The organism is Marinagarivorans algicola (assembly GCF_001292705.1).
Lineage (GTDB): Bacteria > Pseudomonadota > Gammaproteobacteria > Pseudomonadales > Cellvibrionaceae > Marinagarivorans > Marinagarivorans algicola.
Genome location: NZ_LGAK01000017.1, coordinates 57,672 through 105,065, shown reverse-complemented (window position 1 = coordinate 105,065; position 47,394 = coordinate 57,672). Strand labels below are relative to the sequence as shown.

General features: G+C 44.5%; 35 protein-coding genes (1 of these 35 cut by a window edge). 16 read left to right on the top strand and 19 right to left on the bottom strand.

Translation table 11 applies throughout. The annotated features are described in order from the left end of the window. A partial coding sequence (locus AC438_RS07845; protein WP_162230710.1) for a S1 family peptidase occupies positions 1 to 563 on the bottom strand: 563 nt, incomplete at its 3' end. A 1,034-nt stretch (positions 564 to 1,597) separates the two neighbouring features. Between AC438_RS07845 and hutC the strand changes: the two genes are divergently transcribed. Continuing rightward, positions 1,598 to 2,353 (top strand): histidine utilization repressor, encoded by a 756-nt coding sequence (gene hutC, locus AC438_RS07840; RefSeq protein ID WP_238376346.1) that lies wholly within the window; start codon positions 1,598 to 1,600, stop codon positions 2,351 to 2,353. 71 nt (positions 2,354 to 2,424) lie between these two features. Here hutC and AC438_RS07835 read toward each other — a convergent pair whose 3' ends face one another. Continuing rightward, positions 2,425 to 3,840: a formimidoylglutamate deiminase gene (locus AC438_RS07835; RefSeq protein WP_053980694.1), complete on the bottom strand. Its 1,416-nt coding sequence runs from the start codon at positions 3,838 to 3,840 to the stop codon at positions 2,425 to 2,427. 379 nt (positions 3,841 to 4,219) lie between these two features. Between AC438_RS07835 and hutU the strand changes: the two genes are divergently transcribed. The 5 genes from hutU to AC438_RS07805 all read left to right on the top strand — a co-directional run bounded on the left by hutU (position 4,220) and on the right by AC438_RS07805 (position 10,353). After that, entirely contained in the window at positions 4,220 to 5,914 is a 1,695-nt protein-coding gene (gene hutU, locus AC438_RS07825) for a urocanate hydratase (RefSeq protein WP_053980692.1), read from the top strand. A 159-nt stretch (positions 5,915 to 6,073) separates the two neighbouring features. Next, the gene (gene hutH / locus AC438_RS07820; RefSeq protein WP_053980691.1) at positions 6,074 to 7,612 is read left to right on the top strand and encodes a histidine ammonia-lyase; all 1,539 of its coding nucleotides are present in this window, start codon (positions 6,074 to 6,076) and stop codon (positions 7,610 to 7,612) included. Positions 7,613 to 7,673: 61 nt separating this feature from the next. Beyond that, positions 7,674 to 8,900 carry an imidazolonepropionase gene (gene hutI, locus AC438_RS07815; RefSeq protein ID WP_053980690.1) on the top strand — a complete coding sequence of 409 codons (1,227 nt, stop codon included), beginning with the start codon at positions 7,674 to 7,676 and terminating at the stop codon, positions 8,898 to 8,900. Beyond that, positions 8,897 to 9,781 (top strand): N-formylglutamate deformylase, encoded by an 885-nt coding sequence (hutG, locus tag AC438_RS07810; protein WP_082354028.1) that lies wholly within the window; start codon positions 8,897 to 8,899, stop codon positions 9,779 to 9,781. Before hutI ends, hutG begins: the two co-directional genes overlap by 4 nt. Positions 9,782 to 9,918: 137 nt before the next feature. After that, positions 9,919 to 10,353 carry a DUF3127 domain-containing protein gene (locus AC438_RS07805; protein WP_053980689.1) on the top strand — a complete coding sequence of 145 codons (435 nt, stop codon included), beginning with the start codon at positions 9,919 to 9,921 and terminating at the stop codon, positions 10,351 to 10,353. Positions 10,354 to 10,614: 261 nt separating this feature from the next. Here AC438_RS07805 and AC438_RS07800 read toward each other — a convergent pair whose 3' ends face one another. Continuing rightward, complete coding sequence (locus tag AC438_RS07800; RefSeq protein ID WP_053980688.1) at positions 10,615 to 11,775, bottom strand: MFS transporter; 1,161 nt, start codon at positions 11,773 to 11,775, stop codon at positions 10,615 to 10,617. A 477-nt stretch (positions 11,776 to 12,252) separates the two neighbouring features. Here AC438_RS07800 and AC438_RS07795 point away from each other — a divergent pair, with 477 nt between their 5' ends. From AC438_RS07795 to AC438_RS07785, 3 genes are all read left to right on the top strand, one after another. Beyond that, positions 12,253 to 13,134: a LysR family transcriptional regulator gene (locus AC438_RS07795; RefSeq protein ID WP_053980687.1), complete on the top strand. Its 882-nt coding sequence runs from the start codon at positions 12,253 to 12,255 to the stop codon at positions 13,132 to 13,134. A gap of 1,196 nt (positions 13,135 to 14,330) precedes the next feature. Next, the gene (locus tag AC438_RS07790; RefSeq protein WP_053980686.1) at positions 14,331 to 17,069 is read left to right on the top strand and encodes a TonB-dependent receptor plug domain-containing protein; all 2,739 of its coding nucleotides are present in this window, start codon (positions 14,331 to 14,333) and stop codon (positions 17,067 to 17,069) included. Between the two features lie 983 nt (positions 17,070 to 18,052). After that, positions 18,053 to 19,714 (top strand): hypothetical protein, encoded by a 1,662-nt coding sequence (locus AC438_RS07785; protein WP_053980685.1) that lies wholly within the window; start codon positions 18,053 to 18,055, stop codon positions 19,712 to 19,714. A gap of 45 nt (positions 19,715 to 19,759) precedes the next feature. Here the strand turns inward: AC438_RS07785 and rsmI are convergent, their stop codons facing one another. Continuing rightward, positions 19,760 to 20,623: a 16S rRNA (cytidine(1402)-2'-O)-methyltransferase gene (gene rsmI / locus AC438_RS07780; protein ID WP_274377609.1), complete on the bottom strand. Its 864-nt coding sequence runs from the start codon at positions 20,621 to 20,623 to the stop codon at positions 19,760 to 19,762. A 213-nt stretch (positions 20,624 to 20,836) separates the two neighbouring features. Between rsmI and AC438_RS07775 the strand changes: the two genes are divergently transcribed. The 4 genes from AC438_RS07775 to AC438_RS07760 all read left to right on the top strand — a co-directional run bounded on the left by AC438_RS07775 (position 20,837) and on the right by AC438_RS07760 (position 24,711). Beyond that, complete coding sequence (locus AC438_RS07775) at positions 20,837 to 22,858, top strand: penicillin-binding protein activator (protein WP_053980684.1); 2,022 nt, start codon at positions 20,837 to 20,839, stop codon at positions 22,856 to 22,858. A 55-nt stretch (positions 22,859 to 22,913) separates the two neighbouring features. Then, positions 22,914 to 23,285: a YraN family protein gene (locus AC438_RS07770; protein ID WP_053980683.1), complete on the top strand. Its 372-nt coding sequence runs from the start codon at positions 22,914 to 22,916 to the stop codon at positions 23,283 to 23,285. Positions 23,286 to 23,389: 104 nt separating this feature from the next. Next, complete coding sequence (locus AC438_RS07765) at positions 23,390 to 23,977, top strand: SIS domain-containing protein (RefSeq protein WP_053980682.1); 588 nt, start codon at positions 23,390 to 23,392, stop codon at positions 23,975 to 23,977. A 110-nt stretch (positions 23,978 to 24,087) separates the two neighbouring features. Next, positions 24,088 to 24,711, top strand: coding sequence for a BON domain-containing protein (locus tag AC438_RS07760; protein WP_053980681.1), 624 nt, complete (start codon positions 24,088 to 24,090; stop codon positions 24,709 to 24,711). A 299-nt stretch (positions 24,712 to 25,010) separates the two neighbouring features. On the opposite strand, the gene AC438_RS07755 is transcribed toward AC438_RS07760, so the two are convergent. Then, complete coding sequence (locus AC438_RS07755) at positions 25,011 to 26,114, bottom strand: AI-2E family transporter (protein WP_053980700.1); 1,104 nt, start codon at positions 26,112 to 26,114, stop codon at positions 25,011 to 25,013. Positions 26,115 to 26,174: 60 nt separating this feature from the next. Further along, positions 26,175 to 26,429, bottom strand: a complete 255-nt coding sequence (locus tag AC438_RS07750) for a sulfurtransferase TusA family protein (RefSeq protein WP_053980680.1) — start codon at positions 26,427 to 26,429, stop codon at positions 26,175 to 26,177. A 627-nt stretch (positions 26,430 to 27,056) separates the two neighbouring features. On the opposite strand from AC438_RS07750, the gene AC438_RS07745 reads away from it, so the two are divergent. Continuing rightward, entirely contained in the window at positions 27,057 to 28,478 is a 1,422-nt protein-coding gene (locus AC438_RS07745) for a M48 family metalloprotease (protein ID WP_162230709.1), read from the top strand. Then, positions 28,478 to 29,299 (top strand): putative RNA methyltransferase, encoded by an 822-nt coding sequence (locus AC438_RS07740; protein ID WP_053980678.1) that lies wholly within the window; start codon positions 28,478 to 28,480, stop codon positions 29,297 to 29,299. The genes AC438_RS07745 and AC438_RS07740 overlap by 1 nt, the downstream gene beginning before the upstream one ends. Positions 29,300 to 29,417: 118 nt before the next feature. Here AC438_RS07740 and der read toward each other — a convergent pair whose 3' ends face one another. The 9 genes from der to ndk form a co-directional block, all read right to left on the bottom strand. Further along, positions 29,418 to 30,995, bottom strand: coding sequence for a ribosome biogenesis GTPase Der (gene der, locus AC438_RS07735; RefSeq protein WP_082354027.1), 1,578 nt, complete (start codon positions 30,993 to 30,995; stop codon positions 29,418 to 29,420). A gap of 154 nt (positions 30,996 to 31,149) precedes the next feature. Beyond that, positions 31,150 to 32,385: an outer membrane protein assembly factor BamB gene (gene bamB / locus AC438_RS07730; protein WP_053980677.1), complete on the bottom strand. Its 1,236-nt coding sequence runs from the start codon at positions 32,383 to 32,385 to the stop codon at positions 31,150 to 31,152. Next, positions 32,385 to 33,122, bottom strand: coding sequence for a YfgM family protein (locus AC438_RS07725; protein WP_053980676.1), 738 nt, complete (start codon positions 33,120 to 33,122; stop codon positions 32,385 to 32,387). Before AC438_RS07725 ends, bamB begins: the two co-directional genes overlap by 1 nt. 54 nt (positions 33,123 to 33,176) lie before the next feature. Beyond that, positions 33,177 to 34,454: a histidine--tRNA ligase gene (hisS, locus tag AC438_RS07720; protein WP_082354026.1), complete on the bottom strand. Its 1,278-nt coding sequence runs from the start codon at positions 34,452 to 34,454 to the stop codon at positions 33,177 to 33,179. 377 nt (positions 34,455 to 34,831) lie between these two features. Beyond that, positions 34,832 to 35,944, bottom strand: coding sequence for a flavodoxin-dependent (E)-4-hydroxy-3-methylbut-2-enyl-diphosphate synthase (ispG, locus tag AC438_RS07715; RefSeq protein WP_053980674.1), 1,113 nt, complete (start codon positions 35,942 to 35,944; stop codon positions 34,832 to 34,834). Between the two features lie 51 nt (positions 35,945 to 35,995). Then, positions 35,996 to 37,051: a RodZ domain-containing protein gene (locus tag AC438_RS07710; RefSeq protein WP_053980673.1), complete on the bottom strand. Its 1,056-nt coding sequence runs from the start codon at positions 37,049 to 37,051 to the stop codon at positions 35,996 to 35,998. A 124-nt stretch (positions 37,052 to 37,175) separates the two neighbouring features. Next, on the bottom strand, positions 37,176 to 37,937 hold the full coding sequence (gene pilW / locus AC438_RS07705) for a type IV pilus biogenesis/stability protein PilW (protein WP_053980672.1): 762 nt from the start codon (positions 37,935 to 37,937) through the stop codon (positions 37,176 to 37,178). A 31-nt stretch (positions 37,938 to 37,968) separates the two neighbouring features. Next, entirely contained in the window at positions 37,969 to 39,129 is a 1,161-nt protein-coding gene (rlmN, locus tag AC438_RS07700) for a dual-specificity RNA methyltransferase RlmN (protein WP_156317032.1), read from the bottom strand. A 50-nt stretch (positions 39,130 to 39,179) separates the two neighbouring features. Beyond that, positions 39,180 to 39,605, bottom strand: a complete 426-nt coding sequence (gene ndk, locus AC438_RS07695; protein ID WP_053980670.1) for a nucleoside-diphosphate kinase — start codon at positions 39,603 to 39,605, stop codon at positions 39,180 to 39,182. A gap of 350 nt (positions 39,606 to 39,955) precedes the next feature. Here ndk and AC438_RS07690 point away from each other — a divergent pair, with 350 nt between their 5' ends. After that, a complete protein-coding gene (locus AC438_RS07690; RefSeq protein WP_053980669.1) occupies positions 39,956 to 40,771 on the top strand; it encodes a hypothetical protein in 816 nt (271 codons plus the stop codon). Between the two features lie 209 nt (positions 40,772 to 40,980). Here the strand turns inward: AC438_RS07690 and AC438_RS07685 are convergent, their stop codons facing one another. The 4 genes from AC438_RS07685 to clpX form a co-directional block, all read right to left on the bottom strand. Further along, complete coding sequence (locus AC438_RS07685) at positions 40,981 to 42,846, bottom strand: SurA N-terminal domain-containing protein (protein WP_053980668.1); 1,866 nt, start codon at positions 42,844 to 42,846, stop codon at positions 40,981 to 40,983. A gap of 210 nt (positions 42,847 to 43,056) precedes the next feature. Further along, entirely contained in the window at positions 43,057 to 43,332 is a 276-nt protein-coding gene (locus AC438_RS07680) for an HU family DNA-binding protein (protein ID WP_053980667.1), read from the bottom strand. Between the two features lie 372 nt (positions 43,333 to 43,704). After that, positions 43,705 to 46,128: an endopeptidase La gene (gene lon, locus AC438_RS07675; protein WP_053980666.1), complete on the bottom strand. Its 2,424-nt coding sequence runs from the start codon at positions 46,126 to 46,128 to the stop codon at positions 43,705 to 43,707. Positions 46,129 to 46,254: 126 nt separating this feature from the next. After that, positions 46,255 to 47,394 carry the 3' portion of an ATP-dependent Clp protease ATP-binding subunit ClpX gene (gene clpX, locus AC438_RS07670; protein WP_053980665.1) on the bottom strand. The gene runs 147 nt beyond the window's last position, so only the last 1,140 of its 1,287 coding nucleotides appear in the window; the start codon falls outside the window, past its right edge; the stop codon is at positions 46,255 to 46,257.

The following is a 47,394-nucleotide window of genomic DNA, read 5'->3' as shown; positions in this document are numbered from 1 at the left end:
CCCTCTTGCGTGGCACCCCAACCAATCACTTTAAGAGTGTCACCTGTACCGGCTTGGCTATTGTTTAACGCCAAGCTAGGTAAGCGAGCATAGCGACTCACCAGGCTTGTGGGCACTGGCCTTTCTAACTTTAATAATGCAATATCAAAACCTGTTCTTACACCACGATAACTCGGGTGATTAAAGTAGCTTCCTACTTCAAACCTATTACGAGCCCTTTCTTCTCGCTGATCAAAAACACCCGCAATCACAGTGACTGATGAACCAGGATCAAAACAATGTGCAGCACTAAGCACCCACTCACTAGATATTAAGCTACCGCCACACGAAAAAACACGACCACCGCGACGCACCTCAACATACACCATCCAAGGGTGCTCTCCACGAGTTGCCTGCTGGCCACCCACAATTTGAGGTACCAAGGCACCAGATACAACAGGCAAGTCGGTATCGGCTGGCATAGTTACTGGCTGTAAAATAGGCTCCAATGCATCAAATTCACTCTCGGCATTGACAGGGTTGTGGGTAAACAAAACTAAAAAAGATAAAACGGCAGAACTCAAAAGACTGTGTCGCTTTCGTGAAAATATTGTCGTCATTCTATTACTCCAATATGCAGGTTATTGTTTAAGAGCTGAATAAAAAATTAAAAATTGATAACCACTGAATAATTAAAGAGTATTACGACACCCAACATCACCCCTTACAATTTATTAACCGGTTCTTAAACAGCTCTATTTATAGACGAGCCATAAAAAAAATCACTCAACAAAAAAAATATTTTAGGACAAAACCCTAAGGCTCATCACTTTAGTATTAATAATGTCTATTTTATCTTTGATTAGTGGCACAAAAACCTTTTTATTCGTACTATTTTGGTGCTTTTATTTTTTAATGCCTTAAAAAATAACGGCCACAGCGTGTAACCCTCTATCATCGCTATAATTTGAAATAAAAAATAGCTAAATCTATTACAAAAAAATATTAAAAAGTAAGCCGATTTTTAAAAGAGGTATCCGGCGAGTATTACACAAAAATCTCATAAAATAATGTAAGCCCAAAAAATAAATACCCCATAAAAAGTAATGATTTTTATGGGGTATTTAACATAGATTTTATATAACTGTTGCGTCAAAATAAAAATCTTACCTACTAAAAATCTTACCTAAATAAAAGTCTCAACCAACTAAAAAATCTCAATCAATAAATTACTAATGGATTATATTTTGGGTATTTAAACACAGGCGACTTATATAGCACCCAGATACAACATAGACATGTAGAGCTTAGATATTGCACCGGGATATATACAGCGAAACTTAGTAGAAGCACATAATTGAGAAGCATAAATCATGAGTGGCTTGCATAGCTCGGCTTCATTAGCGCACAATATCTGTACCGTTATGACACTGATTTATTTTTGACAGCCTGCTGATGGTAACGCCCCTGTATTATTCCGTATTCAATTATCGTCCACCTAAACAGGTCACTCTATATAGGCATGTCGAGTAGAGGTTGCATTGCTTAATGGCCATGACTGTTTGAATATTGTAATTCGCGATATACTGGCATGTCTTTTTCTTATACTGGTACGTCCGTGATTGAACAAACAGAGTCTATGCTCGCTAATTTATTAAATGACCTACCCCATACCTCTCTGCCTATTTACGCCAAAGTAAAACATGCCATTACCCATAAAATATCAACAGGCGAGTGGCAAGAAGATCAGCGTGTTCCCTCAGAAACAGAGCTGGTCAAAGCACTAGGCGTTAGCCGTATGACAGTCAATAGAGCCCTAAGGGAACTAACCGCAGAAGGATTGCTGACCCGCCAACAAGGCTTAGGAACATTTGTCGCTAAAAAAAAGGCGCATTCTGCCCTGTTTGAAGTACATAATATTGCAGACGAAATTGCAGCACGTGGCCATAAGCACAAAGCTGCGTTATTGGTCATTGAGTCGGGGCAAGCCAGTGTTGAAGAGGCCATGATGCTGGGCGTACGCACGCACCATACCATCTTTCGCTCGGTTGTTTTACACTTTGAAAACACGCTTCCCATTCAAATTGAAGAGCGAGTAGTAAACGCCACTCTAGCACCTGAATACGATCAGCAAGATTTCACGCAATACACATCTTATGAATATTTAATGCAGGTAGCTCCCATGACCGAGGGCGAGCATTTAGTCGAAGCCGTTTTACCCTCTGACATAGAGTGTGAGCGATTACGTATTGATGCAAACGAGCCGTGCTTACAAATAAAACGGCGCACCTGGTCAGGCGATGATATTGTAACAGCAACACGGCTATTACACCCCGGTTCGCGATTTCAGTTATTTGGCCATTTTGGGCGCTAATATTACCGCTATAGATTTAGGTTTAGGTTTCAGGCTTAATTTTTTAGCCTCTGGTTTTTTAATTGTATAAATTATTCATTGTACATAACCTTTTTAATCACTTGAATAAATGCCAAGCGACTAGGCTCATCGTACTCGTGCGTGAAATTTTTAATCACCTGCTTACCCGCAACAAAGACGTCTTTAATCAAGTTTTGATGGCAGGCAAATAACCAACGATTCATTATATCTTTGGGGTGGCTTGCAGCGATAAAAGGATTAGCCTCGTCTAACACCATAAAGTCAGCTCGGTTGCCCACGGTTAAACCCAGCGATACATCACAAGCTTGATTACCGCCTTGGCGTGCTTGAGCAAATAGATTATCGCCCACACTGGGTTGGCTTGTGCTGTGTAGGCGATTACGCTGCTGGTCTCTTAAGCGCTGACCGTATTCTAAAGTGCGCAACTCTTCGACTAGCGACAAGCTGACGTGACTATCAGAGCCAATACCCCAGCGACCATTAGCCGCTTCAAACTCGGTAGCAGGAAATATTCCATCGCCTAAGTTCGCTTCGGTGGTCGGGCACAGACCTACTACCGCTTGGCTATTGGCCATGCATTGCACCTCTTGCTTGTTAACATGTGTAGCATGCACCAAGCACCAACGATTATTTAAATCCACGTTATTATGCAACCACTCAACAGGGCGCTGGCCGCTCCAACTCAAGCACGCTTGCACTTCTTTTTGTTGCTCTGCAATATGAATGTGTACCACTTTATGCCGATCAAGCTCGTGTAGAACAGTATTCATTTGCGCTTTGGTCACAGCACGTAATGAGTGAAAACAAATACCGAGCTTATGCAATGACTGCGCATGTGATTTTTTAGACGTACATAACTCAGGCGTTAGCGCTTTTGCACATGCGTTGTGTAAATCAAGGTAAGATTGAGTGGAATGAGTAAAACGCGCCTGATCTGCTGTCGCCTGTCGCCCACCAAAACCAGAGTGCGAATACAACACCGGTAAGAGAGTGACACCAATACCTGCCACATTGGCCGCCTCAATCACGCGCAAGGCCATTTCTTCTGGCTGGCTATAGGCTTTGCCTTGCGGGGCATGATGCAAATAATGGAACTCGCCAACTTGGGTATAGCCCGCTTTTAGCATATCGATATAAAGCGCCGTTGCAATAATTTGGGCATCTTTTGGCGTCAGCTTTTGTACGATGTTGTACATCACATCGCGCCAACCCCAAAAGCTATCATTAGGGTTTACACTGACCTCGGCAGTACCAGCCATTACCCGCTGAAACGCATGCGAATGCACATTGGCCATTGTAGGCAGTACAGGGCCAGCAAGATGTATAGCGCCCGCAAGTGCAGTACTGTTTGATGTCATACTCACAAAATGACCCCGACACACTTCAAATAAAACATTCTGCGCCCAGCCTGCTTCCAGCAAAGCATTCTTTGCAAAATAATAATACGATGCGTCGTTTACGCTCATTTAGCGACCTCTATGATTGTGCTTTTCAAAGTGGTTATACGTACGCCCAAAACGCGTATCCAAAACCCTGTATTACCGCGTGCTATAGAATCATATTGTATATACAAGATGCAAAAATAAATACTCAGCAGGCTATTTTATTGTATAATTTTTTGATTGTATTGATCACTCAAGTATTAACAGGCAATAAAATAATACATAAAATTGACGTGATATCTTAGTAATAGACTATAAATAACTGATGATAATGAGAATAAAACCAAAGCCTACAACAAACATCGGCTCAATCCAATAAAAGCTTGCATAACCAGACATTAGATTTTATCTTAAAACATGTTGTATATACATTTAAAAATTTAACGCTGAAAAGGTTAGTCAAATGAATCATAAAGCATCGCCTCACACTCGTTATCGCCAAGGTACTATTAAAGCCGCCACAGGCTCTCAGCTCACCGCAAAGTCGTGGTTTACCGAGGCACCTATGCGCATGCTTATGAACAATCTCGACCCCGACGTCGCCGAAAACCCAGAAGAGCTAGTGGTTTATGGCGGCATTGGCCGGGCGGCACGCGACTGGCCAAGCTATGACAAAATTGTTGAGACACTCACCCATTTAGAAGACAACGAAACCTTATTGGTGCAGTCAGGCAAACCTGTGGGCGTATTCAAAACCCACAAACATGCGCCGCGCGTTTTAATCGCCAACTCAAACCTAGTACCACACTGGGCAACTTGGGAGCACTTTAACGAGTTAGATGCTAAGGGGTTGGCCATGTATGGCCAAATGACAGCAGGCTCTTGGATTTATATTGGCAGCCAAGGCATAGTACAAGGTACCTATGAAACCTTTGTAGAGGCAGGACGCCAACACTTTGATGGCAGTCTCATGGGGCGCTGGGTATTAACCGCTGGGTTAGGTGGTATGGGTGGCGCACAACCCTTAGCAGCAACGCTCGCAGGCGCGTGTTCTTTAACTATAGAGTGCCAACAAACCAGCATCGACTTTCGCCTAAAAACCCGCTACTTAGACGAGCAAGCAAGCAACTTAGATGACGCCTTAGCGCGCATTAAACAATACACACAAGCAGGCCAAGCGATTTCGATTGGCCTATGCGGCAATGCCGCTGACATTTTGCCCGAAATGGTGCGCCGCGGTATACGCCCAGATATGGTGACCGACCAAACCTCTGCACACGACCCACTTAATGGCTACCTACCTATTGGCATGCACTGGGATGAGTACCGCGCAAAAAGCAAAACGCACCCAAGCGAAACCATTAAAGCGGCTAAACAATCTATGGCCAAGCATGTTGAAGCTATGCTGGCATTTCAAAAAATGGGAGTTCCCACATTTGACTACGGCAACAACATACGCCAAATGGCATTCGAAGAGGGGGTGGCAAATGCTTTTGATTTTCCAGGCTTTGTACCGGCCTATATTCGCCCATTATTTTGCCGTGGTGTAGGTCCCTTTCGCTGGGTGGCACTTTCTGGGGACCCCGAAGATATTTATAAAACTGATGCCAAAGTCAAAGAAATTATTGCCGACGACACTCACTTACACCATTGGTTAGATATGGCGCGTGAACGCATTCAGTTTCAAGGCTTACCCGCGCGCATTTGCTGGGTTGGCCTTGGCCAAAGAGCAAAATTGGGGCTAGCCTTTAACGAAATGGTACGCACCGGCGAGCTAGCAGCCCCGATTGTGATTGGCCGCGATCATTTAGACTCAGGTTCGGTGGCTAGCCCAAACCGCGAAACAGAATCCATGCAAGACGGTTCCGATGCGATATCTGACTGGCCCTTATTAAATGCCTTATTAAATACGGCATCCGGCGCAACATGGGTGTCGCTTCACCACGGTGGCGGTGTGGGTATGGGCTTTTCGCAGCACTCGGGCATGGTGATTGTATGTGATGGTAGTGACGACGCAGCGCAGCGCATTGCCCGTGTTTTAACTAACGACCCCGCTACCGGTGTCATGCGCCATGCCGATGCTGGCTATCAAGCCGCTATTGACTGTGCACAGGAGCAAAATCTACATTTGCCCATGATCACGAGAAGCGTTATTTAAAGCCACTCAATGCAGCACTTATGCGGCATTCGGGCAATACTAGAATGACACGACAGCGACATTAAAAATTATTAAAGACAGCAGCGTCATGACTACCTGACGTCATGACCTACACAGCATAAGAAAACGTGTCATCACACCGTTTATTAGAGGCATAACATGTTTAAAATCGTCATAAAGCCGGGTCAATTAACCTTAAACGATCTACGTCAAATTAGCCGCCGCAACGTGGAACTCACGCTCGATAAAAGCGCCGCACCAGCCATTCACGCCAGCACCGAAGTGGTTAACCAAGTGATTAGTCAAGACCGCACCGTGTATGGTATTAATACCGGTTTTGGCTTACTCGCCCATACCCGTATAGCTGCAGAAGATTTAGACAACCTGCAACGCAGTATTGTTTTATCTCACGCGGCAGGCATTGGCGCCCTAATGGATGATAAAACCGTTAAACTCATTATGGCATTAAAAGTTAACAGCCTCGCCCGTGGATTTTCGGGTATTCGCTTATCAGTGATTGAAGCGTTACTCACGTTAATTAATAAACAGGTATATCCGTGCATTCCTAAAAAAGGCTCAGTAGGCGCATCGGGTGATTTAGCCCCATTGGCGCATATGAGCGCAGTATTATTAGGTGAAGGGCAAGCGCGTTATAACGGCGAAATTATCTCGGGCAAAACCGCCCTAGCTGTTGCTGGGTTAGAAGCCATCACGCTGGCCCCAAAAGAAGGCTTGGCATTATTAAATGGCACGCAAGCCTCTACCGCCTTTGCACTTGAAGGTTTATTTGAAGCCGAAGATTTATTTGCATCAGCAGTCACTTGTGGCGCATTGTCGGTAGAAGCGGCATTAGGCAGCCGCAGCCCCTTTGATGCGCGTATTCATGAAGTGCGTGGCCATTCAACACAAATAGATGCCGCGGCCGCTTATCGACATTTATTGGGTGACATAAGCGAGTTAGGCCGCTCGCATCAAGATTGCGAAAAAGTACAAGACCCTTATTCGCTACGCTGCCAACCGCAAGTGATGGGTGCCTGCTTAGCGCAAATTCGCAATACCGCTAGCGTGCTATGCATAGAAGCCAATGCTGTTTCAGATAACCCACTGGTTTTTGCCGACTCGGGTGACATATTGTCTGGGGGTAACTTTCACGCAGAACCCGTTGCCATGGCGGCCGATAATCTAGCTTTAGCGATTGCCGAAATTGGCAGCTTATCTGAGCGTCGCATGGCGCTATTAATCGACAGCAACTTAAGTAAGTTACCGCCGTTTTTAGTCGACAATGGCGGTGTCAACTCAGGCTTTATGATCGCCCAAGTCACAGCGGCAGCCTTAGCCAGCGAAAACAAAACCTATGCCCACCCTGCATCGATCGACAGCCTACCCACCTCGGCCAATCAAGAAGATCATGTTTCGATGGCCACCTTTGCAGCGCGACGTTTAAAAGATATGGCCGAGAACACACGTGGAATTTTGGCGGTTGAAATTCTCTCGGCGGTACAAGGGTTAGATTTTCGCTCACCCCTTAAAACCAGTGAACGGTTAGAGCAAGTACGCGCCGAATTACGCGCCCGCGTACCCTTCTACGACAAAGACCGCTACTTTGCTACCGATATTGAAAAAGCCAACGCCTTGCTGCTCGAAGCCGTTCACAATCGCATTATGCCTGCAAACTTATTACCCAGCTTAATCGAATAAATAGCGAAATAAATAACAGCGCGTCATGTAATAAATAATAAAAGGTATAGGGAGTCAATGTATGGCGCAACTAAACGCCCCTCTTGTATTAGACAGCCTTTGGTATGGTGCACATATAGCCACCATGAAAAATGGCCACTACAACATTATTGAGCATGGCGCTATTGGAGTTTTAGCAGGCCTTATTGTTTGGGTTGGCCCCGCCTGCGAGCTACCTAGCTACCTAACAGCAACAGAGCACGACCTTGGCGGTGGTTGGGTAACACCGGGGCTCATTGATTGCCATACGCACCTTGTGTTTGGTGGCAACCGCGCAGGCGAGTTTGAACAGCGCCTCAACGGCATTAGCTATCAAGATATTGCCAAGCAAGGCGGCGGTATTGCCGCCTCGGTCAAAGCAACACGTGATGCCAGCGAAGCTGACTTATTTGCTAGCGCGCACCGCCGATTACGCCACTTAATGAGTGATGGCGTGACCACGGTTGAAATAAAATCTGGTTATGGCTTGTCATTAGACAGCGAATTAAAAATGCTACGCGTCGCTACCGCGCTGGGCAATGAGCTAGCCGTTACAGTTAAAAGAACCTGCCTAGCGGCCCACGCCATGCCGCCAGAGTTTGATGACAAAGACACTTATATTCACTACCTATGCGATACGCTTTTACCTAAAATTGCCGCTTTAAATATGGCCGACGCTGTCGATGCGTTTTGTGAAGGCATTGCTTTTAGCCCCGCACAAATACAGCGCTATTTTAAAAAAGCACAAGCACTGGGCTTAGCGGTAAAAATTCATGCCGAGCAGCTATCTTCATTAGGTGGTACTCGTATGGCAGCCACCTTTAACGCCCTATCGGCCGACCATATTGAATTTATTGAGCCTGCCGATGTAGAGGCCATAAAATTATCCGGCACCGCTGCCGTATTATTGCCTGGCGCCTTTTACACACTCAAAGAAACACAAGTGCCCCCTATTCATTTATTGCGCCAACACCAAATCCCGATGGCCATAGCCACTGATGCCAACCCCGGCACATCGCCGGCATTATCTTTACGCTTAATGATGAATATGGGTTGTACCTTATTTGGTTTAACCCCAGAAGAAGCCTTAGCAGGCACAACCCTGCATGCCGCAACAGCGCTGGGAATATCTCATTCACATGGCTCTTTAGAGACAGGCAAAGTTGCCGACTTTATTTGCTGGGATGTAGAAAGTCCAGGCGAGCTAAGCTATTGGTTAGGCGGGCAATTAGTGAAGCAACGTATTCAAAACGGAGTGCCAACACAATGAACGGCAGCATTGATAGCGACATAAACAATATTAATAACGATATTAATAACAATATTAATAACAACAGCACACATTCTTTTACCTTTAACCCAAGCGATACGCCGCTGCTTGTTAGCATGCCGCATTCAGGGTTGCTACTCACCCCAGCGGTTGCACATGGCTTAACCACAAAAGCCCAAAAACTGCCCGATACCGACTGGCATATACCGCAACTGTACAATTTTTTAGCGCCCTTAGGGGTAGGCTGTATTCAAGCAAACTACTCCCGTTATGTCATCGATTTAAACCGCCCCGTAAATGACCAACCCTTGTACCAAACCAAAACCACAGGTTTATTCCCTGAGGTTTTATTTGACGAGAGTGACATCTTTCAAGAAAGTAAGCGGCCCACTAGCGCCCACAAAAAATACGCCAAAAAATACATATGGCAGGCCTATCACACACAAATAAAACAAGAGCTAGCCCGCTTAAAAGCCAAATTTGGCTACGCTATTTTATTCGATGCACACAGTATTGCACCCAAAGTCCCTATGCTATTTGAAGGTACTTTACCAGACTTTAACTGGGGCAATAATGCGGGTTTATCGTGCGATTGCGCATTACTCCAAGCACTCGAAAATACTATTGCACCACATTACACACAAGTCAGTAATGGTCGCTTTAAAGGCGGCTACATAACCCGCCACTTTGGCCAGCCCCAGCAAGGTATTCACGCCATACAATTAGAGCTATCACAAGCGACTTACCTCAATGACCTGCAAGCGACACATAACAACTACCAACTAGATGCAAACAAACTCCCCATCATAAAGCAACAGCTTAAGGCCATTATTCAGGCCTGCTTACTCGTTGTGCCAAGCTTGGCAGCTAAAATACCTTAGGGTTGAAGGGCATTTGGACTGGTTGCAGGCATGCATTCAGCAAAAATACTGTATCCGAGAGTTTATGGGTACCTACCCCCTCATAGGCGTATGAAAATGGTAAAATCCGCAATCAACAATTGTTAACGGACGGCACCATGTCAAAAACGTTTGAAATTCAAGGGCTCATTCATTCCATTGGTGAAACGACGGAATACGGCAATAACGGTTTTACCAAAAGAGAGTTTGTCATTAAGCTTACAGGCGACGATGAAAACAGCGCGTACCCCAACCACATAGCCTTAGAGCTCATTAAAGATAAATGCGCTCTCATGGACAGCTACAAAGAAGGTGATGAGATTAAGGCTTTTTTTAGCCTTTCGGGTCGCTTATGGTCTGGTGGTGGCAAACCCGAAAAGTGCTTTACCAGCTTGCAAGCTTGGAAAATAGAAGCCATAGGCAGTCACCCCGCCACAGTAACACAACCCGCTGCACAAGCCCCACAAGAGACGTTTACCCCAGCTACTGCCCCTATCGCTGCAGCTAAGACTAACACCTTTAATAATGCGTTTGATGACGATATTCCTTTTTAAAGGTGGCAATGATTTTGACGCAGGGGCACACACCCCAATAGTATGCCCTCATAAAAAACAGTTCAGATCAATGATTCCAGACACATTTCTCTGCCACTGTATGCTGTGAACTTTTACGCTCATAGGCTACTCGTGAAAGGTCATGATGTGAGAAGCGAAAACGGCAATTATGGTAATATTTCATATGTAGGCCAACGCCTCTCCTCATGCCTTTACGGTTATGCTGCAGCACTTTAAAAATCCAGTCCTGCTTTACATTGCCTAATCACGAGCATCAAGGATGCCTGATATTCTTGTAAGGACAATTGCAAATACAACAATTAATGCCCCAATCCAAGGTGTATCCATTAATTCCATATTTTCGACAATGACGCCACCAGTAATTGACCCAATAGCAATACCAATATTAAAAGCGGCAATATTTAACCCTGAGGCAACATCAACAGCATTGGGGGTATACTTTTGAGCTAACTGAACAACATAAACTTGCAGCCCAGGAACATTACCGAAAGCAAATGCGCCCCATATAAGAACGGTTAAAACAGCACTAATTTGGTTTCCTGCGGTGAAGGTAAAAACAAATAAAATTAATGCTAATGCTGAAAAAATAATTTGCAATGCTTTTATAGGTCCTATTTTATCTGCAAGCTTTCCACCCCAAATATTACCAATAGCAACAGATACGCCATAGACCAACAAAATGAGACCTATTGAACTTGATTCAAATCCAGAGACTTGTTCAAGTATTGGAGCTAGGTATGTAAACGCGACAAAGGTTCCGCCGTAACCAACAGCAGTCATTGCGTAGACCAATAGTAGGCGTGGTTGAGTGAGTACTTTTAATTGCTCTGAGATTTTTGCAGGCGCTGCTTGTTTTAAATTAGAAGGCACCAAGATTGCGCTCCCGATTAATGCAACTAAACCAAGAATTGATACGATTAAAAATGTCGCTCTCCAGCCCAATTCTTGGCCAATCCAGGTACCTAATGGTACACCTGTTACCAAAGCAACAGTTAAACCAGTAAACATGATGGCAATAGCACTAGCTTCTTTTTCTTTTGCAACTAGACGAGTAGCAATTGTTGCCCCTATTGAAAAAAACACACCATGCGCTAAGCCTGTCAATATTCTAGCTAGGACTAATGTTTCATAGCTAGGTGCCTGCCAAGCCAAAAGATTACCTAATACAAAAATACCCATTAACGTCAAAAGTACGGATTTACGATTCCAGCGACCTGTTAGGGCGGTAAGTACAGGTGCCCCAATGGCAACCCCCAGTGCATACAAACTGACTAATAAGCCAGCTGATGGTAAAGAAACACCTAAATCAACTGCAATAGTTGGCACCAAGCCAACTATAACAAATTCAGTGGTTCCTATAGCGAATGCGCTTAACGTAAGCGCGAGTAATGCTAAAGGCATATGATTAACTCTCTTTATATAGGTTGTAAAAACACTGCAACGCGTAATTCATCGTAACGCTTCAGAGATACCGAAATTAGGCACTAATGAATCATCGACTGGGTCACTCAAGCCATCTGCGACTTTGTGCGCCTAGACTTTGTGCTCCCTGGCTTTATACTCCAGCAAAGTCTAATCCTGCATATTTCTATATAGGTGCACTGTCTAACCCTTGCTTGCCCTGCAAGGCCCGGCGCTTAAATGCCCAGAAAATAATCCATCAGCACCCTAATAAGATGAGGTTTATCAGCCTGGCTGAATTGTTACAATTCATCTACGTATTGCTGTGCCGTGATGTGATCGATAGGAATTATGCACAAGAATTCTATTGTTAAAAACAGGGGTTTTAACAATATATATTTGTTAAAATTGCAAAAATAATACCCTATTAAAAGTACACCGATGGTGTCATTTTGGCAGGAGAAACTAGTGAGCATTATGAAAACAAGATCAGATGATTTGGAAATCCTACTTTCCGTTGTCGATACTGGCGGGTTTACTGCCGCAGCAGAGAGTCTAGATATACAGGTTGCGCGGGTGTCGCGAGCGGTGAGCAAGGTAGAAAGTCAACTTGGTGTGACGATATTAAATCGAACCACAAGACAGATTGAATTAACAGATGAGGGGCGGAAATTTGTTAATTCAGTACGATTAGGGTTGACGCAGTTACAGCAAGCAGAAGAAGACATAATATCCGGCGGCGAGCTACCTAAAGGGCGATTGCGTATCGATGCTGCCAGTCCTTTTGTATTTCATCAGTTAGTACCCTTGGTGCAACCGTTCAATCAAGTTTATCCTGATATTGAGTTGGAATTAACATCCAACGAAGGCATTGTGGACTTGCTAAAAAAGAAAACCGATATCGCCATTCGAATTGGTGCATTAAGTGACTCAACGCTATATGCAAGACCCCTTGGCAGAAGCTTGCTTTACATTGTTGCATCACCTGATTATTTAGCAAAGCGAGGCTTTCCTAATAAAAGTAGTGACTTAGCTCGTCATAATACCATTGGTTTTTCAGAGCCAAAAACACTCAACGATTGGCCCCTAAAAGGGTTTACTGGGCTAACCCCAACCCTGATTGCAAGTAGCGGTGAAACGGTTAGACAACTCACTTTGATCGGGAATGGCATTGCTTGCCTATCAGGATTTATGGTGAAAAAAGACATTGCCGAGGGAAGATTAATGCCTTTATTAGAAGGTGAAAAAACTAGCCTTTCAGGTAGAGAGCAAATTAACGCTGTTTACTATAAGTCTTCTTCTGTTGCTAAAAGAATTTCTGCTTTTATCGATTTTATACAACCCAAGCTGGATCTTTAAATCGCTCAAAGCGAGGTTAATCAGCATCTCATTTAGGCTGTTTTTCTGATATTGAGCAAAAGTAATTGCTTAGAAAAGTCAATATCCCATCGATATCCAAAAGTACCTCATTAATACTGCCCCGCCATTCTTATCTAGCTCTAAGTCAATAATCTCAGGCTTGTAACATAAAACAAAGCTAAGAAATTTTCTGATTTTATTAAGCTAATTCAAAGAGTTCATCACTATAGTGCTCCGCTGTTTTACTCGGCTGTTGATACCAAGCAACCTTCCATAACTTTAACCATCCCCGGTTAACAATAGAAGACCCTGCCCGATCAAGTCAACACACCTGAGTTTAGCTAAAGATATTAACTGGTTTAGCATAATTTCGCAGATTACTGCCCCAGTCTAACTCAATCTAATTCGATGAATAACTCAGGTATAGCCTGTCACTAAGGCTCTGTATTATGCTTACTAAGTTTTTAGTGTTCTATCTAATATATATCTAATATGACTATCTCGCGCATACTATCTCACCTTAAAAACATCAAATATTTTAAATTTAAATAACTATTTTTAAATTGAGCGTTTAAATAAAAAAATGTGTATATGCACCAAAATACCCTAGCGCGCACCAAATTAAGGCTAAATTTAATCATAAAAAGCACCAATATCTTAGCGCTCCCCTAATGTATTGGTTAATAGCCTTGATAGCCTTTTGTTGCAGCTATTTCTCGATATCAATATTTTAAAAACTACCACTGGGCATATCATTAGCAATAATAATTAAAATGACACATAAGAAAATTCTGCGTCTGCAATTACTCAGTTTATCCATACAAAACATTGGCAGATTTTAACGACGCACCAAAGTGGCGCTTACTGAAGGCAGAATTAAGATACTCCAAAAAGCTATGACGCCAAACCTTATCATCTGATGCATAAAACTCTCTTTACTAGCCCAAAAAGACCCTCGTGCGCCTGTCATAAGGCGTACAGAGGTCAACTCGTCACCCACTTAAGTACTTTATCAAATCACAATATCATGCCATTTACGTAAGCATAACAAGCCAGAAGGACATCCAATAAATGAGTCGGCGCAATACTTGCTTTAGTAATGATTATTCAATGCTATTTATATTTTTAGCAACCCAATAATCACTCTGGAAATGATTACCAATTACAGTACCTAACCATCAAGCGCGAGGCATAACATGACTACCAATACTATCAAGGATACAGTTTTTTTTAAGCGGTCTGCAATATCGGCTGCAGTGGCAGGGCTTACACTTTATGTGGCTGGTGTCGATGTACTGGCACAGCAAAATCAAGCTGATACAACATTAGAAATTGAAGAAATTGTTACAATCGGTACCCGTCGTGAAGCTCGCTCAGCAGCAGATACGATTGCACCTATTGATATTATTAGTGCGAATGATATTCAAGACCAAGCGGGTGTTGATATTTCAGATTTAGTTCGCACAGTAGTTCCATCTTATCAAGTTAATACCCAGCCAATTTCTGATGCAGCCACCTTGGTACGCCCTGCCAACTTACGCGGTTTATCGCCAGATAACACACTGATATTACTTAATGGTAAGCGCCGCCATCGCGCTGCGGTTATCTCTTTTTTGGGAGGAGGTATTTCTGATGGTGCTCACGGCCCTGATATTGGCGTATTCCCGACATTAAGCTTAAAGCAAGTTGAGGTGTTACGTGATGGCGCATCATCACAATACGGCGCCGACGCTATTGCAGGCGTGATGAACTTTACCTTAAAAGATGCCAATGAAGGAGGGAGCGCAGAATTAAAGTGGGGCTCAACCTATGAAGGCGATGGCGACAACTTAAAGCTAGGCATTAACTTTGGACTACCGCTAGGTAGCGAGGGTTTTTTGAATGTTACTGGCGAGTTTTCAGAGGCTGACGGGACTTTTCGCTCAGCGCAACGCGACGATGAAATTGCTATTATTGAGGCCGGTAATACTGCACTGAGAGATATCAGTGTAAATACGGTAACAACCGAATCGGTGCAATATTGGGGCTCACCCGATATTGAAGATGATATTAAATTTGCGTTTAACTCAGCCGTCGCCTTATCTGAAAGCGCTGAGCTTTATGCTTTTGGTAATTACGCCAACCGCACCGTAGAAGGCGGCTTCTATTTTCGTAACCCCACCAATCGCAGTGGTGTCTTTGAAGGCCCATTAGTTGATCCCAGTACAGGTGCAGCACTTAACGATGGCGGCGTACCCTCTGTTTTAGTCGGTGATTTATCGCTAGAAAATACCGGTGATTGCCCAGCAGGCATCCCCTTAACAGGCACCAACAATCTTATCCCAGATGCTGATATTTTAGCTGCTGTGTCTGCAGACCCTAACTGTTTCTCATTTATTGAAATGCTACCTGGCGGTTTTACCCCGCGCTTTGGCGGTGAGGTGTCCGATCACTCCTTTATTGCCGGTGTTAGAGGTACCTTCAATAGTGGCCTGTCTTATGATGTTAGTTTTACACTAGGGCAAAATAAAGCTGAATTTTTTATTAAAAATACCATCAATGCTAGCTTAGGTCCCAATACGCCCACCGAATTTAAACCCGGTGCCTACACCCAAAGCGATAAAAACTTTAACCTTGACTTAAGCTACCCACTGGCCGTTAGCGCTTTTGCATCTGATTTAAATATCGCTGGCGGTTTTGAGTTTAGAGAAGAAGAGTTTGATATTAAAGCCGGTGATGCAGCCTCTTTTGCTATCGGCCCACTCGCAGCAGCTGGTGGTGCCTACCCTACAGGTCAGGGTTTTTCTTCTAGTTCCAACGGCTTTGGCGGCTTTACAAGAAACACCAATGACACGCAAGACAACACGGCATTTTATCTCGATTTAGAAGCCGATGTAATTGATGCGTTAACATTGCAAGCGGCCATTCGCTATGAAGATTTTAATACCTTTGGCGATACCACTAACTACAAAATAGGTGCACTCTTTCGGGCAACAGACACCCTTGTATTTCGCAGTACCTACTCTACAGGCTTTCATGCACCGACCACAGGTCAAGCCAATGTAACCAATGTAACCACTCAAGCGGTTGGCGGCGTATTGGTTGATCAAGGAACTTTACCTTTAAGCTCTGCCGCCGGCCAATTTGTGAATGAAGAGCTAGGTGGCATATTTACACTGGGCCCAGAAGATGCCACAAACTTTTCGATTGGCTCAGGCTTTGACTTAGGCCCTGTAAGCTTTACGGTTGATTATTTCAAAATTGAAGTTGATGATCGCATTGCTATTACCGACCAGCAAGATTTTAGATCGCTACTGACAGGCGTTGCTGATAGAGAGGGTGTTACCTACCCCGATGAGCCACAAACCAGCCAACTATTAAACGCACTGGACTCGGCTGGCATAATCAAGGCCAGTGATTTTGCAGGCTCAGAAGATTTAGTGTCTTTTGGCTTTTTTGCGAATGATTTTGATACCAAAACACAAGGTATTGACCTTGTAAGTAGCTTGCCCCTCGACTTTGGCTATGGCTCCACGACCGTCGCACTTGCACTAAACTGGACAGAGACCAAAGTCACCCGCCGAGGCAACCTGAGCGATACCCGCTTGCGCCAACTCGAAGATGCACTGCCTCAATACAAAGGTAATATCAGCCTACGCCATAACGCCGATAACTGGCGTGCACTGGCCAGAATCAACTACCATAGCGATTACTTTGAAGCACATCTAGACGATGGCACGCTCCCCATCGAAGGCTCAAGCGCCTACACCGTCGACGTCGAGTTTGGCTATAACATGACACAAAGCGCTGAGCTCATTATCGGCGCAGCTAATGTGTTTGATCAGTATCCCGACGAGAATCCATGGAGTGGCATAGCGGGAGCCAAATACCCTGCCACAGCACCGTTTGGCTTTACAGGCGGGCAATACTATATCCGAGCGCTGTATAACTTTTAAATGTATTGGCAGTCTATTAAAAATTAACACTGATAGGCTGCCAAATTAAGACTCGAGCTATGAAAAAAAGACTCTGCCGAGTCAATAATTCAGACCCCCATCACTTAAAAAAAACAGGCATGTTAAACGCTAAAAATCTCTATTGATTGACATGAACAATTAATCCGCATGTGAAACAGTTAACATTAACAACATAAAAAATAGAGCTTATTTATTTCAGCTAAAGCTGATTAAACCGCCTATCAAATCACGCCAAAAAATCAACATATAAAAATAAAAAGATTTAAAGCCATTGAAGTAAAAATGCACTGCAAATACTATTTTTCACCAAATACAACATTCTTCCATAAAAAAATCAAACATATTTAACCGACTAGCTCTATGTTTTAATGGTATTCTTTTATTGGATAAAAAATACCTAATTTCTAGATTTTGAGCGTTTAATTCTTTATTTATCGATCTTTAGACTTCTCGTGTACCTCTATGGCTATGCAATTACGTCGCTATCATGCCCTATTATACTCTCGCCCTTAACGCCATCACTCTGCACGAAATATGATTTCCATTTCATTATCGCCGCTTTAGCGTAAACCCTGCAAACGCGATAACCCGTATTTCTTAAGCAAAAATTAGACACTTTTTTATTTATGAAAAAGATATAAATACTGTATCGTGAAATATTTTTTATTATTTTTTACTAAAATACGTTATTCAAAAATGCGATGCCAGCCAATCAAAAATCATGCATTAAATCATAACAACCACGACCATAAAATTACTCATACGGATCATTATTTTAATATTTTATTTTAAATTTAAAATATTAACCAGTAATAAAATAGCGTTTTCATATAACAACAAAATAAAGCTATTAATTCTTAATTAATAAAAAATAATACGCCTGCCTATAATGACATTATCTATAGATAGTGGATTTTTATTCGAAGTTATAGATAACCCTAAAATCAAAAAAGGTATCAACGATGAATAATAAAACCTTGCATTACAATAGCGTATTAAGCGCCATTATATTATATATATTAACGGCATCCGCTTCAGCGATGAATATAGGATACTTTGAAAATAAAGTCTTTGACGATGAACCCGAAATACTCTTTGCTAATAACAATTTCAACCCAAGAACTAACGATACGCAACGCCTTCAAAATGCACTCAACAGAGCCTCGCGCGAACGCAATGGCGGCGTGGTACGATTACGCACATCACTCAACGGCAATAATAAACGTTTTAGCTTAGCTCGAATCATAATCCCCTCTAATATTCGCTTAGAAGTTGAGCCTGAGGTAATTTTAGAAATGCGCGGAGTCCGTGAAAGTAACAATATCAACAAGACCTTTTTATTTACTATAGGACGGAGTAATAATATTAATAACTTATCACCCCGCGCCATCGAAAATATAGAAATAACCTCGACCCATCCACATAAGCGCTTCACAATAGATTCCAAAAAGAATATGCCACTTATTTATGGCTCTCAGGCCGATGGTAATGGCAACAGCGGTAATGGCAACACCTTTAAAACTGGCGTTAGCCGAACCCGCTCCATTCCTATTGGTGTATTTTATGCCAAGAACTTCTCAATTTCTAACTTACTGATTATTGATAACCATACTGAGTCTGTCGGTGTGCAATTATACCCTGACACAGACTATAAGGATGGCGCCTATGCAATACGCCACGCTAGTCATCGCGCTTTAGATATTTTTTTAGATAAACCACCAAGTGATAGAACGGCTAAAGCCTTACCTATGAACGCTAACAATCAATTTATTAATTCATCGGGCAATGTCGTGCCTGACGCGCGCGCTATTCAGCGTAATTCTAGCTGGGGCCGAACGCCACTTAAAGGCACAATCACAAACATCAGAATAAAAAATGCGCACAGCGGTTATGGTGCAGTACAAATTTATGGCGGAGATTGGATAAAAATTAATAATATTCAAGCCATTAACGGCATCGGTGTGCGCTTAGAATCGGGCAATGGTACACCCAATGACAATATTAATCGTGCGGGTCCTCGATTGTCTTCTATTAATAATATTGATATCTCGGATGTCAAGGTTATCAATGGCTTTACCGGCGTGTGGATAAAACCACACAGCAAAATTATGAATAACATTCGCATTCACAATATTAATGCCATCGATAGTGGCACCGCGCTACTTATCGCAAAAGCAACGCTTTGCCGTCAGTGCCGAGATTTAACGCGAGGCCGAGTTAATAACATCACTATCACAGGCGAAATCACCTTAAGGCAAACACAATACAATCACCCTATTGCTGAGGTGGGCCGACTACCCACTTTTTTTCTTACACTCGCCGATAGGCAAAACATTGCAGCGAATGCCGGCAAATCAATACGCACCATTGGCGAAAAAGATATTCCTCGCAATCCATCGGGAAGCCGCTGGTATTTAATTGAGCCTGTCGCTCCGGTCCTAGCTTTATCGCAGCTTTCGGCCACTAGAATTGGCAACCAATCGCCCACCGAGGGGTTTTTCCCGGTCGACTATAGTCAAGCCATAATTAGCAATATCGGCTTAACACGCACTAATACCATCATGTATCGAGAAGAGATGCGTAAACCCAATGGGACATTAGCCACCGAGACTATTTACGAATAACTGTCTATAAAAATAACTCATAAAAAGTCTATGGGGCTCTTTGAATTAATGATTAGGCTGCGTTAATTCGAGCCCCAATTGGTACAAGGCATTTTTTTTAAGGCCTGTAATTTTTGCTGCCAATGCTGCTGCTTTTTTGAGCGGTAGCTCTTCGCACAGCAATAATAATATACGTTCAACATCTTGTGAGATTTCACGTATTTTAACCGTTTCAAAACCTTTAATCATTAAAACCATTTCACCGCGCTTTTGATTGGCGTCGGTATTAAGGGTATCGAGCACCTCTTGTGCGCTACCAGCAATAAAGGTTTCAAATGTTTTTGTCAGCTCACGTGCTAGCACAATGTAGCGGTCACCACCGAGTATCGTAATAACAGACTCTAAACTTGCTAGAATACGGTGTGGCGACTCATAAAAAACTAATGTTCGGGGATCTTCTTTAACGGCAGCTAACACCTGCTCGCGGTTAGTATTTTTGGCGGGCAAAAAACCTTCAAAGCTAAAGCGGTCGCTCGGCAAGCCACTCGCGCACAGCGCCGTAATAACAGCACAGGCCCCAGGAATAGGCTCAACACGAATACCTAAACTGCGCGCCTCATGTACCAATCGATAGCCAGGGTCAGAAATGAGTGGTGTTCCGGCATCACTAATCAAGGCAATGCTCTGCCCCGATGCTAAACGCTCTAATAAGCTTTGAGTACGCGCATCATCACTGTGATCGTGATAGGCGGTAGTGGGTGTATTGATGCAAAAATGCTGCAATAAATTGCCACTGTGCCGCGTATCTTCTGCAGCAATGATATCCACCTTCTGGAGTATCTCAATGGCACGAGGTACCATATCGCCTAAATTGCCAATAGGCGTAGCGACTATGTATAAAGTGCCGTATAAAGTACCGTTGTTTTGCACAAAAACCTCCAAAGGTTCACTGGTGCTTAAGTCGCCACCATGACGACTTAAATCATTACAAAATTGACGTATATAGTCATGACGTTAGCGCTATATTAATCACTAACGCCATTAACAGCATTACATAAACTAACTGCATGACATAGACTAACTACATTGCACAGACGAATTGTATTGCACAGACTTACAAGTATTAATAGAAGGTTGAGTTCAATGAACAAAGCGTTAGCGACAGGCCTATTGCTTACGGGCCTAGCAATAGCTGGCTGTCAAAGCACCAATACCAAGCCCGATACCCCCAGTACCGTACGCCCAAGTAGCGCCACTGCCGAGCAGCTTTTTGCTGATGCTTTATTGCAATCTGGCACAGCTGGGCAAAGCCAACAACTTGCCGCCGCCGAGATGTTTATGACACTTGGCGAAGCCGAGCGAGCCCTTGCGATATGCGAAAACTTAAACCCTCAAAACTTGGGCGACGCACTCTACGCCAAACAGCGCGAAATTCAAAGCCGCGCACTCGTTAAATTAGGTAACATTTATGCCGCTAAAGGGCAATTAGAAGCGCCTAGACTAGACACTCTTTTAGCGTCGTATTCAGCCTCACATAACAATAGTTCAAGTGCACTTAATGACACTCAAATCGTGGCATTACACGAATTGCGTGCCGACCTTTACTATGACCTCAACGAGCCAACACTCGCCATTCGCGAGCGGATTATACTCGGCCACATATTGGCAGCATTACCATCACGTAGAGTGCGCTCCTCTCTGACCTCTAATGGCCCCTCACGCAATACCGACTCAAGCAGCGACCCTAAAGTAGGAGTCGATCACAATGCAATGCTCAATAATGCTGCCATAGCCAATGATCAAAGCACTATGCAGATCAACCAAGAGCTTATTTGGATGATGCTGATGGAGCAAGATATTCAGCAACTACAAGCAACATCCAATGATCTGCAAACACAAGCACTGAGCAGTTCACACACAACCACACAAAGTGCGCAAGGCTGGTATGAACTTGCCATCGTCAACAAAGACAATCAGCGCAACATTAACCAGCAATACGATGCTCTCACTGCATGGCAGCAACAGTGGCCCAACCACCCAGCCAACGAACCCCTACCTGCAGACCTGGCACTCATTCAGCACTTGGTTAACAACCAACCTCAACGCATTGCATTAATGCTTCCACTCAGCGGCAAGCTTAAGCCTGTTGCCGAGGCTATACGCGATGGCTTTATGGCGGCTTATTTTGCCAATGAACAAGCCGGTGGGCAAACACCCGAAATCAATATTTACGATGTCAGTCACGGCGATATTAATGAGCACTACGACTTTGCCGTTAGCCAGGGAGCGCAAGTCGTCGTTGGGCCACTAAGCAAAGAAAACATCAGCGAACTCGCCATGCGCCCTGCACTAGAGGTACCCACACTAGCGCTCAATCAGATAGAAGCATCACAAAGTTACCCCACCGAACTCTTCCAGCTGGGGCTAGGCATTGAAGATGAAGCCGCACAGGCAGCCGAAAAAGCCTTTCGAGACGGCAAACGCCATGCGCTGATTATTGCCCCAGCAGGCAGCCAAGGTGATAGGGCCACGCAAGTTTTTACCCAGCAATGGCAAGCTCTAGGTGCAACAGTCAGTGATGGGATACGCTATAGCAACGAGCTCGAGCTCTCAAAAATTATTGAAGACGCTATGCACCTCAATGGCAGTAAAGCCCGCGCCCGTGATTTGCGAAGTATTGTGGGCTCGTTTGAATTTGAGCCGCGCCGACGTCAAGATTTAGACATGATTTTTTTGGTTGCACAACCGCGCGAAGGCCGACAAATTAAACCTTTGCTTGCGTTCCACTATGCTGGCGACTTACCTATTTACAGTACCAGCAGTATTTATGAAGGAGAACCGAACAGAAATGAAAGTGATCTCAACGGTATTATGTTTAGTCACTTGCCTTGGTTTTTTCAAGATACCCCCGAAAAAACCACCATTTTAAACACCGCTACACTCAATGCACGTAGCCAACGCCTGTACGCCCTTGGCGTAGATGCGTATTATTTATTCCCTCGTTTAGGGCAACTCGGCAGCGCAAGCCACGCCAATTTCTGGGGTCAAACGGGTGTATTAAGCCTTAATCGCTATCGCCAATTTTTGCGTAAGCAGCAGTGGGCCCAATTTAAACGCGGCAAAGCACAAGCATTAATCAGTACTCAGCAGCGCACGCAGCCTTAAAGGTACGGCCAGTCGATATATACAACAGCGCTAATCAATAAAGGACCAAGCCGTCATGGATAGACAACAAGCAGATACTCAAAAAATTGGCGCTCAAGCCGAGTATATAGCTAAAATTTTTTTACAGCAGCAAGGGCTAGTATTTGTTACACAAAACTACCGCTGCCCTCAAGGCGAGATAGATCTCATTTTTAAAGACAAAAAACAATGGGTATTTGTCGAAGTTAAAAACCGCAAAAACACCCTCTTTGGCACACCTGCCGAATGGGTGACCGCGAGTAAACAGCGTAAATTAATTTTAGCCACGCAGCACTATATCGCTAGCCATAACATCAGTAGTCGTGATGCCATGCGCTTTGATGTTGTGGGTATTACCAACCTCAATACCGACAGCATTGAGTGGTTTACCCATGCCTTTGAATGCTAAAAGCGGCGCTATTAATAGGAGAGTTAAAATTTGGCGCCACACACGATATAATCATACCCGCAAAACAATTAGATCACCCACATTAACCATACTGCGAAGTCACTATGTCAGCACAACGTGTATATGAACTGTTCCAAGCGAGCATAGAAGCCAAAATGAATGTGGGCGAAACACTAGCACCGCGCATAGAGCAAGCCGCCGAAATACTTGTACAAACCTTATTACATGAAGGCAAAATTCTTATTTGTGGCAATGGCCCATCTTCTGCTTTAGCACAAATGTTTAGTGGAGCCTTAATTGATCGCTACGAAAAAGAGCGCCCCAGCCTGCCAGCTATTTGGCTTGGGAGTAATATGGCCAGTTATACCGCCATGGTAACTCCGGCACATTATAACGAGGTGTACGCCAAGCCCATTCGCGCCCTAGGCAGCGAAGGTGACACCCTCGTATTAATTACAACCAGTGGTAATGCCTCGAACCTGATACAAGCTGTAACCACCGCACATGATCGCGGCTTAAATGTGGTAGCCTTAACCGGTAGAGACGGCGGTGATATTGCAAGCTTACTTGACACACAAGATATCGAGCTACGCGCCGACATCGATTCGCGCGGCAGAATTCATGAAATTCATTTACTGACTATTTACTGCCTGTGTGACTTAATCGACCATCACCTATTTGGAATAGAATAAACCCAATGGCGGCACAAATATAAAACAACACTGTCATACACACGCGCAATGGGCGTCAAGGGTATGGCAACCCTCATCTTTCACAACTCTACTTGATTGAATAAGGCATTATGACAAAATCACAGCTCACTAAAATGGTCACTGTCGGAGCTTTTTATGGTTTATTTAGTAGCTCCATGATACTCAGTACTGGCTGTTCTAGTTTTTTGGCAGCCGCACATAAAGGCCCCATACATCAAGACCCAGGCCAGCGCTCTCGGGGTGAGACTATTGATGACAAGCAAATTACGACGTTTTTAAAGGTCAACCTCACTAAAGCCGACCCGGCCTTTGAAAAAGCAAATATCAATTTTTTAAGTTACAACGGTGTTGTTTTGCTAACTGGCGAAGTGCCTTCTGAGCGATTACGAGAGCTAGCAGGCAAAACCGCGCGTGATATTAGTGCCGTGCGCTTAGTGCATAACCAATTAACCGTAGCCAGTAAAGCCACTATTTATTCACGTACTTACGATAGTTGGCTAGGCACTAAAATTAAAACCAAAATTATTAATAGTCAGGTTATTGAAGCCAATCGCGTCAAAATCGTTGTCGAGAATCGCGTCGTGTACATTATGGGACTATTAACTGAAAGCGAAGCACGTCAAGTCTCTGATATTGCCAGTACCTCTGAGGGTGTCACCAAGGTTGTACGTGCAGTAGAACTAGTCCCCGAACACGAGCGTGCACCTTTTTAGCCATAGAGTACAAGATATTATCAACCCCTAAAAAGCATATCACTATTCAGAGGTTCCTCAATTTGCGCTCATGAGTCATTGCTTGGGCTGCTCAAACCACCCATGGGCGCTATATAAGCGCTCCCGGCATTAAATACCCCGAAAATAATCCATCAGCCTCTATCAATTGAGGCTTGTTAGCTTGACTGAATAGTTCAAAATATTGAAGGTCTGAGGTACGCCTATACTCGAGTAGCTTACAGTGAGCGCGCGTTACAACAAGGTGTTTCCTAAAAGCCCAAGCTATAGAGCCTACCAGCTTAAGGCTCCTTGAGTACTATAGATGCTTGCTCGATATTTTGACCACTCAGCTCGGTTTTAGCTGTCGGCCATGCCGTGAGTACTGCCTTAACAAGTGTTGCTAGCGGAATGGCAAAAAAGACACCCCAAAATCCCCAAATACCCCCAAAAACTAGTACCGCAAGCACAATGGCCACAGGGTGCATTTTAACCGCCTCAGAAAATAATAAGGGCACTAATACATTGCCATCTAACCCCTGAATAACGCCATAGGCCAGCATTAAGTACATAAAGTCGGTGCTCAAGCCCCACTGAAAAAAGCCAATTAAAGCCACCGGAATAGTCGCCACAGCAGCGCCAATATAGGGGATTAAAACAGACAATCCAACAATAACCGCTAGTAACAAAGCGTAGTTAATCCCTAATACACTAAAAACAATCCCCGACACGCCAGCAACAATAATGATTTCCATTACTTTACCGCGCACATAGTTAGCAATTTGCTGGTTCATTTCACTCCATATCTGCTGCATAAGCGGTCGCTTATTAGGTAAACGACTGCCAACCCAGTCAATCATGGCGGCACCATCTTTTAAAAAAAAGAATACCAAAATAGGTACCAACACCAAGTAAATCAAAACACCAAATAAAATCGGCAATTGAGCAATAGAAAAAGTTAATACTTTTTGAGCCGCACCGCCAAGCTCAGCACTCGCAGCGGCAACCAGTTGATTCATTTGTTCTTTGGCAAGCAAGTCTGGGTAGCGCTCGGGCAGCTCTAATAAAACATGCTGGGTTTGCTTGAGCATTTTAGGTGCTTCACCGGCTAAGTTAATGATCTGTGACCACATCGAGGGGAGCAATACCAAAAAAATCAGCACTATAGAGCCCACTAACAATAAAAAGGCCACGCTGACCGCCGCAATATGCGGTACCCCTCCTTGCTCAAGCTTGCCCACAACTCCTTGTAATAAGAATGCAATGATAATAGCTGCAATCATAGGCGCCAATACCACACCGAGTGTTACCAGCACCACAACGCTCGATACCAATAAGACAGCAATTAATATAGCTTCTTCGTCAGTAAAATAACGATCGACCCAACGTTCAAATATTTTTATCATGCTACTGCTCTCAAGCTGTAATACAAAAATCAAACCATACAAAACAAACGGCTAATACATTTAGCCCTTTTGCAAAATATACTCGTAATAAAGCTGTCCATTATCATCGGTACATTCGCTAAAGCGCAGCAGTATATGCGATGACAGCTCAGTAAATGCGCGAAAATCACGCACAGAGCCACCATCGGTTGCTTGTACGCACACGGTGTCACCCACGGCGCAACGATTCAGTGCTAGCTTTGCTTTTAATAATGGCATCGGGCAGCTAAGCCCTTTTGCATCCACCGCATAGGTGGTATCTGTTGTATCCATCATGTATTTTATCTAATCAAGGCGTTGTTGGGCATTTTGTCTATGCAGAGCTCGCTGCCCATAAACCAGCTCTTGGTGGCGCTGTTACTACTCACCGTTACCAATTGTAACCTCTAAGGCGCTTTCATACGACGGGTTCTCAAACTTCACCGTAGATCGGTTTAACCGGTCAAGGCATGATCACGGTATAATTGTTAAGCATGATCTAGACGCTGAGTACCGACAAGGTCGCCAAACCGACTTTATCGGTACTCAGCACATGCTTCACTCGCACCATCGCAGTACCTGTAAATAGTCAATCACTGGTTATTGAAAAGCGTATTATATGACTGCGATATCGTCATTTTTTGGCAGTACAGTATTTTACACTCCTGTATTGCTATATAGCTTGTCTTTGTTACAACGGGTTGGACAGCTCAGTGGAGAACGTAGCCGTTAACCACAACACAACCTAGAGCGTACAATTGATGTGTTTACCCTTAAAATGCAACTTGCGCGCGCGCGCTGAGTCTATGTTGGCCTTACTACCTGCTTATTGAACCGTTAGAGATTGACATGTCGCTATACTTACTCAAAAATTTTCCGCACTCATCTGCCGTGCTACTCGTGATTTACCACAGGTTAACAACTGTGTTAATTTCGTGCCTTGCTTTGTTTGCAGGGAGTACAGCATCTATAGTTAACGCGAATGTTGAACTGCCCAGTATAGGTGAAAATAGTGCAGGGCTCATTTCACCATCACAAGAATATGACTTAGGCCGCAAAGCACTCAGGCAATATCGTGCCTATTTTCCGCTTGCCCAAGACCCCTACTTCGAAGCTTATCTCGATAATTTACTCGACAACATGCTAGTGCATAGCGGGTTACCCGATCGTCCACTGTCACTCCTTGTGATCAATGACCGTAACCTCAATGCTTTTGCCGCACCGGGAGGTATTGTTGGTGTTAATACCGGCACTTTTTTAATTGCTCAAAACGAGCAACAATTGGCCTCTATTTTAGCCCATGAACTCGCTCACCTCAGCCAACGTCATTACGCTCGGCGCGTGGCATACCAAAAGAGCCAAGCGCCGCTCAATTGGGCCTCTATGCTGGCAAGCGTACTTATCATGGCCTCAGGTAATGCCGATGCCGGTATCGCAGCAATGACTGCCGCACAGGGTCGTCAAATGAGTAATGCACTGGCTTTTAGCCGCGATATGGAGCGCGAAGCGGATCGTGTAGGCATAGAAACCATGGCGAGTGCCGGCTATGATCCGCACGCCATGCCAGATATGTTTGAACAACTACTTAGAGCTTCACGCTATCGCGCCAAAATACCTGAGTTTTTACTGACTCATCCCGTTACCGAAAGCCGGATTAGCGACGCCTCAAACCGTAGCCGAAACTACCCCGTCAAGCAGTATCCGCAAGATCAAAACTTTCAAATACTCAAAGCTCGTGCCATTTTACACCACGAGTCTAGCGCTCAATTTGCTGTGAAGCGTTTTACCAGCGAATTAAACGGCATCACGCTATCACCATTAGCGGCCCGCTATGGGTTAGTGCACGCGTTGATTCATGCTAACAGACCCGATGATGCTATCAAAGAATTTGAATTACTGGCTAAAAACTATAATCACTTACTGGCGGTACGCATAACAAAAGCTGATATTTATGCCGCTGACGAGCGCTTTGATTTAGCCTTAGAAATTCTCAAAAAAGAACTGGCTATCACCCCGAACAATCACATATTAAATATCCGCTATGCCGAAGTACTGATGGAAGCGACGCAATACGAACTCGGAGAATCGGTACTGCAAGCACACGTCAAACGTCACCCCGAAAATGCTTATGTTTGGTACCTTTTAGCCGAAACCCACGGCTTAGCAGGGCATATTTTCGAAGTCCATAAGGCTCGTGCAGAATATTTTATTTTATTAGGTCGCTACGAAAAAGCAGAAATTCAACTACGCAACGCTCTCAATTTAGCCGGTGAAAAAAAGTCTGTGAAAGCTCGTTTAGAAGAGCGCCTAGCCTATGTCCGTAAATTAAAACAAGAAAGAATATAATGATATTAAAATGCCCCTCTTGCCAGCAGGCGCTAATTCCTACCCAAAACACTTACCGTTGCAGCAATAATCACTGTTTTGATATTGCTAAAGAGGGCTACACCAACTTATTACTCGCGCAACATAAACGGAGTAAAAATCCTGGCGACGACAACACCATGATGGCTTGTCGGCAAGCTTTTTTAAATCAAGGCTATTACCAGTTTTTAGTGGATGCACTAGTTGCCATCTTAGATAACGCCAACGACCAAACTTTATTAGATATTGGCTGTGGTGAGGGGTTTTATGGCCACCAAATTAAGCAGCACTACCCTCGCGCACAATTAGCCGGTATTGATATTGCTAAAGGCGGCGTACGCTTAGCGGCAAAACGAAAAAGTAATAACGCACCCGCTTACACGCAATTAGCTGTTGCAAGCGCCTATGACCTGCCCTTTATGACACAAAACTTTGATTGCGCGGTCAGTGTCTTTTCACCGGTCGACCCACCAGAAACCGCACGCGTGCTTAAGCCCGGAGGTCAACTAATTATTGTTGGTCCCGCTAAAAATCACTTAAAAGGCCTTGCCGAGAGTATTTACGATGAATTTAAACCACATGCCAACGGCTTTAGAACCCTAGAAGGCCACCCCAGTTTTGAACGACTCGGCAGCACCATTATCGAACAAAACGCGACAATCGAGGGAGCCTCAATTTATCAGTTGCTTACTATGACTCCCTACTTTTGGAGCACTAGCGAAGAAAAACAAGCCGCCATAAAAAAGCGAGCGACGCTATCAACGCCGCTCGCTTTTGAAATCAGCCGCTATAAACGCCTGTAACCTATCGATTCAACACAGCCAGCACTAGCTCTTTACATAAACTAACACGAGTACTTTACATGCAAGCAACATGAGTACTTTGCAAGCCAACTCTAAAACACCGCAGCGCTATATGTTATTAGCGCTTTTTAGACGTATTCTTTTTGCCTGGCACGGCCTTTTTTGTTGCAGGTGCCACCTTTTTAGTGGAAGCAGCTTTTTTCCCGATAACCGCCTTTGTACCCAGAGTCACCTTTTTACCTGCAACCGAAGGACTGCCCGCGCCTTTTGATGCCACCTTAGGCGCGCCTTTCATTCGCTTGTTTGCCATTGAGGCTATCTTGCGCTTTTTGGCTACTTGCTGCTGCTGAGTCAGTTTATTTTTACGACCCTCATAAGGGTTTTCGGTCGATTTAAACTGTAAACGCACGGGCGTACCATGCAAATCTAGGGCTTTGCGAAAAGCCTTTTCTAAGTACTTTTTATAATGCGCAGGAACCGACTCGGTTTGATTACCGTGGATAACAATAATAGGAGGGTTACTGCCACCAGGATGCGCATAACGCAATTTAATACGTCGATTATTAATCATCGGTGGCTGATGCGTGGCAATCGCCCCCTCTAATATACGCGTTAAATAATTGGTTGAGAGTTTATCAGTGGCTGAATGATAAGCTTTTTCGATAGACTCATACAAATGCCCTACGCCGGTGCCATGTAACGCCGAAATAAAATGAAAGTCAGCAAAATCAATAAAACGTAATTTGCGCTCAAGTTCACTTTTGACATAGCTCTTATGTTCTTGCTCTAGGCCGTCCCATTTATTGAGCCCAACGACCAAGGCGCGCCCGGCATCAATCACCTGCCCCATTAAGTGCAGGTCTTGATCGACCACACCTTCGGCAGCATCAATCATTAGCACAACCACATTCGCATCACCAATGGCCTGCAACGTTTTAACAATAGAGAATTTCTCTACCGCTAAGTTAATGTTTTTGCGACGGCGAATACCTGCAGTATCGATTAACGTATAATGCTGACCAAAGCGCTCGTAATTAATGTACACGCTATCGCGCGTTGTACCCGGCATATCGTAGACCACGACACGGTCTTCACCAAGCATGCGATTAACGAGTGTCGACTTTCCCACATTTGGGCGTCCAACAACCGCGATTTTAATACCGGCTTCACCACTAGGGGAATCTGGCTCTTCGGGCATCTCGACAGTAGGGAGTTGCTTAAAGATACCTTCGAGTAGCTGGTTTACACCACGGCCATGTGCCGCCGCAATACCGTGCACATCTCCCAATCCTAATTCAAAGAAGGCCGCCGTTACCACATCGTGATTTTGTCCATCAATTTTATTGGCCACTAATAAAATTGGCTTATCACGCAGGCGCAAAAATTGTGCAATTTGCTCATCACCGGCGGTTAATCCTGCTCGACTATCCACCATAAATACGACTAAATCGGCTTCTTCTATGGCCAAGCGCGATTGATCGGCCATAGCAGCATCAATGCCGTCCTCATCACCACTTAAGCCGCCAGTATCGATCACAATATAGCGCTGCTCATCGTACACAGCCTCGCCATACTTTCGGTCGCGTGTTAACCCAGCATAGTTAGCCACTAACGCATCACGCGACTTTGTTAAGCGGTTGAAGAGCGTGGATTTACCCACATTAGGGCGCCCAACAAGAGCAATTACAGGAATCATAAAGTTAACCAAATTGGTTTGCTAAAAGGTATAAAACCTCAAAGCCAAACACAGTCAATAAAACAAATGGAATACTGGCTATTTTTAAAAGCCCAACATTCATAAACAACAAAACCCCCGCAATAGCAGAGGTTTTAAAAAGAGCCCGGTCAGCTTACTTTTTAGCGATAATACGATAAGCGCTTAAGGAACCATTATTACTCAAGGTATAAATGGTATCGCCATCTACCAGCAATGGCGATGCATAACCATTGCCAAGTAAAGGCCTACGTGCAGCCAACTTACCCGTTTGTGCATCTAATACTTGCAGCATATTATAGCTATCAATCATTGCTAAAAATTCACCCACCACGCTCGGCGAGCCAACGCCACGACGGTGTAAAACATCACTCTCCCACGTCTTAGTACCCGAGCTTAAACGACGAGAAAAGACATGGCTATTTTCATCAACATAAAATACTGCGTCATCATTTAGTGATAGCTCGTTAAAAATACTGGCATCTTCAGCCCATGATATTTTACCCGTACCTTTAGTGACCGCCACAATACGGCCATTAGCACCAGCCGCATAAATAAAGGGTCCATCGGCAACCGGGGTAACATCCAAGTCAACAGCACGCTCTAATTCCGTAATACCTTGTGGTTGACTAACACGTGTTGCCCATTTTAAATCACCGTTGCGAGTGCCAAAGCTCAATAGCTGTCCGTTATCAAAGGCAATAAAGGCTTGCCTACCAACGAGCAAGGGCGATGCCTGCGAGCGAAATGTTAACAATGGTTGAGGGTGGTCGTAATTCCACAGTTTCTCGCCAGTGTCTGCATTAAAGGCAAATAAACGGCCATCAATGGCGCTTACAAGTACTTCGCGACCATTACTTTGTGGCGGAGCAATAACTTCCGTTGTCGCCTGTGCCGTCCACAGCACTTTGCCGTCATCAGCCGATAACGCCAACACCTGCCCTTTAATAGTGGCCACAAATAACGTGTTGCCTTGCAAACTAATGCCCGCACTGATTTCACGCTTCAAATCGACGCGCCATAAGCGCTTACCGTTTTTTTTGTTAACAGCAAATACACGCCCTTTTTTAGTGACGGCAAATAATGTGTCGTCTTGTAGTGCTAAATAGAAGCGCTCATAATTACCCCCACCAAATAATGGTCGGCTGTACACACGACCCGACTTAAACGGGCCAATTCCTGTGCTGCGAGCATTGCCATCGAGCGATGAATGCCAAGCGGTTTTAATATGTGCAGTCGATTCAAAAGCCACTAATTCAGCAGGAACCAAAGCGGCATCTTTCGCTGCACAGCCTGCCAGTAAAACGGTTGGTAAAAAGACAAAGCACGCCAGTATTTTTAGTTTGCGCGCCAAACAACAAAGATCAGGCATTACTTGCCCTCTGGCATAGCGTGTGGGTTAACCCCATGAGGATTAATGCTCGGTAATACAGGAGCTGTGCTAGCAACGGATACATTATCCATTTTAAACTTGAGGATGTTAGCGCGCATACCGCCATTTGACTCCTGCTTTTCTAATGCGCTCACAGCACTATCATACGCAGTATAGGCTTCATCTAAACGGCCCAAACCTTGTAGAATATCACCGCGCACCTCGGCATAGCTAGCAGTAAAAGCATCGGAAGGTGCCCGAGCTACTAGCGCTAGAGCACCGTCAGTATCGCCAGTTGCGGCTTTAACACGGGCTAAACGCAAAGTAGCCAAATCGATTGAAGAATCTGTTTTACTGTTGTTGATCACAGCTTCAAGCTCTTTTTGCGCCTTGGTATAATCCCCTGTATCCACAGCCGCTTTTGCTAGGTGAAAGTGAGCAAGGTCGGCATATAAACCGGTGCTATCAGCGGCTAAGACTTTATCCGCAGCAGCGGTTAATGCTTGTTGCTGCGCTGCTGTTAATGCAGCATCATCACCCGCTGTTACCGTTGTGACAAGTTCATCATAGAGTGCAGAGTTAGCTTGTGCGGCTTTTTCTTGTGCGCTTTCGTAAGCACCGAAACCAAAATAACCTGCACTGGCCAATACAACTGCGCCGATAGTCAGTGCACCGTTTTGTTTCCACCAGCGCTTGAACGCTTCAATTTGCTCTTCTTCAGTTAAATAATCAGACACACGGCTCTCCTAATTTGTAATTGCTTTTATCTGTGGTGTTGTAAGGTTAATAAACTACAGCTCAAAAGCCGCTTGCAGTTTACTGATTAATTCTGTTTGCATCACGGTTTGTTGCTCTGCATCAGTACGCAGATGCTTAATCGTAACTTGCTCGTTAGCGGCCTCTATTTCGCCTAAAATGAGTGCCACTGTTGCACCAGTTTTATCGGCACGTTTAAGTTGATTTTTAAAGCTACCACCACCGCAATGGCTTTGTACACGCAAAAACGGCATAGCATCGCGTACTTGCTCAGCAAGTGCAAACGCTTTAGCCTTCACATCGCCAACGGCTGCCACATAAATATCAACCGGTTGATCAAGACCACTCGGCACCGCGTTGAGTTCCGTGAGTAATAGAACTAAACGCTCAATACCCATCGCACAGCCAAACGCAGGAGTAGGTCTGCCGCCTAACTGCTCAACTAATGAGTCATAACGCCCACCCGCGCATACGGTACCTTGAGCACCCAAATGCGTGGTTACCCACTCAAATACGGTATTACTGTAGTAATCGAGCCCACGCACTAAGCGAGGGTTAAGCTCATAAGCAATGCCCGCCGCGGTTAATAAGCAGGTTAGCTCCTCAAAGTGCGCCTTTGATTCATCGGATAGGTAATCACTGAGCACTGGCGCATCGTTCAATAACGCTTGTGTTGCCGGTACTTTACTATCCAGAATGCGTAGAGGGTTAGTGGTTAACCTGCGCTGACTATCAGCATCTAACTCTTCTTTGCGCTGCTCAAGGTATGTTACCAGCGCGTCGCGGTATTGCTGGCGTGCTTCGCTGGTGCCCAATGAGTTAATTTGTAGTGTCACGTACTCACTAATACCCAGCTCACGCCACAAGCGAGCAGTTAAACATAAAAGCTCCGCCTCAATATCAGCGCCTGAAAACCCAAACGTCTCTATGCCAATTTGGTGAAACTGGCGCAAACGACCTTTTTGTGGGCGCTCGTAGCGAAACATTGGGCCTTGATACCATAAGCGCTGCGTCTGATTATACAGTAACCCATGTTGTTCACACGCTCTAACACAGCTTGCTGTCCCCTCTGGCCGCATACTCAGGCTATCGCCATTGCGGTCACTAAAGGTGTACATTTCTTTTTCGATGATATCGGTCGCTTCACCAATACCTCGTTTAAATAAATCTGTGCTCTCTACAATAGGGAAGCGAATTTCGCCATAACCATAACGGATGAGTAGATCACTCACTATTGCCTCAACGTGTTGCCACAGTGGTGAGTCACTCGGTAATAAATCATTCATTCCTTTTACGGATTGTATCTTTTTCAAGGGTATTCCTATCAATCAACAATACCCCGCACGGCAGGGTATTTAAATGTATGGTTTAACAATCATGCCTAAAAATGATGCCCCTATTGAGAAGAAGTAAACAATGAGCGCAAGCAAAGCACATTAAATGGCTCAGCCAGCTGCGATTTAGTGTTACCACAGCCTATTTGCCTATTCCTACACCTATCTCTACGCCAAACCTCAGCCTTACCATCAATCGTCAGGCAAGACCGGCGCGGCGCTTAAGTGCTCACTCACTATTCATCAGATCTCTATAAAGGTGATATTTTTGAGCAGCACTCAATAACGACAAAATTATTCACCTAAGACACACTAAAGCTAAGCTTAAGTTGCTGATTTAGGTTTAGTCAAAACGGTTACTCTTTAGCGATAAGATTGGCGTCTTGCTTAGCCTTTTCTAGCGCTTTTTGTCGAATCATTGTCTCTAGGTCATCAATGAGTGTGTCATTACTCATTTTTGTATTGGGTTCGCCATCTTTGTAAACCAAATTGCGCGGTGAGCCACCCGCTAAGCCAACATCCGCCTCTTTTGCTTCGCCAGGGCCATTAACTACACACCCAATAATCGCGACATCTAATGAAGTCTCTATATCTTCTAAACGATTTTCAAGCTCATTAACAGTCTTAATAACATCAAAATTTTGCCTAGAACAGCTTGGGCACGCGATGAAGTTCACACCTTTACTGCGCAGTTTTAAGCTTTTAAGAATATCCCAGCCAACTTTAACCTCTTCAACGGGGTCTGCTGCTAAAGACACGCGCAGCGTATCGCCGATACCATCCATTAGCAGCATACCCAAACCAACCGCCGACTTAACGGTACCCGATCGCAAGCCACCGGCTTCAGTGATGCCTAAATGCAAAGGCTGCTCTATTTCTTTGGCGAGTAGCCGATAAGCTTCAACAGCCATAAAAACATCGCTTGCTTTGACGCTCACTTTAAAGTTGTCAAAGTTGAATTTTTGTAAAATATCGACATGACGCAGTGCCGACTCAACCAATGCTTGCGGTGTGGGTTCACCATATTTTTTTTGAATATCCTTTTCTAAAGAGCCCGCATTAACGCCTATACGAATAGGAATATTTAAATCTCGTGCTTTATCAACAACAGCCTGGATACGCTTTTCACGACCAATATTGCCTGGGTTAATGCGCAAACAATCTACCCCCAAGTCGGCTACTCGCAGCGCGATGCGATAATCAAAATGTATATCAGCAACTAAAGGAATATTCACCTGTTGACGAATTTGACCAAAAGCTTCGGCAGCTTCCATGCTCGGCACAGACACACGTACAATGTCAGCGCCGGCCTTTTGAATACGTGATATTTGATCAATGGTCGCAGCAATATCACAGGTTTCTGTATTGGTCATACTTTGCACACTAATAGGCGCATCACCACCCACAGGTACATTCCCCACCATAATTTGGCGGGATTTGCGACGAACTATTGGAGATTCACAGTGCATAACATGCTCATTTATTAACAATTACGAGTTAATGGGCGCCAATCACCTACGCTAAGGCCCCACTTGTATACGTAATACTCGTCGGTTTGGCGATGGCGACAGCTCAACCTCACGACCATTAACTTTAACCTTGGCAAAATGGGCATTACCCAATTTAATATCAAAAGGGGCCAGCCCCTTCAGTGCAATATTTTCACTACTTTTCGCTAAACGGGCAACTAAGCGCACGCCGTTACCATCAAAAACTTCAAGCCAGCACTCGCCACTAAACGTGAGTACTAACTCATCTTTACCCTGCAATGTCGACGGTGATTGTGTGCGATTAGCCACCGTATTGTGAGCGCTAGTAGGGTCTATCACAGCGTCAGCACTACCGCCGCCTCGTAAGGCGATTTTGTCAGGTGCGATTTCTACTTCACTTTTGAGTGCAGGCTGCTCGCTCGACATAGGATTGGCTGCTTCGCCGTCGGGTAAGGTCTGCCCAACCGAGGCATTGATATTAGGCGTGCTGTCACTCAAAGCCGGTGGTAGCTGCTCTTGCGCTAGCATACTGATATTGGTGCGCACAAAAGCCGAAGACGAGGTGCCCGCCACATTCTCAATCGCACGACTTGTACGGTGATCGTTTACCTCTGACGCTGGAGAAAGAGCACGTTCAGGTGGCACTCGCGCAAGTGTTTCTCTTGCCTGCTGTGTAATGTACCACTGGCCTAAACCCAAAAAAACAATCAGTGCCAACCCACTCGCAATCCAAGACCCCAAATTAATGCTTTTAGCGCGTACTGGCGCTGGATTATCACTGCGCTCAGCCATCTCCCTTTGTTTAAAATAAACCCCTAACGTAGCAATCAAAGGAGCAGAGGGTAAATCGACCTGCGCAGCAAAGGCCTTAACATAACCGATCACAAAAGCGGATGATATTCCCACTTCACTATAATCATCTCGTTCAATGGCTTCTAAGCGATATTCTAAAATACGCGTACTCTGGCTAATTTGCGCTAAAGTTAAACCCTTAGCTTGCCTAGCCGCGGCTAACTGCTGACCCGGTGTTGGCTCAGTGCTTATTGATGACACCGTGGTCGTCTCAGTCGGTGTTTTGGCGCTCATAGCACACTCCTCACCAGCCATAACGTTGCACTGCTGTAATCAAAATCACTGCCTGCTAAGCAGTGCTGAGGTATCGCGCACATCATAGATGCAACAGACATCGGTGCAACTTGAGTGTTTATCATCAGTTATTCTCAATCAGCTGTTTATACTGCAAATACTCTCGTGAATACCCAAATAGATTCTTTAATGCCATAGCTTGGCTAGCCATTTTATCTTTATGACCAAATGTTCTATCAATACGAATACCCAGCCATAAACTTCTTGCAGAGGGCTCAGAGTATCGATTGAATCGATCTAAGTATTTTTTAGCCATTGAATAATCTTGCTCTTGATAAGCCAAATCGGCTAATTCTAGCGCTGGCGAGGCTGAGTTTTTACGCAGATTTAGTGAATGAGTAAATGCCGCTTTTGCTCGCACTTTATTACCCAATGCAAGCGCACAGCGCCCGACAAAATATAAAGACTCAGCGCGCTGAGGAAAGACTAAATTTGTTGCTACAGATTCAAATTGCTCCATGGCTTCTTTATAGCGCTGTTGCCGCGATAAAAACAAACCGTATTTAAACTCAGCCGACGATATCATGCTGTCATCGGCATACCGAATGCTTTTTTTAAAGGCGGCTTCAGCCTCTGCTATTTCACCATTCATTTGGTGAACCAATGCCAACCCCTTTAACGCTTCAGGGTTTTTCCTATCAATGTCGAGCACCTCTAAAAACTGCCTTAGAGCTTGATCACGATTACCCGTGTCAAGGTACTTCATACCTAACTCAATGCGCGTATCCAGCGCCTTGCGAGGGTCAGCATCGACCTGATGAACGCCGCCTGTCGAAACACAAGCAGCTAAGAAAAACACGAACATCGCTAAAACTATTTTATGCATTGTTGAAGCTCCATTGTCGTCTGCGCTTTAATTATGAAGAGTGAGACATAATTTTAACAACGTCTTCAGAAACCACACCAGGCAAGCCGTAGCGCTCGCTACGACGGGTTTTATCATTGACCGCGCCGGCCAACTGCCCACAAGCGGCATCAATATCTTCTCCGCGCGTTGTTCGAACGGTTGTTGTATAGCCCGCTTCAACTAAAATTGTTTGAAAGCGGCGCAAGGCGTTATTACTCACCCTTTTATAATTCGATAGATTAAAGGGGTTGAAAGGTATGAGGTTAATTTTTACGGGTATATCTTTCAATAGTACCGCTAATTCTTCGGCATGCTCAGGGCGATCGTTGACATGATCAATTAATGTATATTCAATCGTAATTTTGCGACGATTATCAGGCAAGCCTGTGATATAGCGTTCGGCGGATGCCAATAACATGGCAATCGGGTATTTTTTATTAATAGGTACCAACTCGTTACGCAACGCATCATTTGGAGCATGCAAAGAGATTGCCAAACAAGCATCTGTATAATCACCTAACTTATCGAGCATCGGCACAACACCGCTCGTGCTGAGAGTCACGCGGCGTTTAGATAAACCATAGCAGTTGTCATGCATCATGAGGTTCATCGCATCTACTGAATTATCAAAATTCAATAACGGCTCCCCCATGCCCATCATTACAACGTTAGTCACTTTACGTGGGCCTTTTTCGGCTAACTGGCCAAAAGATTTAGCCGCGATCCAAACTTGGCCAATAATTTCGGCACATGTTAAATCGCGGTTAAAGCCCTGCTTCCCCGTCGCACAAAAGCTACAATCCAAAGAACACCCTACCTGAGAAGAAACGCACAAGGTTCCACGCTCACCATCAGGGATAAACACCGTTTCGACCGCGTTACCCCCGCTAACTTCAATCAGGAATTTCCGTGTGCCGTCAACACTATCCCACTGCTTGATCACATGAGGCGGGTGAATAACGGCGATTTTTTTGAGCTTTTCGCGCAGTACCTTAGAGATATTACTCATCTCGTCAAATTCAATAACGCCAAACTGATGAATCCACTTTAAAACTTGTGTTGCTCTAAATTTCTTTTCACCAATACTTTCAAAAAAAGCAATCAGCTTCGCCTCACTTAACCCCATAAGGTTAACAGGCTCAGCAACAACAGCATCTTCAGTTTGATTCATCGCAGTATCATTTACGAGAGGGGTACCACAGGACATAAAACCTTCTTGCCTTAACGGCTAAACACTTCACTATCAGAAAAGAAAAAGGCGATTTCACGCGCAGCAGAGGCTTCAGAGTCACTACCATGAACAGCATTACGGCTAGTTTCTTCGGCAAATTGCGCTCGGATAGTGCCAGCAGCGGCTTCTTTTGGGTTGGTCGCGCCCATGATTTCGCGGTGCTTAGCAATAGCGCCTTCACCTTCAAGTACTTGTACTACTACAGGTCCGCTAATCATAAAGTCGACGAGCTCACCAAAAAAGGGGCGCTCTTTATGCTCAGCATAAAACTCACCCGCTTGCTCAGCACTTAAAAACAACATTTTTGAACCTACCAACTTTAAGCCAGCCTCTTCAAAACAAGTATAGATTTTACCAATCACGTTTTGACTAACAGCATCAGGCTTAATGATTGAAAGGGTACGTTCAACAGACATAGACATCTCCAAATAACGATTGACAGCACCAGCTATATGCTAGCGCCAAAAATTGCCGAATTATACGGTGTTTTGTTACAAAGTGCTAAGAGAGAGCCACGCTAATAGCTTGCAAAATCACATAGCGCTCAAATGATACTCTTTCGGCTCAAGAAAACGCCACAAACACTCAATTCAAACCAGCCCTCCTCCTGCTTACAGAAAAAAAGAACACTCAATATCTACAAATAACAGAAAATATTCTAAAAATGTCATAAAAACTTCATTTAAAAGTGGTAAGCGACTGGTAACCTAGTCGGATCAATAATAAAAAATACATTATGCATAAAGCGTAGACGCAGGAGAACACGATGAGCAGCACCCCACGAAAACTCAATACCTCAACCACCATTCAATACAACACCAACAACCCATTTAAAGGCACCTGCCTAACGCTGGCATTCGCACTCTTTTCTGTATCGACACTTACTATGCCTGCACTAGCAAAACCTTTAACAACCGGCACTCTCGATACGCACAACAGCTCGCCACACATGACCCCTGCCACGTTCAACTTTGATGGTCATACTATTGAGAGTCGAATACAGCCAAAGCATTTACCGCAACCGCCGCTGAATATCGCTGTGTACTGCCAAAGCACCATCAGCACTGAAGGTAAAAACTTATCAACTACATGTTTTGATAAGCATCAAACGGCTCATTTAGAAACACAAATAGTTGCGGCACTGAACACACTAACCTTTATACCTGCTAGCATTGATGGCAAAAATGTTGCCGTAAGAATGAATTACCGCGTTATCTATCAACACGATAAAGACGCAGCACACTCTGTGTTGCTAATACCCAATTTAGGTTCATTACAAGCTGAGCTAGGCGTTAACTACAGCGAGCCTCAAGAGCTTGTTTCTAAAGGCTGGTTTGAACCACTTAAAGCTACCGGCGAGCTAAGCGGCTCCTTCTTTAAGCACAACCATACAATAACTCGAGCCTCTGCCTCTATTACCCAAAAGGGCAAAGCACAGCATGTGAATATCATAGATACAGCCAATCGCAAGTATTCTCACACACTCACCAAAGCCCTTGAGCGTGCTCAATTTATTCCTGGCTACATTGATGGCAAACCAGCTACCATGAAATACTTAGCAGTGGCGGCCTACAATAACTAAAGTTAGTGCCTAAAAAACTAAAGTTAGCACCTCAAAATTAGTACCTAAAAGTTAGTCACTAAGCGCCGCCTGACATTATCCTAGAGACTCATCTAGCCAAGCCCAAACATCCAATACCTAAACTGATATCTAATACCCAAAACTAAAAAAGCCGCAGCCTATTGCTAGGATGCGGCTTTTGAGTTTTTGAGTACTGACACACTGATCAGTTATTTGAGCTTATATTTGGCGCCTTCAAATACACGATTCTCAAACGACTCAACAGCACCAGAAGCTAATTGATTGCGCAATTGCTGCTCCATGGCGTCGCGCTGCTCTTTCGGCAGATTGTCAACATCACCGTCAACAACTTCACTCAAAACTACCACCGTCAGGCCTTCAGCACCATTGACTGTCGTCACCGCGGGGCTCTTTGCATCTGGACGTGGCAGGCTAAAAGCTTCACGGGAGACCATAAAGTCAACATCAGTGTTGCTGCGCTCTACGCCTTCATAGTTATTAAAGCTATATTCGCCTTCTTCTGCAACAACTTCGGGCTTTTCGCCTTTTTCGATTGCTATCACGACATCCGCAGCCAAAGTCTGTAGCTCATTAATCACTTTGGTTTGTGTAATTTGCTGAGTGATGCTTTCTTTTACATCTTCTAAAGGTTGAACTGTAGCAGGAACCTTCTGCTTTAAACGTACAACAAAAGCCCGTGAACCTTCAACCTCGAGCACTTGGCTATTCTGCCCCTGCGCATAAACATCCTCAGCAAACGCAGCATTAGCAATGACAGTATTTGCTGCTATACCAGTACCGCGACCGCGTGCAAATAGATCAGTTGACTTCACGGGAACGCCTAAGGCCGATGCCGTAGCTGATAGATCAGAAGCACCGAAAGAAACCTCTTCCAGTACTTGAATTTTCTCCAAATATGCGACACTCGCTTTTTGTTCGCGCAACATAGCAGCCAACGCTTCTTTGCGTGATTCAAAGCTTTCAGGCTCAACAACAACTTTTTCGTCTAAGCGAATAAAATGCGTACCAGCATCCGTAACAACAGGCGCCGATACATTACCGGCACTGAGTGCTTTAGCAGCTTCTTCAAACTCAGCAGGGAAAGCACCTTCAACCATTAAACCCAACTCGCCACCTAAGGCTTTAGAACCTAAATCATCTGAGTATTCTTTGGCTAAATCGGCAAATGCTTGGCCTTCTTTCAATTTGGCACTAATCTCGGCGATTTTCGCTGCCGAATCATCCGCACTTTCAATCAGTATATGAGAAACACGATACTCAGTGCCGCCTTGAAACTCTTGCTGCTCACGATCGTATTCAGCCTTTAGCTCTTTATCACTCACATTTTGTGTTTTAGCAAGATCAGCGATGGTTACTTCTACATACTCTAAAGCGACCTTCTCAGGCTCGGTAAACTGCGCTTCATTGGCTTGATAGTATTGTGCAATCTCCTCATCTGTGACGGTTACCTTATCTTCAACCAATGAACGTGAAATTTCAATCGTCGCAAAGCTGCGCTTTTGACCGGCAATAGCGGCCATAGCATCCATTTCGGCTTGAGTAACAAACTCCGTTTGGCTCACGCCATTAAATAACTGACGCAGTACGTAAGCATTAGCCTCAGATTGTGCCAAGGTGGCGGGCGTGTAGCCATAAGCTGCAATATAGTTATTAAGCTGTGCTTTGTTAAACTCACCATCACGAGTAAACGCCTTTGCAAGCTCCGCCTTAACAATACTCGGAGATACATTCATACCTTGCTCTGAAGCCGCATGATGCAGTGCTTTTTGACGCACCAAATTCATCAATGCAGGTGTACGCAAGCGATCATCATTCAGCATATCGCTGGTTTCATCTAGATCAAACTGCTGGCGCAAGCGATTTTTTTGCTGCTCGATAGCACGCAACAACTCTATCTCGCTCACGTCCTCACCATTGACAGTCGCAACCTCGCTACCGCCAACTGAGTTAACAAACAATGATTCAACACCAAACAAAACCATTGCAGCAACAGCTACACCTACTACTATTTTAGCGGTAGGGCCTTTCATATTTTCACGCATGCTTTGCAGCATTATGCACTCCTACAGACTCATCACGAATCGCATATTAAAAAAGGCGCTGATACTAGCGCCTTTTGAATAACTTTTTGCTCGACTAATTATCAAACCCAACAACGAATAACAATTGTCACATTCCATTCAAACTCAGAACAAATAACAAGCTACTAGATTGCACTTCTAACCTCTAAAAATGCAATGTAAAGCTCTATAAAGCGTGTTCAGTTAACCATTCACAGCATCTTTAAGCGCTTTGCCCGGCTTGAATGTTGGAATGTTGGCAGCCGCAATTTCAATAGGCTGACCCGTTTGCGGGTTGCGCCCTGTTCGCGCTGCACGCTCTTTAACTAAAAAAGTACCAAAACCCACTAAAGCCACCTGATCACCATCTTTTAGCGCATTAGTGATCGATTCGGTCACTGCGTCTAATGCACGACCCGCTGCGGCTTTAGAAATATCTGCCGAAGCAGCAATGGCGTCAACCAATTCAGATTTATTCACGAAACTAACCCCTCTATTATTATTCGATGCAAGTGTTTTAAAAAACTATTCCAGCGCAGATGCACCTTTGTTCAGTTTAAACCCAAATACGGCTGAGCCTAATCAATGTAGCACGGCTTGGCAGCAAGCAGCAAAAAGATTACCGCGCAGCCTGTAACAATACATAGCCTATAGCAATACATAACCTGTAACAATATACAGCCTGTAATGACAGAGAACTACGGTTTCTAGCATACTGCAGGCTTTGCGCCAACGGCGGACTGCAATTTATACCAACTGCATAAGGAGCGGTCAAGAAAACCCCGCAACAATTGGCACTCATTTATCGCGATATTGATTTTTTGTACAGCAAACAACCAATATCGCGTTTTTTTAATGGGTATTAGGTCGCTCTTTTTCACTTGAGGATGAAAAAGCCGCGGCTTCTAGGGCTTCAAATTCAGCGTCACTGTAAGGTGTTAGAGGCCTTTCGAGCGCGACATCTAAGACCTCATCAATCCATTTGACCGGTTTAATCACCAAATCCGCCTTAATATTATCGGGGATTTCGCGCAAATCTCCTTCATTATCTTTGGGGATAAGTACAGTTTTAATACCGCCGCGATGAGCTGCTAGCAGCTTTTCTTTTAAGCCGCCAATTTTTAAGACTTCACCGCGCAATGTAATTTCACCCGTCATCGCCACATCAGAACGCACCGCGACATCAGTAAAAACAGACACCAAAGCAGTACACATTGCGATACCCGCAGATGGCCCATCTTTTGGTGTTGCCCCCTCGGGCACGTGTATGTGTAAATCATGCTTATCAAAGTGATCAGGAGCCACACCCAAAAACTGCGAACGCGAGCGTACAACGGTAATTGCCGCCTGAATAGACTCTTGCATAACATCCCCCAAAGAGCCCGTTTTCACCATGCGCCCTTTACCTTTTACAGCCGACGCCTCAATGGTTAAGAGTTCACCGCCCACTTGGGTCCATGCAAGCCCTGTGACTTGACCAATTTGATTTTCCTCTTCTGCTCGACCGAAATCAGCTTTTTTCACACCGAGCATCTCTTCAAGATTACACGATTCGACAAGGCATTTAGGCGATTTAGCGCTGCCCCGTACATGCTTAGTGACCACTTTGCGGCAAAGCTTAGCAATTTCACGGTCAAGCCCTCGCACACCCGCCTCGCGTGTATAAAAGCGAATAACATCACGTAAAGCCTCTTCGGCAATAGTGATCTCACCCTCTTTAAGGCCATTGGCCTTCACCTGTTTAGGGATCAGATAACGCTGAGCAATATTCAGCTTCTCATCTTCGGTGTAACCCGGTATACGAATAATCTCCATACGATCCAATAAGGGCCCAGGGATATTCATTGTATTAGAGGTACATACAAACATGACATCTGAAAGATCGTAATCGACTTCAAGATAATGATCGTTAAAACTATTATTTTGCTCGGGATCTAATACCTCGAGTAAAGCACTGGCCGGGTCACCACGATTATCCATGCCCATCTTGTCAATTTCATCGAGCAAAAAAAGCGGGTTCTTAACTTCAACCTTAGACATTTTTTGAATCAACTTACCCGGCATAGAACCAATATAGGTCCTGCGGTGGCCACGAATCTCCGCTTCATCGCGCACACCACCCAGTGCCATACGCACAAATTTACGGTTAGTCGCGCGCGCAATGGATTCCCCTAAAGAGGTTTTACCAACTCCCGGAGGGCCTACCAAGCACAAAATCGGCCCCTTCATTTTACGCACCCGCTTTTGGACAGCCAAGTACTCTAAAATACGATCTTTAACTTCCTCTAGGCCATAGTGATCAGCGTCTAAAATCTCTTGAGCGCGAACCAAGTCGTGCTTCACTTTACTGCGTTTAGACCAAGGAACGTTGATCATCCAATCAATATATGAGCGCACCACTGAAGCCTCTGCCGACATGGGTGACATCATTTTTAGCTTACTAAATTCTGCGCGCGTTTTCTTTTCAGCCTCTTTTGGCATCGCCGCATCAATAATCTTCTGCTCAAGCTCCTCATGTTCAGATGGCTCATCGCCACCGTCGCCAAGCTCGCGCTGAATAGCTTTCATTTGCTCATTGAGATAGTACTCGCGCTGACTTTTTTCCATTTGCTTTTTAACGCGACCGCGAATGCGCTTTTCAACCTGAAAGAGATCAGCTTCGGCATCCATCAAACCTACAAGGTGCTCCAAACGCTTAAGAACACTGTACATCTCTAAGATGTCTTGCTTTTGCGATAACTCTAAAGACATGTGGGCAGCAATAGTGTCTGCCATTCTGCCGGGCTCATCAATACCATTCAAAGAGGTCATAACCTCAGGCGGTACCTTTTTACTCATGCTGACATATTCATCAAAGCGCTTAAGTAATGATTGCGCATAAACTTCAACTTCTTTAGGGTCATAATCATCGGCCGGTACGGCAGTTGCTTGCGCAACATAATAATTATCGACAGGTGATACAGCCTGCACATCAGCACGCTGGCGCCCTTCAACGAGTACTTTGACCGTACCGTCGGGCAAACGCAACATTTGAAGGACTTGCGAAATAGTCCCGACTGTATACAGATCGTCGGGCGTAGGCTCATCAACACCCGACTGCTTTTGCGCTACTAATAAAATTTGCTTATCATCTTGCATCGCCTGCTCTAAAGCAGCGATTGACTTCTCACGCCCCACAAATAACGGTATTACCATATGGGGGTAAACCACTACATCGCGCAATGGCAACAGAGGTAAAGTAGTAGGCGTATTCCCACTAGCCGGATGTGTATCCATGATATATCCTCAAAAAGCTCTGCATAAAGCAGAATGACCAAGAGCTATAAGTATGGTCTCTTAGCCAAAAAACAACTAAAAAAAAAGGCCTCTAGAGCTAGAGACCTTTTCAAACACAAAAAGTGACTATTCGTCGGTTGCCGCTTTCGCGGGCTTTTCTACAGCTTCGTAGATCAGCAGTGGCTCAGACTCGCCCCTAATCACAGAATCATCGACAACAACCTTAGACACACCCTCTTCGGAGGGCAGTTTGTACATTGTTTCTAGTAATACCGATTCCATAATCGAGCGCAACCCGCGCGCACCGGTTTTGCGCTCCATCGCCTTATTTGCCACAGCTTTCAGAGCTTCTTCACGGAAATCAATATCTACGCCTTCCATCTCAAACAAGCGACCATATTGCTTCACCAATGAATTTTTAGGTTCAGATAAAATAGCCATTAACGCAGCTTCATCAAGCTCATCAAGCGTTGCAACAACAGGCAAGCGGCCAACAAACTCAGGAATCAAACCAAAGCGCACAAGGTCTTCGGTTTCTAGGTTTTTAAGTGTTTTACCCACATTGACTTTTTCGTCTTTGCTTTTTACCTCAGCACCAAAACCAATCCCGCCTTTTTCGGAGCGATCTCGGATAATTTTATCGAGGCCAGCGAACGCACCACCACATATAAATAATATATTCGATGTATCAACTTGCAAAAATTCTTGCTGAGGATGCTTGCGCCCACCTTGTGGAGGTACCGAAGCTACCGTGCCCTCAATGAGTTTAAGCAAAGCCTGCTGTACGCCTTCACCCGACACATCGCGCGTAATCGATGGGTTATCTGATTTGCGTGATATTTTGTCAATTTCATCAATATACACAATACCTTGCTGCGCTTTTTCAACATCGTAATCGCACTTTTGCAAAAGCTTTTGGATGATATTTTCAACATCTTCACCCACATAACCTGCTTCGGTTAAAGTCGTCGCATCAGCAATGGTAAAAGGTACGTTCAATAAGCGAGCCAAGGTTTCGGCCAATAAGGTTTTACCACTACCCGTTGGGCCAACCAGCAAAATGTTACTTTTACCTAGCTCAATGTCATCTTTCTTTTTGCCACCTTTACGTAAACGCTTATAGTGGTTATAAACAGCAACGGCCAGCACTTTTTTAGCTTGACGCTGACCGATGACATAATCGTCCAGCGTGGTGGCTATTTCATGAGGTGTTGGCAATGCATCAGAACCACCTTCGGACTCAGCCTCTTGGACTTCTTCACGAAT

Coding starts and splice junctions, on each gene's coding strand:
- AC438_RS07765 (WP_053980682.1), top strand. CDS start 23,390: ATGTCAGCACAACGTGTATATGAACTGTTCCAAGCGAGCATAGAAGCC.
- der (WP_082354027.1), bottom strand. CDS start 30,995: ATGATTCCTGTAATTGCTCTTGTTGGGCGCCCTAATGTGGGTAAATCC.
- hutH (WP_053980691.1), top strand. CDS start 6,074: ATGTTTAAAATCGTCATAAAGCCGGGTCAATTAACCTTAAACGATCTA.
- hutG (WP_082354028.1), top strand. CDS start 8,897: ATGAACGGCAGCATTGATAGCGACATAAACAATATTAATAACGATATT.
- AC438_RS07785 (WP_053980685.1), top strand. CDS start 18,053: ATGAATAATAAAACCTTGCATTACAATAGCGTATTAAGCGCCATTATA.
- AC438_RS07790 (WP_053980686.1), top strand. CDS start 14,331: ATGACTACCAATACTATCAAGGATACAGTTTTTTTTAAGCGGTCTGCA.
- ispG (WP_053980674.1), bottom strand. CDS start 35,944: ATGCACTGTGAATCTCCAATAGTTCGTCGCAAATCCCGCCAAATTATG.
- AC438_RS07750 (WP_053980680.1), bottom strand. CDS start 26,429: ATGATGGATACAACAGATACCACCTATGCGGTGGATGCAAAAGGGCTT.
- pilW (WP_053980672.1), bottom strand. CDS start 37,937: ATGCATAAAATAGTTTTAGCGATGTTCGTGTTTTTCTTAGCTGCTTGT.
- AC438_RS07770 (WP_053980683.1), top strand. CDS start 22,914: ATGGATAGACAACAAGCAGATACTCAAAAAATTGGCGCTCAAGCCGAG.
- rlmN (WP_156317032.1), bottom strand. CDS start 39,129: ATGAATCAAACTGAAGATGCTGTTGTTGCTGAGCCTGTTAACCTTATG.
- AC438_RS07710 (WP_053980673.1), bottom strand. CDS start 37,051: ATGAGCGCCAAAACACCGACTGAGACGACCACGGTGTCATCAATAAGC.
- AC438_RS07775 (WP_053980684.1), top strand. CDS start 20,837: ATGAACAAAGCGTTAGCGACAGGCCTATTGCTTACGGGCCTAGCAATA.
- hutU (WP_053980692.1), top strand. CDS start 4,220: ATGAATCATAAAGCATCGCCTCACACTCGTTATCGCCAAGGTACTATT.
- AC438_RS07800 (WP_053980688.1), bottom strand. CDS start 11,775: ATGCCTTTAGCATTACTCGCGCTTACGTTAAGCGCATTCGCTATAGGA.
- AC438_RS07740 (WP_053980678.1), top strand. CDS start 28,478: ATGATATTAAAATGCCCCTCTTGCCAGCAGGCGCTAATTCCTACCCAA.
- AC438_RS07755 (WP_053980700.1), bottom strand. CDS start 26,114: ATGATAAAAATATTTGAACGTTGGGTCGATCGTTATTTTACTGACGAA.
- AC438_RS07690 (WP_053980669.1), top strand. CDS start 39,956: ATGAGCAGCACCCCACGAAAACTCAATACCTCAACCACCATTCAATAC.
- AC438_RS07685 (WP_053980668.1), bottom strand. CDS start 42,846: ATGCTGCAAAGCATGCGTGAAAATATGAAAGGCCCTACCGCTAAAATA.
- bamB (WP_053980677.1), bottom strand. CDS start 32,385: ATGCCTGATCTTTGTTGTTTGGCGCGCAAACTAAAAATACTGGCGTGC.
- AC438_RS07835 (WP_053980694.1), bottom strand. CDS start 3,840: ATGAGCGTAAACGACGCATCGTATTATTATTTTGCAAAGAATGCTTTG.
- ndk (WP_053980670.1), bottom strand. CDS start 39,605: ATGTCTGTTGAACGTACCCTTTCAATCATTAAGCCTGATGCTGTTAGT.
- AC438_RS07795 (WP_053980687.1), top strand. CDS start 12,253: ATGAAAACAAGATCAGATGATTTGGAAATCCTACTTTCCGTTGTCGAT.
- lon (WP_053980666.1), bottom strand. CDS start 46,128: ATGGATACACATCCGGCTAGTGGGAATACGCCTACTACTTTACCTCTG.
- AC438_RS07760 (WP_053980681.1), top strand. CDS start 24,088: ATGACAAAATCACAGCTCACTAAAATGGTCACTGTCGGAGCTTTTTAT.
- AC438_RS07805 (WP_053980689.1), top strand. CDS start 9,919: ATGTCAAAAACGTTTGAAATTCAAGGGCTCATTCATTCCATTGGTGAA.
- hutI (WP_053980690.1), top strand. CDS start 7,674: ATGGCGCAACTAAACGCCCCTCTTGTATTAGACAGCCTTTGGTATGGT.